Source organism: Trueperaceae bacterium (assembly GCA_036381035.1).
Taxonomy (GTDB): domain Bacteria; phylum Deinococcota; class Deinococci; order Deinococcales; family Trueperaceae; genus DASRWD01.
This window is the reverse complement of sequence record DASVDQ010000100.1, coordinates 1-44598: the sequence shown is the minus strand read 5'-3', so window position 1 is coordinate 44598 and position 44598 is coordinate 1. Positions and strand designations below refer to the sequence as shown.

41 protein-coding genes are annotated in these 44598 nt (G+C 74.7%); 21 read left to right on the top strand and 20 right to left on the bottom strand.

Translation table 11 applies throughout. From position 1 onward, the window contains the following. Positions 1-506 (bottom strand): 2-C-methyl-D-erythritol 2,4-cyclodiphosphate synthase (gene ispF, locus VF202_11935; GenBank protein HEX7040822.1); only part of this gene is annotated, 506 nt, incomplete at its 3' end. Between the two features lie 194 nt (positions 507-700). Here ispF and VF202_11930 point away from each other — a divergent pair. Continuing rightward, the gene (locus VF202_11930; protein ID HEX7040821.1) at positions 701-1618 is read left to right on the top strand and encodes a DMT family transporter; all 918 of its coding nucleotides are present in this window, start codon (positions 701-703) and stop codon (positions 1616-1618) included. A gap of 117 nt (positions 1619-1735) precedes the next feature. Here VF202_11930 and acs read toward each other — a convergent pair whose 3' ends face one another. Both acs and VF202_11920 read right to left on the bottom strand, forming a co-directional pair. Further along, entirely contained in the window at positions 1736-3685 is a 1950-nt protein-coding gene (gene acs / locus VF202_11925; protein ID HEX7040820.1) for an acetate--CoA ligase, read from the bottom strand. A gap of 186 nt (positions 3686-3871) precedes the next feature. Further along, the gene (locus VF202_11920; protein HEX7040819.1) at positions 3872-6778 is read right to left on the bottom strand and encodes a PA domain-containing protein; all 2907 of its coding nucleotides are present in this window, start codon (positions 6776-6778) and stop codon (positions 3872-3874) included. A 252-nt stretch (positions 6779-7030) separates the two neighbouring features. On the opposite strand from VF202_11920, the gene VF202_11915 reads away from it, so the two are divergent. Next, the gene (locus tag VF202_11915) at positions 7031-7639 is read left to right on the top strand and encodes a DUF6438 domain-containing protein (GenBank protein ID HEX7040818.1); all 609 of its coding nucleotides are present in this window, start codon (positions 7031-7033) and stop codon (positions 7637-7639) included. Positions 7640-7750: 111 nt separating this feature from the next. Here the strand turns inward: VF202_11915 and VF202_11910 are convergent, their stop codons facing one another. From VF202_11910 to VF202_11880, 7 genes are all read right to left on the bottom strand, one after another. Beyond that, on the bottom strand, positions 7751-9292 hold the full coding sequence (locus VF202_11910) for a TrkH family potassium uptake protein (protein ID HEX7040817.1): 1542 nt from the start codon (positions 9290-9292) through the stop codon (positions 7751-7753). Continuing rightward, the gene (gene trkA / locus VF202_11905; protein ID HEX7040816.1) at positions 9292-10641 is read right to left on the bottom strand and encodes a Trk system potassium transporter TrkA; all 1350 of its coding nucleotides are present in this window, start codon (positions 10639-10641) and stop codon (positions 9292-9294) included. The genes VF202_11910 and trkA overlap by 1 nt, the downstream gene beginning before the upstream one ends. 97 nt (positions 10642-10738) lie before the next feature. Beyond that, the gene (lnt, locus tag VF202_11900; protein ID HEX7040815.1) at positions 10739-12334 is read right to left on the bottom strand and encodes an apolipoprotein N-acyltransferase; all 1596 of its coding nucleotides are present in this window, start codon (positions 12332-12334) and stop codon (positions 10739-10741) included. Positions 12335-12344: 10 nt separating this feature from the next. Further along, positions 12345-13487: a M20 family metallopeptidase gene (locus tag VF202_11895; protein ID HEX7040814.1), complete on the bottom strand. Its 1143-nt coding sequence runs from the start codon at positions 13485-13487 to the stop codon at positions 12345-12347. A 30-nt stretch (positions 13488-13517) separates the two neighbouring features. After that, positions 13518-13841: a hypothetical protein gene (locus tag VF202_11890; protein ID HEX7040813.1), complete on the bottom strand. Its 324-nt coding sequence runs from the start codon at positions 13839-13841 to the stop codon at positions 13518-13520. Between the two features lie 136 nt (positions 13842-13977). Continuing rightward, positions 13978-15642 (bottom strand): GGDEF domain-containing protein, encoded by a 1665-nt coding sequence (locus VF202_11885; GenBank protein HEX7040812.1) that lies wholly within the window; start codon positions 15640-15642, stop codon positions 13978-13980. A gap of 21 nt (positions 15643-15663) precedes the next feature. Next, complete coding sequence (locus tag VF202_11880; GenBank protein ID HEX7040811.1) at positions 15664-16758, bottom strand: hypothetical protein; 1095 nt, start codon at positions 16756-16758, stop codon at positions 15664-15666. A 66-nt stretch (positions 16759-16824) separates the two neighbouring features. Here VF202_11880 and VF202_11875 point away from each other — a divergent pair, with 66 nt between their 5' ends. Then, on the top strand, positions 16825-18267 hold the full coding sequence (locus VF202_11875; protein ID HEX7040810.1) for a hypothetical protein: 1443 nt from the start codon (positions 16825-16827) through the stop codon (positions 18265-18267). Between the two features lie 49 nt (positions 18268-18316). Here the strand turns inward: VF202_11875 and VF202_11870 are convergent, their stop codons facing one another. After that, a complete protein-coding gene (locus VF202_11870; protein HEX7040809.1) occupies positions 18317-19471 on the bottom strand; it encodes an RsiV family protein in 1155 nt (384 codons plus the stop codon). Between the two features lie 48 nt (positions 19472-19519). Here VF202_11870 and trmFO point away from each other — a divergent pair, with 48 nt between their 5' ends. Genes trmFO through VF202_11850 form a run of 4 tightly spaced genes read left to right on the top strand, consistent with a single transcriptional unit; the run spans position 19520 to position 23723 of the window. Continuing rightward, entirely contained in the window at positions 19520-20896 is a 1377-nt protein-coding gene (trmFO, locus tag VF202_11865) for a methylenetetrahydrofolate--tRNA-(uracil(54)-C(5))-methyltransferase (FADH(2)-oxidizing) TrmFO (protein ID HEX7040808.1), read from the top strand. Beyond that, positions 20893-21942, top strand: a complete 1050-nt coding sequence (locus VF202_11860; GenBank protein ID HEX7040807.1) for a GntG family PLP-dependent aldolase — start codon at positions 20893-20895, stop codon at positions 21940-21942. Before trmFO ends, VF202_11860 begins: the two co-directional genes overlap by 4 nt. Positions 21943-21956: 14 nt before the next feature. Next, positions 21957-22790 carry a shikimate dehydrogenase gene (gene aroE, locus VF202_11855; protein ID HEX7040806.1) on the top strand — a complete coding sequence of 278 codons (834 nt, stop codon included), beginning with the start codon at positions 21957-21959 and terminating at the stop codon, positions 22788-22790. 24 nt (positions 22791-22814) lie between these two features. Beyond that, positions 22815-23723: a metallophosphoesterase family protein gene (locus VF202_11850; protein ID HEX7040805.1), complete on the top strand. Its 909-nt coding sequence runs from the start codon at positions 22815-22817 to the stop codon at positions 23721-23723. Positions 23724-23889: 166 nt separating this feature from the next. On the opposite strand, the gene VF202_11845 is transcribed toward VF202_11850, so the two are convergent. Both VF202_11845 and VF202_11840 read right to left on the bottom strand, forming a co-directional pair. Continuing rightward, a complete protein-coding gene (locus tag VF202_11845; protein HEX7040804.1) occupies positions 23890-24306 on the bottom strand; it encodes a disulfide oxidoreductase in 417 nt (138 codons plus the stop codon). Next, positions 24303-24947: a thioredoxin domain-containing protein gene (locus tag VF202_11840; protein HEX7040803.1), complete on the bottom strand. Its 645-nt coding sequence runs from the start codon at positions 24945-24947 to the stop codon at positions 24303-24305. Before VF202_11840 ends, VF202_11845 begins: the two co-directional genes overlap by 4 nt. Positions 24948-24985: 38 nt before the next feature. On the opposite strand from VF202_11840, the gene VF202_11835 reads away from it, so the two are divergent. The 6 genes from VF202_11835 (at position 24986) to holA (ending at position 31550) form a co-directional block, all read left to right on the top strand. Then, positions 24986-26011 carry a YhdH/YhfP family quinone oxidoreductase gene (locus tag VF202_11835; GenBank protein HEX7040802.1) on the top strand — a complete coding sequence of 342 codons (1026 nt, stop codon included), beginning with the start codon at positions 24986-24988 and terminating at the stop codon, positions 26009-26011. A 153-nt stretch (positions 26012-26164) separates the two neighbouring features. Then, positions 26165-26776 carry a superoxide dismutase gene (locus VF202_11830; protein ID HEX7040801.1) on the top strand — a complete coding sequence of 204 codons (612 nt, stop codon included), beginning with the start codon at positions 26165-26167 and terminating at the stop codon, positions 26774-26776. Between the two features lie 203 nt (positions 26777-26979). Further along, positions 26980-27480 carry a ComEA family DNA-binding protein gene (locus tag VF202_11825; protein ID HEX7040800.1) on the top strand — a complete coding sequence of 167 codons (501 nt, stop codon included), beginning with the start codon at positions 26980-26982 and terminating at the stop codon, positions 27478-27480. A 145-nt stretch (positions 27481-27625) separates the two neighbouring features. Then, entirely contained in the window at positions 27626-29833 is a 2208-nt protein-coding gene (locus VF202_11820; GenBank protein ID HEX7040799.1) for a DNA internalization-related competence protein ComEC/Rec2, read from the top strand. Between the two features lie 14 nt (positions 29834-29847). Beyond that, positions 29848-30597, top strand: coding sequence for a serine/threonine-protein kinase (locus VF202_11815; GenBank protein HEX7040798.1), 750 nt, complete (start codon positions 29848-29850; stop codon positions 30595-30597). After that, on the top strand, positions 30594-31550 hold the full coding sequence (gene holA / locus VF202_11810) for a DNA polymerase III subunit delta (GenBank protein ID HEX7040797.1): 957 nt from the start codon (positions 30594-30596) through the stop codon (positions 31548-31550). The genes VF202_11815 and holA overlap by 4 nt, the downstream gene beginning before the upstream one ends. A 76-nt stretch (positions 31551-31626) precedes the next feature. Here holA and VF202_11805 read toward each other — a convergent pair whose 3' ends face one another. Further along, positions 31627-32781, bottom strand: a complete 1155-nt coding sequence (locus VF202_11805) for a Gfo/Idh/MocA family oxidoreductase (GenBank protein HEX7040796.1) — start codon at positions 32779-32781, stop codon at positions 31627-31629. Positions 32782-32807: 26 nt separating this feature from the next. On the opposite strand from VF202_11805, the gene meaB reads away from it, so the two are divergent. From meaB to VF202_11785, 4 genes are read left to right on the top strand one after another with little or no spacing between them, the layout of a single operon-like run. Then, entirely contained in the window at positions 32808-33752 is a 945-nt protein-coding gene (meaB, locus tag VF202_11800; GenBank protein ID HEX7040795.1) for a methylmalonyl Co-A mutase-associated GTPase MeaB, read from the top strand. 37 nt (positions 33753-33789) lie between these two features. Continuing rightward, the gene (gene coaD, locus VF202_11795) at positions 33790-34281 is read left to right on the top strand and encodes a pantetheine-phosphate adenylyltransferase (GenBank protein HEX7040794.1); all 492 of its coding nucleotides are present in this window, start codon (positions 33790-33792) and stop codon (positions 34279-34281) included. Continuing rightward, positions 34281-35273, top strand: a complete 993-nt coding sequence (locus VF202_11790; protein ID HEX7040793.1) for an Hsp33 family molecular chaperone HslO — start codon at positions 34281-34283, stop codon at positions 35271-35273. Before coaD ends, VF202_11790 begins: the two co-directional genes overlap by 1 nt. Next, positions 35273-36193: a DMT family transporter gene (locus VF202_11785; protein HEX7040792.1), complete on the top strand. Its 921-nt coding sequence runs from the start codon at positions 35273-35275 to the stop codon at positions 36191-36193. Before VF202_11790 ends, VF202_11785 begins: the two co-directional genes overlap by 1 nt. On the opposite strand, the gene plsY is transcribed toward VF202_11785, so the two are convergent. Further along, positions 36174-36791 carry a glycerol-3-phosphate 1-O-acyltransferase PlsY gene (plsY, locus tag VF202_11780; protein HEX7040791.1) on the bottom strand — a complete coding sequence of 206 codons (618 nt, stop codon included), beginning with the start codon at positions 36789-36791 and terminating at the stop codon, positions 36174-36176. The genes VF202_11785 and plsY overlap by 20 nt on opposite strands. A gap of 132 nt (positions 36792-36923) precedes the next feature. On the opposite strand from plsY, the gene VF202_11775 reads away from it, so the two are divergent. Continuing rightward, complete coding sequence (locus tag VF202_11775) at positions 36924-38495, top strand: rhomboid family intramembrane serine protease (GenBank protein ID HEX7040790.1); 1572 nt, start codon at positions 36924-36926, stop codon at positions 38493-38495. Positions 38496-38553: 58 nt separating this feature from the next. Here VF202_11775 and paaD read toward each other — a convergent pair whose 3' ends face one another. Genes paaD through VF202_11750 form a run of 5 tightly spaced genes read right to left on the bottom strand, consistent with a single transcriptional unit; the run spans position 38554 to position 42118 of the window. After that, entirely contained in the window at positions 38554-39075 is a 522-nt protein-coding gene (paaD, locus tag VF202_11770) for a 1,2-phenylacetyl-CoA epoxidase subunit PaaD (GenBank protein HEX7040789.1), read from the bottom strand. Beyond that, complete coding sequence (gene paaC, locus VF202_11765; GenBank protein ID HEX7040788.1) at positions 39069-39893, bottom strand: 1,2-phenylacetyl-CoA epoxidase subunit PaaC; 825 nt, start codon at positions 39891-39893, stop codon at positions 39069-39071. The genes paaD and paaC overlap by 7 nt, the downstream gene beginning before the upstream one ends. Beyond that, on the bottom strand, positions 39890-40501 hold the full coding sequence (locus VF202_11760; protein HEX7040787.1) for a phenylacetic acid degradation protein: 612 nt from the start codon (positions 40499-40501) through the stop codon (positions 39890-39892). The genes paaC and VF202_11760 overlap by 4 nt, the downstream gene beginning before the upstream one ends. A 1-nt stretch (position 40502) precedes the next feature. Beyond that, on the bottom strand, positions 40503-41480 hold the full coding sequence (gene paaA, locus VF202_11755; protein HEX7040786.1) for a 1,2-phenylacetyl-CoA epoxidase subunit PaaA: 978 nt from the start codon (positions 41478-41480) through the stop codon (positions 40503-40505). Next, positions 41477-42118 carry a TetR/AcrR family transcriptional regulator gene (locus tag VF202_11750; GenBank protein ID HEX7040785.1) on the bottom strand — a complete coding sequence of 214 codons (642 nt, stop codon included), beginning with the start codon at positions 42116-42118 and terminating at the stop codon, positions 41477-41479. The genes paaA and VF202_11750 overlap by 4 nt, the downstream gene beginning before the upstream one ends. Positions 42119-42187: 69 nt before the next feature. Between VF202_11750 and pdhA the strand changes: the two genes are divergently transcribed. The 3 genes from pdhA to VF202_11735 form a co-directional block, all read left to right on the top strand. Further along, entirely contained in the window at positions 42188-43219 is a 1032-nt protein-coding gene (gene pdhA, locus VF202_11745) for a pyruvate dehydrogenase (acetyl-transferring) E1 component subunit alpha (GenBank protein HEX7040784.1), read from the top strand. After that, positions 43209-44222 carry an alpha-ketoacid dehydrogenase subunit beta gene (locus VF202_11740; GenBank protein ID HEX7040783.1) on the top strand — a complete coding sequence of 338 codons (1014 nt, stop codon included), beginning with the start codon at positions 43209-43211 and terminating at the stop codon, positions 44220-44222. The genes pdhA and VF202_11740 overlap by 11 nt, the downstream gene beginning before the upstream one ends. Before the next feature lie 232 nt (positions 44223-44454). Next, positions 44455-44598, top strand: a 144-nt coding sequence (locus tag VF202_11735; protein HEX7040782.1) for a DNA recombination/repair protein RecA, incomplete at its 3' end; no start/stop codon positions are given.

Genomic DNA, 44598 nt, shown 5'->3' with positions numbered 1-44598 from the left:
ACCTCGAACAGCACCGTCGCCCGCGCCTGCACGTGGTCGGGCGCCAGGCCCTCCGACGTCTTGAACGTCAGCCCGAAGCGCCCCGGCGCCAGGCCGAGGAACTCGGCGCAGGAGGCCACTATGGCGTCGCGGTGGGGGCCGAGCTTGGGGGCGTCGAGCGTCACGACGGCGGCGGCGTTCACGAGGCGGGCGCCCGGCGCCCGCTCGGCGACCAGCTCCAGGCAGCGCTTGAGGATCAGGCGGCTGTCCATGTCGGCGGTCTCGGGCTGCCCCGGCGGGAAGTGGACGCCGATGTCCCCCAGCGCGAAGGCCGAGAGGACCGCGTCGGAGAGCGCGTGCAGCAGCGCGTCGCCGTCGCTGTGGGCCGCCGCGCCGCGCGGCGCCTCGGGGATCGAGTGCCCGCCCAGCCAGAGGGCCCGCCCGGCCGCCAGGCGGTGCGCGTCCTCGCCGTAGCCGACGCGCGAACCGCCCACCAACGACCTCGCCGGGACCTCGCGGACCGCCATCGCAGCCATGGTAGCGGGGCCCGCACCGGGGCGGGGGGTCGCGCGCCGCAGCGCGCTGGCCAAGAGCACCGACGCGCCACGGCGTCGCGGAAGGACGCACGGGCGGTCGGTCGCGTCGCGCCTCGGCGCGCCGGACCACGGACCTCGCCCCAGCCCTCCTCGCCGCCCCCGCGGGCCGTGGGAGAATGGGCCGGATGTCGCCGACCCTGGGACTCGGTGTCCTCGTGGCGATCACCGTCGTCTGGGGGTCGACCTTCGTCATCGTCAAGGACGCGCTCGACACGATCCCGGCCTCGCTGCTGCTGGCCGCGCGGTTCACGCTGGCCGCGCTGGCGCTGGCCTGGACGGGCTTCGACCGCCGGGCGTTGGTGCCGTCGCTGTGGCTCGGGGTCCTGGCGTTCATCGGCTTCGCGACCCAGACGGTCGGCCTGGGCATCACTTCGGCCTCGAACGCCGCCTTCATCACGGGCCTCTCGGTGGTGCTGACGCCCGTGGCGGCCGCGGCCTTCTGGCGCCGGCCACTGCTCGCGCGCGATTACCTGGCCGCGTCCGTGGGGTTCGTCGGCCTGGCGATCATCGCCACGCGCGACGGCCTCTCGTCCGTGAACGCCGGCGACCTGCTGATCCTCGTCACCGCCGTGACCTACGCGCTGTTCATCGTCTACCTGGGCGAGGTGAGCGGTCGCGTGAACGCCAACTCGCTCGCCTTCATGCAGCACCTGCCCATGCTGGCGCTGGCCTGGCTGTGGGCGACGCCGGTCGCCCACGTGATCCCCACGGTGCCGGTGAGGACGTGGGCCGCCGTCGCCTTCCTGGCCCTCGTGGCCACCGCCGGCGTGGCCGTGCTGCAGGTGCACGCGCAGCGGGTCGTGCCCGCCCACGTGGCCGCCCTCGTGTTCGGGCTCGAGCCGGTGTTCGCGGCCCTGTTCGCCTACCTGCTGCTCGGCGAGGAGCTCGGCTGGCGCGGCGTCGTCGGCGGGGCGCTGCTCGTGGGCTCGATCCTCTACAGCCAGGTGGGCCAGACGCGCGGCCGGCCGCAGGCGGAGGGTGGCGGGCGCTCCTCCCGCGGCGGCCGGCCACGCGCGGTCGACGCCGGCGCGGTCGGCCCCTAGACGCCCGGCGCGCGAAGTGAGGCGCGACCTCTAGGCCGGCTGTGAGGCGTCGGCCAACGCGCCCCGGCTCCGCTGGCCCGGCGGCGACTCGCTCCAGGTTCCCCTAGCTGCCTCGGCTCACGCGTCCGCCGCGCGCAGCCTCTCGACGACGGTGCGGTCCTCGAGCGTGCTGACGTCGCCCGTGAGCTCCTGGCCGGTGGCGACGCTGCGCAGCAGCCGGCGCATGATCTTGCCGGAGCGCGTCTTGGGCAACGAGTCGGCGAAGCGGATCTCCTCCGGCCTGGCGATGGCGCCGATCTCGCGCACGACGTGCCTCTTCAGCTCCTCGCGCAGGTCCTCTGTGGCCTCGAACCCCTGCTCGAGCGTCACGAAGGCCACGATCGCCTGGCCCTTGAGCTCGTCCGGCCGTCCCACGACGGCCGCCTCGGCGACCTTGGGGTGCGAGACCAGCGCCGACTCCACCTCCATCGTGCCCAGGCGGTGGCCGGAGACGTTCACGACGTCGTCGACGCGGCCCATGATCCAGAAGTAGCCGTCCTCGTCGCGCCTGGCGCCGTCGCCGGAGAAGTAGGCGTGCGGCACCTCGCCCCAGTACTGGTTGCGGTACCTGTCGTCGTCGCCGTACACGGTGCGCAGCATGCCCGGCCACGGGCGCTTGATCACCAGGTAGCCGCCCTGGTTCGGGCCGACCTCCTCGCCCTCGGCGTCGACGACGGCGGCCTCGACGCCGAACAGAGGCACGCCCGCGGAGCCCGGCTTGGTGGCGTGCACGCCGGGGAGCGTGGAGATCATGATGCCGCCGGTCTCGGTCTGCCACCAGGTGTCCACCACGGGGCAGCGGTCGCCGCCGATCACGCGGCGGTACCAGATCCAGGCCTCGGGGTTGATCGGCTCGCCCACGGTGCCGATGAGCCGCAGCGTGGTGAGGTCGTGCCGCGCCGGGTGCTCGGCGCCCAGCTTCACGAACGTGCGGATCGCCGTGGGGGCCGTGTAGAAGATCGTCACGTTGTAGCGGGCCACCAGCTCCCACAGCCTGTCGGGCCCGGGGTAGACGGGGTTGCCCTCGTACATGACCTGCGTGGCGCCCAGTGCCATGGGTCCGTAGACGATGTAGCTGTGCCCCGTGACCCAGCCGACGTCGGCGGTGCACCAGAAGACGTCGTCCTCCTTGAGGTCGAAGACGTACTTGGTCGTCAGCGCCGTGTACACCTGGTAGCCGGCGGTGGTGTGCAGGACGCCCTTGGGCCGGCCCGTGGAGCCCGAGGTGTAGAGGATGTAGGCGGGGTGCTCGGCGTCGACGGGCACCGCGGGGCAGTCGTCTGACGCCTCGCGCATGAGGTCGTGGTACCACTCGTCGCGCCCGCGTTCCATGCTCACGGGGTTCTCGGCCCGCCTGACCACGATCACGCTGCGCACGCTCGGCGTCTCGCGCAGGGCCTCGTCGACGGCCGGCTTCAGCGGCAGGACCTGCCCGCGGCGGTAGCCGCCGTCGGCGGTGATCACGACCTCGGCCTGGGCGTCGTTGATGCGATCGGCCAGGGCGCTGGCCGAGAAGCCGCCGAAGACCACCGAGTGGGTGGCGCCGATGCGGGCGCAGGCCAGCATGGCCACCACGGTCTCGGGGATCATCGGCATGTAGATGGCCACGCGGTCCCCGAGGCCCACGCCCTTGCCCTTCAGCACGTTCGCGAAGCGGCTGACCTCCTCGAGGAGCTGGCCGTAGGTGAGCGTGCGCCTGTCGCCCGGCTCGCCCTCCCAGAAGAACGCCACCTTGTTGGCGTGGCCGCGCTCGACCTGGAGGTCGAGGCAGTTGTAGGCGAGGTTCGTCTTGCCGCCCACGAACCACTGCGCGTGCGGCTCGTCCCACACCAGCACCTTCCGCCACGGCTCGAACCAGTGGAGCAGCTCCTTGGCGGCGTCGCCCCAGAACCCCTCGGGGTCGTCGAGCGACCGCCGGTACATGCGCTGGAACTCGGCCGGGTCGGAGACGTGCGCCCGCGAGCGGAACGACTCGGAGGGGGAGAAGGTGCGGGACTCCTGCAGGACCGATTCGATGCTCTCTGCCATGTCTCCTCCGTGCCGCGAGCTGGCGTCCGCGGCGTTGGCGTTGGGGCGAGCGACGCAGGCGAGCATAGCCCGGGCCGGCCGGCGGTGGCGACGCGTCGGCACCGCCCCGACGGCGGGAGGCGCCCCCTAGGGGGCGCCTCCCGCGGTTCTGCCGTGGCGGCGGCTCGGGGCCCCGCCGCGGGGCGCTCAGTCGCCGAAGCGCGTGACGTTGCCGTCCCGGTCGATGGCGCCTTGGATGGGCACCAGGTCCTCGGCCAGGCGCCACTGGACCAGCGGCAGCGCCTGCGGGCTGAGGGCGGCGCGGTTGTCCGACGTGTCGGTGTCGACCGCGACGACCACGCCGTCAGTCTCGGACAGCTCGACCATCAGCTCGTACGAGATCGGCACGCCGATGATGGCTATGGGGGCGTCGCCGAAGGTGCCGTTGGGCGGCAGCATGCGGTCCTCCGTGTCGCCCTGGTTGCCGATCAGGATGGCCGCGGCACCATGGTCCAGCGCGTTCTGGGCCTTGAGGCCGAACGCGCACGTGCCGCGCTGGACCAGCGCGATGTTGCCGACCGGGAAGCCGTCGAAGTCCTCGGGCTCGCAGCCGCTCGTCGAGGTGTTGCCGAGCCCGAGCTGCAGGTCGACCGCTGTGACCTCCGCCTCCGCCTCGCCGAGCAGCGAGTTCGTGTAGGGGATGCCGAAGTCGAACTCGACCTGGTACTGCTGCGGGTTCGGGGACACCTGGGCGAGCGTGGGCAGCGGCGGGATCGACCAGTCGTCGGCCGCGGCGTAGTCGACGACGTAGCCGAGGTCCTCGAGCGCGCCGATGGTCACGCGGCTGAGCGGCTCGCCGCTGCCGCTGGCGAACCCGGTCATCAGCTCGTCCTGCAGGTAGACCTCGCGCCAGTGGCTGTCGGCAGTGCCGCAGCCGTTCGTGTTGGCGATCGGCACCTTCTCGCCGGCGCCGGCGCCGTAGAAGTTCGCCCACGCGTCGTTGCCCTGCGGCCCCTCGTAGCGCGGGTCGTTGAAGTCCGGGTCGGCGACGTCGGAGCACACGGAGGTGTCGGGCGGGTTGCCGGAGATGAAGTTGCGCGGGATCCAGAACGCCCGGCTGATGCCGAGCACGTGGCCCATCTCGTGCATGATCGTCTCGGCGAACGCGTCGATGTCCTCGAAGAAGCCGCCTGGCCCGAACTCGGCCTCGTCGAACTCCATGATCCCGTAGATCGGCAGGCCGTCGGAGGCGCCGCCGTCGCGGATCCACACGGCGCCGGCGCGGGCCAGCGTGCCGTTGGCGCCGTCGATGGGCACCTTGGCGGCGTCGATGATGACGTCGTCGAGGGTGCCGAAGAGGCCCGGTGCTCCCGCCGTGACCTGCGTCTCGGTGAGCACGAAGCCCTCGATGTCCTCGAGGTCGCCCGAGATCACCTCGGCCCAGCGGTCGGCGGCGAGCTGGAACACCGCCTTCTCGGCGTCCGACAGGCTGTCGTCCCAGAACCGCAGCGTGATGTTGAACTTGCTGTCGTCGGGCGGGGGCAGCTCGGTCGGCGGCGGTGGCGGCGTGGCCCCGTCGACGATCAGGTTCCTGAAGAAGCCCTCGCTGGGCCCGCACGGCGAGCCCGGCGCGCCGCACGCGCTGGTGACCACCACGTACTTCGCGCCCTTCGCGAGCTCGGCGACGATACGCGAGGTGCCGACGCCGGTCTCCTCGTCGAACGGGCCCTGCCAGTCGTCGTTCGTCGCCAGGAGGTTCGCCTCCGGGGCCGACGGGTCGAACGAGCCCTCGTAGAGGAGCAGGTAGCCGTCGTAGTCCTGCACGCTCTCGATCGCGTAGAAGTCGCTGGTGATGGGCTTGAACTCGAAGGCGTGGAAGCCGACGGTGCGCTGCTCGTCGGTGAGCCCGTCGCCGCCGGGGCGGACGAACGTGCCCTGGGTGTTGGTGCCCGCGTACGAGGTGAAGTTGCCGCGCGCCCAGTAGCTGGCGCTGTCGACGGTGTCAGGGTCGCTGGTGAGGGGCAGGATGGCGCCGTCGATGGGGCCGGCCCAGACGTCGCCGCCGAAGCCCAGGGCCACGTGGTCGCCGTCGGCCGTGAGGTAGGGGTGTTCCAGCTCGGTGCCGGCGAGCAGGTCGATGAGCACCTGCGCCTCGAGGTCGATCATCGAGAGGAACGGGGTGCCGTTGAAGACCTCGTAGAAGAGGACCCTGTCACCGGCGTAGGAGAGGCTCGGCCACGACAGGTCGGTGGAGAGGTAGAGGACCCCGAGGTCCAGGGCCGTGACGTCCCACTCGTCGAGGACGAGGTCGAGCACCGCCAGGCTGCCCACCGCCGGCTGGCCGATGAGCTGGGCGAGGCCGCCGCTCGTCTCGTAGAACGTTATCGACGTGCCGTTGCCCGCTAGCGACGGCTGCGTGGCGTGGAGCGGGGCGCCGTAGAGCGCCTCCCACACCTCCGGCGTGATCTCCAGCCCGCCGGCGAAGACGTGGTACCAGACGATGCTCGGCGCGTCTGACGTGCCGCCCTGCCACGCGACGGAGATGCCGTCGAGCGCCATCGACATGTGCGTCTCGTTCACGTCGGGCGTGCGCGTCCGCTGGATGCGGCCCCTCTCGGTGTCGAGCAGGAAGACGTCGTTGTCGCCGGCGTGGGACTGGGCGATGAACGCCATGCGCGTGCCGGCGCGGTTGACGGACACCGACTCGATGGGCCTCCTGCCCCGGTAGACGACGCGCTCGCCGTCGGACTCCGGCGAGTCCTCGTCGTCGAGGTCGACGAGGTGGATCGAGTAGAACGCGCCGTCCTGGCGGACGTAGGCGACGTAGCCGCCGAGGTCGTCGACGCCGCCGCGTCCCTTCCTGTTCGAGTCGAGGGAGAGCGTGGCGCGTGGGCCGCCTGCCGTCAGGTCGTCGCGGGTGATCAAGGGCGCGCTCAGGGTCGCGCTCGCGTCGCCCTGAGGCAGCGTCACCTGTCGCGCGACGCTCAACGTCTCCGCCGCCTCGAGGTCGGCGTCGGAGAACATGGCGGTCGGCTCTGTCGGTCCCGGACCGCCGCAGGCGACGACCAGCAGCGCGATGAGCGCCACCGGCCACGTGAGGCGAATGGACTTCATCTAGACCCCTTCCGACCGCGAGGCCATGTGGCGGTGTCCCGGCCGTTGCCGGGCATGGGAAGACGGGCGGCCGCCCGTCTCCGGCCGCGCACGGTCGCCGAGCCGGGTGGCGTCATGGCTTCCAGCCTCGCTGACGTGAAGTGTGCCACAAGTTCGCGGTCCGGCCTTCCACAAGCTTCACGCCGCGTCGGTGAAGGCCTTTTCACCGGGGCACCATGAACGGCGAGGCTCGGGTCGTGGCAGCATGGTCTCATGAAGAACTCGGCCGCACGTCCCCGCTCGGCGCGTCGGCTCGTCCCGGCGCTGGCTCTCCTCGTCGTGCTCGTCCTCGGGGCGCACGCCGCCGCGGGCGAGCTCGCGGTGCTGCACCGGGTCCTGGCCGCCGGCGAGCCGGCGGCTCAGGCGGCAGGCGAGCCGCCCTGCGAGGCGCCCCCCGGCGCCAGGTGCGCCCCCGGGCGCGCGGGCGCGGCGCCGACGCCGCCCGCGCCCAGGGTGACCCGCATCGGCGTGGAGATGACGAACTGCCTGGTGGGCTGCCCGACCTTCACGGCGATCTTCTCGGCGGACGGGCGGTTCACGTACGTCGGGGAGGCGAACGTCGAGCGACTGGGCGAGCACTCCGGCCGTGTCGACGCGGGACGGCTGCGCCAGGTCATGCGCCTCGTCGAGGAGGCCGGGTTCGCGGAGCTGGACGACACCTACGCGTCTTCGTTCCTCGACAACCCCACCTCGTACGTCCTCGTCGACTGGCCGGACGAGACGAAGGTGGTGCGCGCCGACGCCGGCGTGGAGCCCGCGACCTTCTGGGCGATAAGGGAGCTGCTGCTCGACCTGCTGGAGGGCGCCGAGTGGGACGAGTGAGGATGTCCGGGGCGTCGGCGCCCTAGGGCGCCCGACCGCCGGCCCGGGACCGCCCCGACCGCGAACGCGCACGTCGCCGGGGTCTCGCCGGCCGGGGCGGTGCGCGGCGGCTCACGAGCGCTCCGCGCGCCACCACGCCAGCGGGCTGCGCCGCGGCAGACGCCACCAGCCCGGGGCGAACACGACGAAGACGGTCACGACCTCCAGGCGTCCGGCGTACATGCCGAACGCTAGGACGAGGTGCGCGGCCGGGTGCAGCTCGGCGTAGGAGCCGTACGGGCCCACGGCGCCGAGGCCGGGCCCGACGTTGCCGATGCAGGCCAGCGAGCTCGTCAGCGCCTCCACGAACGGGGTGCCGAGCATGACCAGGGCGACCGTGGTGAGGGCCACGAGCGTCACGTAGAGAGTTATGAACGCCGCCACGGCCCGCAGCACCTCCTCCGGCACCATGGCGTTGCCCACGCGCACGGGCAGCACCGCGCGGGGGTAGAGCACGCGCCTGACCTCGCGCACGGTGTTCTTCGCGATGATCAGCCACCTCAGCACCTTCACCCCGCCACTGGCCGAGCCGGTGCTGCCGCCGACGAGCATCAGCACGATCAGCACGGCCTGGGCCGGCTCCGCCCAGGCTGCGAAGTCGCTGGTGCTGTAGCCGGTCGTGGTGATCACGCTGACCGCGTGGAACACGCCCTGCCTGAGCGGCAGGCCGCCGTCCTCGCGCAGCAGCAGCGCCAGCGCCAGCGACGCCGCCGCGGCCACGCCCAGGTAGACGCGGACCTCGGCGTCGCGCAGGAGCAGGCCCGGCCTACCGAACAGCGCGCGCCACAGCAGCGGCATGCTCAGGCCGGCGACGAGCATGAAGGCCACGGCGACCCACTCGATGCCGGGGTCGAGGTAGTGGGCCAGGCCGACGTCGTGCATGGCGAAGCCGCCGGCCGACACGGTGGCGAGCGAGTGCCCCAACGCCTCGACGAGAGGCATGCCGCGCAGCGCGAAGGCGGCCGCGCACAGCACGGTCAGCCCCGCGTAGACCGACAGGACCGCCGCCGCGGTCGTGCGCAGGCGAGGCGTGATCCGCTCGTCCTTGACGCCGGGGAGCTCGGTGAAGAACATCTGGCGACCGGCGATCGAGAGCTGGGGGAACACCGCGACGAACAGGACGATGATGCCGATGCCGCCCACCCACTGCGTCACGGCCCGCCACAGCAGCAGGGAGCGGGGCAGCGTGTCGAGGGCCGTGAGCACGGTGGCGCCGGTGGAGGTGAAGCCGCTGAACGACTCGAACACCGCCGCGTGGAGGGGCAGGCGCAGGTCGACGAGGTAGGGCACGGCGCCGAGGAGCGGCGCCAGCAGCCAGGTGAGCAGGACCGTGGCGATGGCCTCGCGGCGGCCGGGCTCGGCCTCCGACCTGCCGAGCCGGCGGAGCAGGACCCCGAACGGCGCCGCCACGGCCACGAACGCCAGGAACCCGCCCACGGGCTCCCGCGCGAAGGCGGCGTAGAGCGCGAACAGCGCCGCGACGCCGGCGAGGACGATCATCACGGTCCCGAGCACGTAGGGCGCGAAGCGCCCGCGCCCGTGCGTCCGCGCCTCGCCCTCGGGCGCGGCGTCGAGCCGCCCGGCGGACGCGGCGCGCCGCCCCGGTCCGCGCATCACTCCTTGGCCGCCCGGCGGCGCTCGTCGAGCCAGGCCTCCACGTCCTCGACGTTGTCGCTCACGGTCACGACGAGCAGGTGGTCGCCGGGGCGCACCTCGGTGCTGCCGCGGGGGATTATCACGTTGGTGTCGCGCTCGATGGCGCCGATGAGCATGTCGGCCGGGGCGCCGAGCGACATCAGCGGGCCGCCCACGGCGTCGGCGGGGAAGCTCACCTCCATCACCTCGGCGTGGTCCTCGATGCTGGCGATGTGGTCGACGCGGTCGACCCTCAGCCAGTTGAGGACCTCCTGCACGGCCGCGGTGCGCGGCGTCAGCGGGGCGTCGATGCCGACGCGGCTGAACAGGCGGCGGTTCCGCGCCCGGCCCACCCTCGTGACGACCTTGGGGATGCCGAGCTGCTTGGCGAGCAGCGAGACGAGCAGGTTGCTGCCGTCGTCGTCGGTGACGGCGACGACCACGTCGGCGTCCTCGACGCGCTCCTGCTGCAGCAGCTCGATGTCGGTGCCGTCGCCCTTGAGCACCAGGGCGTGCGGCAGCCACTGCGCCAGCTTCTCGCAGCGCGCCTCGTCCGACTCGATGATCGTGATGTTGGCACGGTCGTAGGCCAGCGCCTCCGCGACCATGAACCCCACGTTGCCGCCGCCGACGATCGCGACGTTCAGCGAGCGGCGGCGCGGCGCGAAGCGGCGCCTGATCTCCTTCATCTCCTGCGTGCCGCCGAGGAACACGACGCGGTCGCCCTCGGCCAGCACGGTGCCGCCGGAGGGGATCTCGAAGTCGTCGCCGCGGATGCGCCCCGCGAGCAGGACGCCGTCCGGCAGGCGCACCTGGGCCAGCGGTCGGTCGAGGAAGGGGTCGCCGGCCTCCAGCAGGTACTCGAGCATCGTGACGCGCCCGCGCCAGAACTTGGCGCTGTCCACGGCCCGCGGCACGCGCACGATGTCGGCGATCTGGTGGGCGAGGGTCCGCTGCGGCCACAGGACCCTGTCGATGAGCAGGCCCACCGACTGGAACGCGCCCTTGGCCTTGAAGGCGTCTACGTAGCGCTGCCTGGTGACGAACGCCAGGGTCTCCTTCGCCCCCAGGCCCTTCGCCGCCAGGCAGGAGAGGACGTTGATGTCGTCGTTCGAGGTGCAGGCGATGAAGGCGTCCGTCCGCTCGACGCCGGCCGCCTTGAGGTCGTCCGGGTCGGTGCCGGAGCCGCGCACGAAGCGGACGTCGAGGCTCTCGAAGCCCGCCTCGCGCTCGGGGTCGACGTCGAGCACGGTGACGCCGTGCTCCTCGTGCAGCTCGGCCGCGATGAGCGCCCCGATCTCGCCGCCACCGACGATGAGCACGTTCATGGCGCGGCCATGCTAACGCCGGCGGCCCCGACCGGCGCCGGGTCGCCGGCCGCGGACGCCTGCTGGGACGGTCGGGAGGTCCTGCGGGACCCGGCCACTAGCGCCGCCGCAGGCGGTCCGCGACGCGTCCGCCCTCGCGCGGCCGCGCGGCCTGCAGGGCGGCCAGGGACGCGACGAGGTAGGCGCCCAGGAGGTAGGGCGTGAGGTGCCCGTGGCGCACCCACGCGGTGAGGCCATCCTCGAGGGCGAACGGCGCCGCCAGGGTGCCGGCGACGCCGCGCTCCAGGCGCGTGACCGTGCGGCCCAGGGGGTCCACGGAGGCGGTGACCCCGTCGTTGCCGGCGCGCAGGAGCCAGCGGCGCGTCTCGATCGCGCGCAGGCGGCCCATGTCGAAGTGCTGCTCGGCGCCGGCGCCGCGGGCGAACCAGGCGTCGTTCGTGCCGAGGACGAGCAGCCTGGCGCCGGCGGCGACCTGGGCGCGCTGCACCTGCGGGAACACCGACTCGTAGCAGACGAAGGCCGCCACGGGGCCGAGCGGGGTGTCGAGCGGCCGCGGCGCCTCCCCCGGCGCCGTGCCGGCCAGCGGCGGGAGGCCGAAGAGCCCGAACACGCGCTCGTACAGCCACGGCAGGGACCCCTGCAGCGGCCAGCGCTCGCCGAACGGCACGAGGTAGTGCTTGTCGTAGCGGCCCAGGAGCCGGCCGCCGGCCAGGGAGTAGAGGCTGTTGAACGACAGGCCGTCCTCGTAGGCCCTGCCTCCGACGACGAACGCCGCTCCCGGCGCCGCGCCCGTGATCTCCTCGTGCAGCGCCGCCGCGGCCGCACCGTCCATCTGGTAGCCGATCACCGCGCCCTCCGGCCACACGACGAGGTCGTAGGGCGGGGTCCTCGCCGCGCGCGCGTCCGCCACGGCGCCCCTGGTGAGCTCGAGGTGCACGCGCAGGTCGTGCGCCGCCCCGCTGGCGCGCCCGAACGCGTCGACGTTCCCCTGCACCAGCAGCGCCAGGCGGGTGGCCGGCCGCAGGCCCGCCTCGGCGGACGCCCCCACGTCGGACCCCGCCGCCCAGGAAGCGGCGACGACGAGCAGCGCCGCCGCCGGGGCGAGGAGCAGCCGCGGCGAGGGCGGGCCCAGCGACGACCGCGGCGCCACCAGCGGCAGCGCCAGCAGCGCGGCGGGGACGGTCACGAGCAGGCCCAGCAGGTAGACGCCGCCCACGCTGGCGAGCTGCGCGACGGGCGTGTCGAGCCAGGCGTAGCCGAGGGCGCCCCAGGGGAAGGCGAGGTAGCCCTGCGTCCTGGCCCACTCCACGGCCACCCAGGCGACGGGCAGGAACCAGAGGGTGCGCCGCCCGCCGCCGCCCGCGGCGCGCCACGACAGCCAGGTGGTGCCTCCCCAGACGCAGGCGAGGGCCAGCACCAGGAGCGGGAACAGCGCCCAGAACGCCGGCCCCAGGAGGTCCCCCAGCGAGGCGGGCAGCCAGGCCAGGTAGATCGCGAAGAAGGGGAGGCCGAACCAGAAGCCGATGGCGAACGCCCGCGCGCCGCGGCGGGCGTTGGCGGACGCCGCGAACGCGCCGGCCAGTGCCGCCGCCGCCGGCCACGCGCCGGTGGGCGGCAGCGCCAGCGTCAGCAGCGCCCCGCACGCGGCGACGGCGAACAGCGGCGCGGCGCCGCCCGGCCCGGCCCGGCTCATGGGGCGGTGCTCAGGAGCCGGCGCCGGCGAGCAGCCCGGCGAGCAGGGCGACGCGCTCCAACGTCTTGGCGACGTGCACGTGCTCGTCGCGCGCGTGCGGTCCGCCGCCCACGGAGCCGAGCCCGTCGAGCGTGGGGACGCCGAGCGCCGAGGTGAAGTTCCCGTCGGAGCCGCCGCCCACTACGGCGCCAGTCACCTCGAGGCCGAGCGCCCGCCCCGCCGCGACCGCGGAAGCGAACAGCGCGGCGTTCCCGGGCGTCTGCTCGAGCGGCGGCCGGTTCAGCCCGCCCGCGACGGACACCGCCACGCGCTCGTCGCGCGGCCGGTAGCCGCGCACCGCCGCGTCCACGCGCTCGGCCTCCGAGGCCTTGAGAACGCGCAGGTCCACGGTGCCGACGGCCTCCTCGGCGATCACGTTGGACGCCATGCCGCCCCTCGCGACCGTGAGGTTCACGGTCGTGCCGGCCACGCCGTCGGCGAGGTCCTCGACGAACAGCAGGAAGTGCGCGAGCTCCCGCAGCGCGCTGGCGCCGCCCGCCGGGTCGTTGCCGGCGTGGGCGCTGCGGCCCTGGAACGTGACCGTGTAGCCGCCGACGCCCTTCCGCCCGACCTTCAGGGCGCCGTCGTCCCGGCCCGGCTCGAGCACGAGGACGCGGTCGTGCTCGCGCGCCAGCTCCTCGATCAGGTCGCGCGAGTGGTGGCTGCCCGTCTCCTCGTCTGTGGTCACGAGCAGCGTCACGTCGCCGGCCGGCGCGGCTCCCTTGGCCGTCAGCAGGTCGACGGCGTGGACAGCGGTGGCGATGCCGGCCTTCATGTCGAGCGAGCCGGGTCCCCAGAAGCGCTCGCCGTCGTCCCTCACGGGCATGCGCTCCAGCGTGCCCAGGGGCCACACGGTGTCCATGTGGGCGAGGAGCAGCGTCGAGGGCCCGCCGGCCCCGCGGCGGGTCGCCTGGAGCACGTCGCCGACGCGCTCCCGCTCGTGCCGCCGCACGCTCCAGCCCCGCTCGGTCAGGACGCGCTCCAGCCGGCCGCCGAGCGCGTCGACGGCGCGCTTGTCGCCGGTGGGGCTCTCGTGCTCGACGAGGTCTCTCAGTGTCGCGAGGTAGGCGTCGCGGGCGTCCATGGCGTCCGCGATGGTGACGGTGCTGGCCATGGCGGCCATGCTAACGCCGCGCCGACCGGCCTACCCTTCGCGCTCCGCCGGGGCCCGCTGGCGCCAGAGCTCCTCGGCGAGCTGCCTCACGTGCGGCTCGTGCGTCGTGCGCGCGTACGAGTAGCCGATGCGGAGGTCGCTGTCGGCGCGTCGGCTGTCGACCTCGCGGCCTATGACGTAGCGCGACAGGTAGACCTGCGCGAGCAGTACGTCGCGCATGCGCTGCGGCTTGACGGCGTGGAGGTCCTTCAGCGCCTCGCGGTACGCCTGCATGGCGCCGCGGACGTCGCCGCGCTCGGCGAGGGCGCGGCCGTGGCGGTAGTGCTTGGCCGCGTCGTAGAGGAGCTCCCTCATGAGCCCGCATGATAGCCCGATGAGCGGGGGTCGTGCGCGGTTCGGCGCGCAGGTGCCGGGGTCCTCGGCGGGAGGCGAGCGCCCTTCGCCTCGCGCTCCCGCTCGGCCAGCGGCCGGTCCGGGGCGGACGGTGCGCCTACGCCACCACCTCGTAGCGGTCGCGGCCCGCCGCCTTGGCGCGCCTCAGGGCCGCGTCCGCCTCCTCGATCCACAGCTCGAGCTCGGCGAGGCTCGCCGGCACGCCGCCGCCGGCGAGGCCGGCGGAGAACGTCAGCGACCACTCGATGGGGTGGAGCTTGCGCTCCTTGAGGTCGGAGCGCACGCGCCTGATGACGTCGACGGCCACCTCCCTGTCGGCGTCGAAGAGCACGACGACGAACTCCTCGCCGCCCCACCTGACCGCGAGGTCGTCGGGCCTGAGGTTGCGGCGCAGCACGTTCGAGAGCGCGCGGAGCGCCTCGTCGCCGACGGCGTGCCCGTAGAAGTCGTTGACGCGCTTGAAGAGGTCGAGGTCGAGCATGGCCACGCACATCGGCACGGCGTCGGCCCGCGACCGGCCGACGAGGCGGCCAGCCCTGACGGCGAAGCCGCGGCGGTTCAAGATCCCGGTGAGCGGGTCGCTGAGCGCCTGGTCGGCCCACGCGGCCGCGAGCTGCGACTGCCGCAGGCGCCCGGCGAGGAACGGCGCGACGGCGTCGAGGACGTCGAGCTCGCGCGGCTGGCCGGCGAACTGCAGGCGCGCGACCTCGGTGCCGCCGGCGACCAGGGGGTAGGAGTACGAGCCGCGCTCGCCCACCAGCACGTCCTGCTCCTCGTGCAGCACCAGCCCGCGCAGGCCGGGCAGCCGCTCGCGCAGGGCCCGCAGGAAGCGCGCCTGCGCGTGGGCGCGGTCGTCGCCGGTGCCGTCCCCGGTGCCGAGGTCGGCGACGAGCTCGCCCCAGGCGCTCAGCTCCCTGTCGGCCGACGAGTAGCGGAGGCGCTGCGTGTAGACGATCAGCATCAGCACCACGAGCTGGCAGTAGGCGAGCAGCAGGAGCACGCCGCCGGAGACGGAGTCGAGGGGTTTGCCCATGCGCAGCACGGCGGCCACCACCGTGCCGGCGACGGTCTCCAGCAGCACCACCGACGTGCTGGCCACGAAGAGCTCGGCCGGCTCGCCGCTTATCTCCAGCCGCGCGCCCAGGGCCAGGGCGCCGTAGGAGAGGAGCCACACCAGCGCGGCGCCCTCCTCGAGGGCCCCGCCCCTGAACAGCCACACGAAGGACGCGGAGCCCACGGCCCTGATGAGGAACGCCAGGACGATGAGCACGCGCCCCTCCGAGGCGCGCCCACGCAGCGCCGGCTCGAGCGCGGGCACGGCGAGGACGAGGAGGACGGCGTCGATGTAGGGGAACTGGATGGCCACGTTGTCGGCCGCCCGCACGACGAGCATCCAGCCCACGATCGCCACGGCCGGCAGCATCAGCAGCCACAGGCGCGTGCGCACGCGGCGGCCGTGCAGCGTGAGCAGGGCCGCGCCCCACAGGACCGACCCGGCGAAGTAGGTGATGTCGGTGGAGAGCGTGCCGTCCCACTCCCCGCCCAGGCGCTTGAGCAGCCAGAACGCCTCCTCGGCCAGCCAGGCGAGGGAGCCGGCGGCGGCGAGGCGCCAGGCCCAACCGCGCGGGCGCGACGCCACGATCCCCACGAAAGCGGTCGCCGCGGTCAGCGGCAGCCCCACCGTCGTCATGGTGCCCGTCGCCAGGGTGCCCGCCGTCACAGTGGCGAGCACGCCTATGAGGATCAGGGTCCCCCGCTTCACCGTCGCCTCCCGGGCTCGCCCTCAGGCGCCCTGCGCGCCGGCGTCGGCGGCGAGGGAGAAGGGGGTGGCCAGGCCGTCGGTGGCCGCGGACCTGGCGGCGGCGGGGGCGTAGGAGAGCGCCATGACTCCCCTGTAGCATCGCACAGCGTCGTCGCGGCGCGCCGCGAGGTCCATCATCTGTCCCAGACGCGCCAGCGCGAACCCGGGCAGGTAGTAGGGCTCGTGGAAGTCGCCAGCGACCAGGCCCTCGAGCCTGGCGATCGCCTCGTCCAAGCGCCCCAGCTCGAGGAGCAGGTTCGCCTCGAGGTAGCGGGCCTCGGGAGCGGCGAGCTCCGCCAGGCCGCGGAGCAGGCTCTCCGGCTCCCCCATGCCCGACAGGGCGGCGTCCATGAGGGCGCGCTCCCGCGCCTCCTCCCCGGCGTCCACAGGGCTCGGCTCCACCATCTCCACCCGCACCCCCGCGGCGGCGACCGCGCGGCCGCCCAGCGCCCGCCTGAGCGCGGGCACCGCCTCCAAGCTAGCCAGCAAGGCCAGCCTCACGGTAGCCCCCGGGTCCGCGTCGCCGGCGGCCGACCGCGCCGCCGCCAGGGCGCGGCTCGCCACGACGGCCGCCCGCGCGTCGCGCCACTCGTCGCCCGGTCCCTCGCCGAGGAGCTCGCGGGCGAGCGCCTGCTGGCGCTCCACGGCGGGCAGCAGCTCGCCCAGGACGGCGCCGAGGTCGAGGGGGCGCGCGAGCAGCTCGCGCACGGGCTCCCAGGCGGCGTCGAGGCGGCGGAGACGAAGCTGGCCGTCCTCGTACATCTCCAGGTAGCGCCTCAGCTCGTCGCCGGCGCCCGCGAAGCCGGGGTCGTCGGGGTCGTCCTCGGCCAGCCCCACCTCCACCACGGGCACGCCGGCGCTCCGCGCCCACGGCACCACCGTGTGCGGCAGCGCCAGCTCGTCGGTGTCCTGCCAGGCGGGGTCGGCCAGGGCGCCGGGCGCCAGCGGCGCCAGCGCCACGACGTGCGGCGCGAAGGCCTTCAGCGACTCGCGCACGTGGACGACGTTGTAGCGCGGCCAGCGCGTGTGGAACGGTCCGCCGAGGGGGAAGACGGCGACGCTAGCCGAGAGGCCCATCCGCTCCATGGTAAGCAACGCGGTAATCTGGCGACGCGCAGCTCAGGCTCTAGGAGGCCGCCTCAGATGTACCGAACCGAAAGGCAGAGCGCGTGGCAGCGCGACGTGACTTGGGCCAGCGCGGTGCTGTTGGCTCTCACCGTGATGGCCGGCGTGCTGCTGTTCACGCAGGCTCAGCTCGCCTCCGAGGAGCGGGGCGTGAGCGTCATCCGCAGCGTGCTGGAGCTGACCTTGCGGCCCGGCGGCGCCGCCGCGGACCTCGGCGTGCGCTCCGGCACCGCCTACGTCCCCGGCGAGCCGCTGGCGCTCCTGCCCGGCGTGGAGGTCTTCGCCGACCCCACCGAGGTGCCCACCTTCACCGTCGACCAGGCCGTCAGCCGCATCGCCGGCGTTCTCGCCGACAGGCTCATCACCGGCGGCGCGCAGGCGATGCTCGACTCCGTCGCCGACCCCGAGCTCGGGGCGCAGCTGCGATCGGCGGTGGAGGGCCCCATCGACTCGCTGGTGCGGGCCTCGCTCGAGGCGACGATGCTGCCGTCCGGCCTCGACGACGGCTCGCGCCTCGCCGACTGGCCGGCCCAGGCGGCGGCGAACCCCGGCGAGCTGGTGCAGCCCGTCGTGGGCGTGTTCGTCTACGAGTCGCCCAACCGCCTCGCGCGCATGAGCGACCGCGAGATCGGCGTCGCCGTGGTCTCCCAGCTCGCCGACATGGTCATGGCGGACGGCATCGACGCCGCCCGTCAGGTGATCACGAACCCCAACCTCCGCACGCGGCTCGTCGAGGGCGCCGACCAGCGCGCCCGCGCCGAGGTGCACGCGCTGCTCCAGTCGCTGCTCCTGGGCCGCCGCGGCGAGATCGAGGCGCGCCTCACGGGGGCCGCCCAGGTGCTGGCCGGCGAGGCCGACCCTGGAGGCGACGCCCTCAGCGGCCTCCTGCCCGCCTCGCAGCTCGCCGGGCTCAGCCCCGAGGAGGCCAACGACGCCGTGATGGACGCGCTGGCCAGGCGCGCCCACCAGGGCGGCGGCGCGCTGGCGGCGGCGCAGCTCACGCGGCAGGACCAGGCCGAGCGCGTGCGCGGCGTCGCGCCCGTGATCGACGCGTTCAGCGCGGCCGCCCGCGCCCGCTACACGCGCTGGACCGTGGGCGCCGGCGTGCTGGCGGCGGTGCTGCTCGTCCTCGTCGTCGGCTTCTCGCGCGGCCTGTGGCGGCTCGGCAACGTGGGCCTAGCCATCGTCTTCGGCTCGGCGCTGGGCGCCTGGGCCTTCGACCGCCTCCGCCGCACCGTCCCCGACGAGGCGGCGCTGCCCCTCGGCGCGCAGGCGCAGGGGCTCTTCGCCGCCGTCGCCGACGGCCTGCGCTTCGCCCTGGCGTCGGTGCCGCGGGCCGTGATCGAGATCGCCTGGTGGAACCACGTGATCGCCCTGCTCACCGGCGCCTCGCTGCTGCTCCTCGCCGTCGTGGTCTGGCTGCTGCGCGGCGTGCGGCCGCGCCGCCGGTCGTACCTGTGAGCCGGCGGCCGCTCCCGCCACCCGTCGGCCCGTCGCTCCCTGCGGGCGCCTAGCCACCCCCGCCGACCGGCGCCTCGCCGTCGAGCGCCGGCGCGTCGCCGCGCGCGAAGCTGTCCAGCGGACCTCCCGGCGCGGCGAGGCCCGCGAGCGCGCCGTAGGGGACCGTCACGCGGAAGCTCCCCTGCGCGTAGGGTCCCATGAGGTAGGGCGAGAAGTGGAACGTCACGCCCGCGGCGTCGAGGGTGAACACGGCGAGGTCCGACGCGTCGAGCTCGCTCACCTGGCCCTGGGTCACCCACAGCGCCCCCTGCTCCGCCAGGCCCGCGAGCACCAGCGCGGACAGCTCCTCGAGCCAGCCTCCTCCGGCGAAGAGGTCGGCCAGGCCTAGGCTCGCCACGTCGTCGCCGCGCACCGCGAGCAGGTGCGAGCCGGTGAGCGAGTTCGGATGGGCGCCGCCCGTGTAGTCGTCGATGGTGGAGAGCAGGCTGAGGTAGGGGCCGGCGACGCCCGTCAGGTCCACGCGCTCCTCGCGCCACCAGCCCCAGCCGAGCTCGCCGGCGTCGTGCATGGCGAGCCCCTCGGCGGCGAAGCCGCGCGCGGGCGGCAGCGCGCCGTCGACGAGCCAGGAGCTGAGGCCCTCGAGGCCGGGGAAGCGCGGCAGCACCGCGGCGGAGGAGACCCGGCCCATGTCGAAGGACCACCGCGCCTCGCTCGCCAGCCGCGTCGCGGTCAGGCGCAGCGGCTCGCCGGTGGCGAGGCGCAGCACGCCGGCCAGGGTGCGTCCCTCGGCGGCCCAGCCGTAGTCGCGGTCGGCCGAGAGCACGGCCACGGTCTCGCCCGCCTGCTCCGGCTCCGCCTCGCCGGCGGCGGCGGCGCGCGCCAGCGCGGCGGACCACCACGGGTCCTCGCCGGGGAGGGCCCGCCTGAGGACCAGCCGCAGGTCGGAGCCACCCTCGAGGCGACCCGCCCCCAGCAGCACCTCGTGGCGCCCGGGGAGCTGCAGCCGCGCGAACGCGAAGCCGTCGTCCCAGAGGCTCAGGTCGAGGAGCAGCGGCTCCTCGGTGCCGCCCGCGGGGGCGACGGTCCCGACGTAGTAGTCCTTCGCGGCCGGCGTGCGCGGCGGCTGCGCCCAGGCGGCGCCGAGGCAGAGCGCGGCGAGCGCGCAGGCGAGCGCGGCGAGGCGCCGGCGGCGGGGCGTGGTCACGCTCCCAGGTTAGCCGCGCGCCTCCGGGCCGGTGCTAGTCTGGCCGGCATGTCTGCGCCGGAGCACAGGATCACCGTGGTGGGGGCGGGCATGGCCGGCAGCGAGGCGGCGCTGGCCGCGGCGCGCGAGGGCGTGGCCGTCGACCTGTGGGAGATGAGGCCGGCGAAGCTGACCCCGGCCCACTCGACCGGCTCGTTCGCCGAGATGGTGTGCTCGAACAGCTTCGGCGGCGAGGGCAGGAGCAACGCCAAGGGCCTGCTGCAGGCCGAGATGCTCAGGGCCGGAGGCGTCGTGATGACCGCGGCGTCCGCCAACAGGGTGCCCGCCGGCGGCGCCCTGGCGGTGGACCGCGAGGCCTTCAGCGCCGCCGTCACCGCGCGGGTGGCGTCGGAGCCGCTCGTCACCGTCCACCGCGGCGAGGTCGACGAGGTGCCGGAGGGCGTCGTCGTGCTCGCCACCGGGCCGCTCACCAGCGACGCCCTGGCCGCTTCGCTGCGCTCCGTGGCGGGAGACAGGTTCCTCGGCTTCTACGACGCCGCGGCGCCCATCGTCGCTTTCGACTCGATAGACATGAGCGTGGCGTACCGCGCCGGACGCTACGGCCAGGAGGCCCACTACATCAACCTGCCCTTCACGAAGGAGCAGTACGACAGGTTCTACGAGGCGCTCACGCGGGCCCGGAAGCACACGCCCCACGACTGGGAGGAGCTCGAGTTCTTCGAGGGCTGCATGCCCATCGAGGAGCTCGCCAGGCGCGGCTACGACACGCCGCGCTTCGGGCCCATGAAGCCCGTGGGCCTCGAGGACCCGCGCACCGGCGAGCGCCCCTACGCCGTGGTGCAGCTCAGGCAGGAGGACGCCGCCGGGCGGATGTGGTCCTTGGTGGGCTTCCAGACCGGCCTGAAGTGGGGCGACCAGAAGGAGGTCGTGCGGCTGATCCCGGGCCTCGAGAACGCCGAGGTCGTCCGCTACGGCGTAATGCACCGCAACACCTACCTGAACGCGCCCGCCCTGCTCGAGCCCTCGCTCGCGTTCCGCGAGCACCCGCGCCTGTTCACCGCCGGCGTGCTCGCCGGCACCGAGGGCTACCTCGAGTCGTCGGCGACGGGCTGGCTGGCGGGCCTGAACGCCGCGCGGGCGGTGCGCGGCCTGCCCCCGGTCGTGCCGCCGGAGCGCAGCATGCTGGGCGGCCTGGTGCGCTACCTCTCCTCGGCGAACCCCGACGGGTTCCAGCCGATGAACGCGAACTGGGGCCTGGTGCCCGACGTGGAGAGGCGCAAGGGCGTCTCGAAGCGGGAGCGGCGCGAGGCGATGTACGAGCTGGGGCTGGCGGCGTTCACGGCCTGGCTCGCCGAGGTGGCGCCGTGGGCGCCTGGCGCGGCGGCCGGCCCGGCCGAGCCGGTAGCGGCCGCGGGGGCGGCGTGAGCGGGCGCGCGCCGGTCGACCTCAGGAGCGACACGGTCACGCGGCCGACCCCGGCGATGCGCCGGGCGATGGCCGAGGCCGAGGTCGGCGACGACGTCTACGGCGAGGACCCCACCGTCATCAGGCTCCAGGAGATGGTCGCCGAGCTCGCCGGCCACGAGGCCGGACTTTTCGTGCCGTCGGGGACGATGGGCAACCAGGTCGCCGTGGCGGTGCACGCGGGGCGCGGCCACGAGGTGATCGTGCCGGAGGGCGCCCACGTGTACGAGTACGAGCCCGGCTCGATGGCCGTGATCTCCGGGGCGCTGCCGCGCTTCGTGCGGGCCCCGCGCGGGGCCCCCGACCCCGCCGACGTCGAGGCGGCCGTGCACGGTCCCGGACACCAGGCGCCGACGGGCCTCGTCGTGCTCGAGAACACCCACAACCTCGCCGGCGGCACCGTCGTGCCGCTCGAGGTGGTGGCCGCCGTGCAGCGGGTCGCGCGCGACCACGGCCTGCCGGTCCACCTCGACGGCGCGCGCGCCTTCAACGCCGCCGTGGCGCTCGGCGTGGGCGTCGACGAGGTGTGCGCCGGGTTCGACACGGCGTCCCTCTGCCTCTCCAAGGGCCTCGGCGCTCCCGTGGGCACCGTGCTGGTAGGCTCGCGCGAACACGTGGCCGAGGCCCACCGGTACCGCAAGCTGCTGGGCGGCGGCATGCGGCAGGCGGGGATCTTGGCCGCGGCCGGGATCGTCGCGATCGCCGAGGGACCCGCCCGTCTGGCCGACGACCACCGCCGGGCGCGGCGCCTCGCCGAGGTGCTGGCCGCCCTCCCTGGCGTGAGGGTCGACCTCGAGGCCGTGCAGACGAACATCGTCTACTTCGAGGTCGCCGACGCGGCCTCGTTCGCCGCGCGCTGCGCCGAGCTGGGCGTGCTGCTCAACGCGATGGGCAGGCGTCGCTGCCGCCTCGTGACGCACTTCCAGGTGACGGACGAGGACGTGGACGTCGCTCTCGAGGTGCTATCGCGCGTGGCCGCCGAGCGGGCCGAGGCCGCTACCGCCTGAGCCACTCCTCCACCGTGACCCGCCGCGCCTACCTGCTCGCGCACCCCGCCGGCCACTCGCTGAGCCCCCTCATGCACGCGGCCGCGTTCCGCACGCTCGGCCTGGACGCCACCTACGAGGCCCTCGACGTGCCGCCCGAGCGCCTCGCCGACGTGGTCGCCGGGCTCCGCGGCGACCCCTCGTTCCTCGGCGCGAACGTCACGACGCCGCACAAGGTGGCGGCGGCGACGCTCGTTGACGAGCTCACCGGGGCGGCGTCGGCGGCGGGCGCCGTGAACACGCTCGTCCCGCGGGGCGGTCGGCTCGTGGGCGACAACACCGACGTGGCCGGCTTCACCGCGGCGCTGGCGGGCGCCGGTTTCCGTCCCGGCGCGGGCCACGCCGTCCTCCTCGGCGCCGGCGGGGCGGCGAACGCCGTCGCCTACGCGCTGGGGCGACTGGGCGTGCCCACGGTGGTCGTGGGCCGTCGCGCCGCGGCGGCGGCCGCGCTGGTGGGCGCCCTGGGGAGCGTGGTGCGCGGCCTGGAGGCGGTCGCGCCGGGAGACCTCCCGCGGGCGCTGCCGGGAGCCTCCCTGCTCGTCAACGCCACGACCGTGGGCATGGTGGGAGGACCCGCCGAGGGGGCGCTGCCGCTCGGCGTCGACGTCGGCCTGCTGCCGCCCCACGCGCTCGTCAACGACCTCGTCTACAACCCCAGGGTCACGCCGCTGCTCGCTTCGGCGGCGGCGCGGGGCCTGAGGACGCTCGACGGCCTGGCGATGCTCGTCGAGCAGGGCGCGGCGTCCCTGCGGCTGTGGACCGGCCTGGAGCCGCCGCTCGCGGAGATGCGCGCGGCGGTCGGGGCCTGAGGGAGCGGCGGTACACTCGGCTCAGTGCGCCTCGCCGTCATCGCCGACGTACATGGCAACCTGCCCGCCCTCGAGGCCGTGCTCGACGACATCGACCGGCAGCACGTCGACAGGGTCATCGTCAACGGCGACCTCGCCAACCGCGGACCCGACACGGCGGCCGTGTTCGAGCGCGTCGCGGCGTCGCTCGAGGGCGACGCGACGCTCGGCAACCACGACGACCTGATGCTGATGTGGTTCGGCCGCCGCGGCGACCGCTCCGAGCCGTGGTTCGACGACCCGTTCTGGGGCACGGTCGGCTGGTCGGCCGAGCGCCTGGGGGACGCCGGCTACCTCGACGCCATCGAGGCCCTGCCGATGACCCTGACCGTCCACCCTGACGGCGCGCAGAAGCTGCTGATCTCGCACGGCAGCCCCCGCCACTACCGCGAGGGCTACGGCACGGAGCTCACGCCCGAGACGATCTCGGAGATCACGGAGGCCCACCCCGCCGACGTGCTCGTCGGGTCACACACCCACAGGCCGTTCCTCACGACCTGGGGGCGCTTCACGGTCATCAACACCGGCGCCGTCGGCGCCCCCTTCAACGGCGACCCGCGCGCCCACTACCTGGTGCTCGAGCTGCGGGGCGGCGAGTGGGTCCCCGAGTTCAGGCGCGTGCCCTACGACGTCGACGCCGCGCTCGAGCGCTTCGACACCAGCGGTCTGGCGTCCGCGGGCGGCCTCTCCGGGCGGATATTCCGCGAGGAGGTGCGCTACGCCAGGTCCTTCCTCGTGCCGTTCCTGATGTGGTGCGAGACCGACGGGCGCGACCGCACGGAGGCCGACTGGGAGGAGTTCAGGGAGCGTTTCGCCACCCGGTTCCGCCCGCCCACGCGCTACGAGGAGGTGAGCTCGTCGCGGCTGCCGGAGGCGGCGGGCGACGGCCACTAGCCTCGCGATGACCGAGACGGGGCACCGCTACGACGGCCGCGCCGGCGACAGGCGTGCCATGCGGCGCGCCACCTCCTGGCGCGGCCCGGCACCGGCGTCGCCGTGGCGCTGCCCTACCGCCCCGTGAAGGGCTTCCGGGTGTGGAGCGAGTGGGCGGCCGGCATCGTCACGACCGACGACGAGCACGCGCGCGGCTGACCAGCAGCAGCGCCGTGATGATCGTGAACGCCGTGAGCGCCAGCACGGGTATCGAGATGAAGCCCAGCCAGTTGATGTACTTCGCGTCGCAGGGCACCGGGCCCGAGCAGAGGCCGATGCCCCCGAAGCCGGGCACGTTCTGGTCGAGCACGTGGTACGAGGACACGAAGATCCCGGCGACCGACAGGGGCAGGGTGTAGGCGAAGCTGCGGTCGTCCTGCCGGTACGTGGCGACGCCTAGCAGCAGCACCAGCGGGTACATGAGGATCCGCTGGTACCAGCACAGCGTGCACGGGACGAAGTGCCTGACCTCGCTGAAGTAGAGGCTCCCCAGCGTGGCCACTATCGAGACCAGCCACGCCGGGTAGAGGAGCGGTAGCCTCACTGGGCCAGCGCGTCGTCGATGGCGCTGCGCACGGCCGCGAGCGTGGGGTTGGCGACGAGCTCGCCGTTCACGAACACGGTGGGGGTGCCCCTCACGCCCAGCGCCTGGGCCATCGCGATGTCGGCGTCGACGAGGTCGGCCGTCTCCTGGCCCTCCACGCAGCTCTGGAGCCGGGCCCTGTCGAGGCCGGGCACGAACTCCTGTGCCAGGTCGTAGGCGCGCTCGGGGCTGTCGAGGTCCCTCTGGACCCGCAGGAACACGGGCTCGATGAGGCCGAAGCCGTCGCCGCCCTGCCGGTTCACGCACTCGCCGACCATGGCGAGGGTCCGCGACATGCCCTGCGGCGCGATCACGGGGAAGTTCGCGAAGTAGATGGCCAGCTCGCCGTCCGCGACGTACTCGCGCTTGAGGACCGAGGTGACGGACTCGGAGAACTCGGCGCAATGCGGGCAGAGGAAGTCGAAGAAGACCATCATCTTCACCGGCGCGTCGGCCTCGCCGATGAACGGCTGGCCGGTGTAGTCGACCTCGACGGCCTGGGCGGCCTGGCCCCCGCCGAGGCGGGGGATCAGCACGGCCGCGGCTAGGACCAGGACCACCACGACCGCGGTAGCGATGGTCATCGTGCGCGACTGGTTCATGGCCGTCAGTCTACGGGAGCGCGGACTAACATGAACGTATGAAACGCGGCGTCCCAGAGTCGTTCAGGGCGTTCCGCGTCCACGTGGAGGACGGGTCGGTGAGGCGCGGCGTCGAGGCGGTGGGGCCCGACGTCCTGCCGGACCACGACGTCGTCGTCAGGGTCAGGTGCTCGTCGCTGAACTACAAGGACGCGCTCTCCGCCAGCGGCAACCGCGGCGTCACGAAGGAGTTCCCACACACGCCGGGCATCGACGTCGCCGGCATCGTCGTGTCCTCGCGCGACGAGCGCTTCGCTCCCGGCGACTGCGTGATCTGCACCGGCTACGACCTCGGCATGGACACGCCGGGAGGCTTCGCCGAGTACGTCAGCGTGCCGGGCGACTGGCTGGTGCGCCCGCCGCCCGGGCTGCCGCCGGAGGGCGCGATGGCCCTCGGCACCGCCGGGCTCACGGCCGCGCTGGCGCTGCGCCGCCTCGCCGCCGCGGGCGCCGGGCCGCGGCTGGGCCCCCTCGTCGTCACCGGCGCCTCGGGCGGCGTCGGCAGCCTGGCCGTCTGGCTGGCGGCTCGCGCCGGCTACGAGGTGATCGCCAGCACCGGCACCCCCGAGGCCGAGGGGCTCCTGAGACGCCTCGGCGCCGCGCGCGTCGCGCCGCGCCAGGAGCTGGCCGAGAGGACGGAGAGGCCCCTGCTGCGCGGCGAGCTGGCGGGGGCGGTGGACACGGTGGGCGGCGTCACCCTCGCGAACCTCCTCAAGCGCACCGCGATCGGCGGCGCGGTCGCGGCCTGCGGCCTCGTGGGCGGCGCCGAGCTGGAGACCACGGTGTTCCCGTTCATCCTGCGCGGGGTCGCGCTCGTCGGCGTCGACTCCCAGCACGCCCCCGGCGAAGAGAGGGTCGCGGCGTGGGAGGACCTGGGCCGCGCCTGGTCCGAGGACGGCGAGAAGGTGCGGGAGCTGGTGACCGTCGTGGGCCTCGAGGAGCTCGAGGAGCAGGTCGAGCGCATCCTGGCCGGTCGCACCGTCGGACGCGTGGTGGTGCGTCCGTGGCGGGAGGGCACCTGGTAGCGCAGAGTCGTGCCAGACGTGCATCAGCGCCGACCGGGGCGAGTTGTGGCCTCTGCTACACTCGCCCCGGACGCTTGGTTCCCGGACCGCCTCCCCGCGGGGAGGCGGACGGCCATCACGCCACAGACCGCGAGTGGAAGGGAGCGCATCAGCATGGCCTTCGAGCTACCCGAACTGCCCTACCCGAAGGACGCCCTCGAGCCGCACATCGACGCGCAGACGATGGAGATCCACCACGACAAGCACCACGCGGCCTACACGAACAACCTCAACGCCGCCGTGGAGAAGCACCCCGAGCTGCAGGGCAAGAGCGCCGAGGACCTGCTGCGCGACCTGAACGCCGTGCCAGAGGAGTCGCGGACCGCGGTGCGGAACAACGGCGGCGGCTACGTGAACCACAACCTCTTCTGGGAGGTCATGGGCCCGAACGCCGGCGGGGAGCCGAGCGGTGAGCTGAGGCAGGCCATCGACGGCGCCTTCGGCAGCTTCGACGAGTTCAAGGCGCGCTTCGAGAAGGAGGCCGCCGGGCGCTTCGGCTCCGGCTGGGCCTGGCTGGTCGTCGACCGTTCCGGCGCGCTCAAGGTCTACTCGACGCCGAACCAGGACTCGCCGATCATGAACGGCGACACGCCGATCCTCGGCCTCGACGTCTGGGAGCACGCCTACTACCTCAAGTACCAGAACCGCAGGCCCGACTACATCAAGGCGTTCTGGAACGTCGTGAACTGGGACGCCGTCGCGAAGAGGTACGCCGCCGCGCGCTGAGGACCGCGGTCGCCGCGTCCACGGCGGGGCGGCGTAGCCGGCCCCAGCCTGGGGCGCCCTGACCGAGGCTCGCGCGCCGCAGCGTCTCCGACCTCCCCTGGCGCAGGGCGCCGGCCGGGCGCCGCTAGGCACAGGACCGACATCGCCGGGCCGTGGCCGACGTCGGCCACGGCCCCTTCGCGTACCGCGGCTAGGCTCGCGGCGTGGCTCTCAGCGACAACGCCGTCGCGGCCCTGCTGGCGGGCGCCTGCCTGGCGGGAGGCGCCGTGGCGCTGGCGCCCCGGGCGCTGGTGCGCGCTGCCCCGCTCGTAGTCGAGCAGCCGCCCATCGAGGTCGCGGTCGCGGGCGAGGTGGCGCGGCCGGGCGTCTACGAGCTGCCGTTCGGAGCCAGGGTGGAGGACGCCGTGGCCGCCGCCGGCGGCCTGCTGCCCACGGCGGCGCGCGACCTCGTCCGGCTCGCGGCGCCGGTCAACGACGGGCAGACCGTGCACGTGCCGGGGCAGGCCGCCCCGGACGGCGCGGGGCCGCGCGTCTCCCTCAACTCGGCCACGGCGGAGGAGCTCGACGCCCTGCCCGGGATCGGCCCGGTCATGGCGCGGCGCATCGCGCTGCACAGGCCCTACGGGTCGGTGGATGACCTGCTGGAGGTGCCCGGCATCGGCCCCGCCACCCTCGAGCGCCTGCGGCCCCTGGTGGGTCTGTGAGGTGGCCGGCGGAGGCGAGGTCGGGCCCGGGCGCGGCGCCGCCCGCGTACCTGGACCGCGCGCCGGGCCCGTCTCCCCGCGCGGCGCGCGGCCCGCCGCCTTCGTGCCGTGGTCCGGACCCGCGGCCCTGGGGATGGCCGCGGGGGTGTCGCTCTCGGCCGCCGCTCCCGGCACCTGGGCGCTGCCGGTAGCGGTCGCGGCCTGTGCCGCCGCCCTGGCCGCGACGCGGCGCCTCGGACCCGCGCGGGTGAGCCCGTGGCTCGTCGCCGCGCTCGCCCTCCTCGCCGGGGTAGCGCGCCACGAGGCGTGGGAGGCCCGTCCCGACCCCGTCGCGCCGCTCCTGGACCGGGAGCTGACGTGGCGCGGCCGCTACGACGGCGAGTGGTTCCGGTCGACCGCACCGGTGACGGCGCGTCTGGCCCTCGTCGCCCGCGAGGAGCCGCCGGCCGGCGAGCTGGAGGTCGTGGGCACGGCCCGCCTGGCCCCCGGCAAGCGCAACCCGGGCGGCTTCGACTACCGCGCGTACCTGGCGCGCCGCGGCGTCGGCGCGCAGCTCTTCGTCTCGGAGGTGCGGGCCGTCGCACCCCGCGAGGGGGTCAGGCAGCGGCTGGCGCGCGGGGTCGGGGCGGGCCTCGACGCGGGCGCGGCCGGCCTGATGCTCGCCATGACGCTTGGCGTGCGGGACGGCCTCCGCGACCGGGACCGCGACGCCTTCGGGCGAGCAGGCCTGGCGCACGTGCTGGCGCTCTCCGGACTGCACTTCGGCGTGCTGCTCGCCGCGGCGGACGCCGCCCTGCGCCGCCTGGGGGCGCGTCGCCGGCCGCTGCTGGCGCTGCTGACACTCGGCTTCGTGGGCGTCGTGGGTCCCTCGCCCAGCGTCGTGCGCGCCGCCGCGATGGCGCTCGCCGCGCTCTTCTCGCTCGCCGCGGGGGTGGGGCGCCTGCGGCCCTGGCCCGTGCTCTCCCTGGCCGCCTGCGCCTCGCTGCTGCTCCAGCCGCAGATGCTGTTCGACCTCTCGTTCCGGCTCTCGTACCTGGCGCTCGGCGGCCTCCTCCTCTTCGCCGGCCCGCTGGCGCGCCTGCTCGGGGCGCCGGAGGCGGGCGACGACCCGCTCGCCACCCCGCCGCCCGGGCCGGCGGGCGGAGGCGTCCCGCACCGCCTGCGCGCCTTCGCGGCGCGGGCGCTGGCGGCCAGCGTGGCCGCGCAGCTACCCAGCGTCTCGCTGGTCGCCGGCTCGTTCGGCGTCGTGCCTGTCCTCTCGCCGCTGGTGAACCTCGTCGGCGTGCCGCTGTCGGCGCTGGTGGTGCCGCTCGGGCTCGCCGCCGGGCTGCTCGGCCTGGTGTGGGAGCCGCTGGCGGGCGCGCTGAACCTCGTGACCGGCGCCCTGGTCGCCTCCCTGACGCGGGTGGCCGAGTGGGGCGCGCGCCTGCCCGCCGTCGCCTGGCCCGAGGTCTCCTGGCTCGGGCACCTCTGCTGGGCGGTGGCCGTCGCGTCGCTGGCGTTGGCGCTGCGGCGCCGGCTGCGGGCGAGCCGCGCCCTCGCGGTACTGCTCGTCGCCGGCGCCGCGCCCTACGCGGTCGGCTCGCCGACGCCCCCGCCCGACGTGTGGTTCCTCGACGTCGGCCAGGGCGACGCGGCGCTGGTGCGCCTGGCGGGACGCTACGAGGTGCTGATCGACGGGGGAGGCACGCCGTTCTCCGACTACGACGTCGGCGAGGGCGTCGTGGTGCCGGCGCTGCGGGCCCTGGACGTCGACGAGCTCGAGGTCGTGGTGGCCACCCACGCCGACGCCGACCACGTCGAGGGGCTGCTGAGCGTCCTGCGCGACGTGCCGGTGGGCACCCTCGTCACCGGCCCGCCGCGGGCCGACGCCCCCCTGGACCAGGAGCTGCGCCGCCTGGCGGCGGAGCGCGGCGTCGCCGTCCACGTCGCGGCCCGCGGCGAGGCGCTGGTGGTGGGCCGACACGGCGAGGCGCGGTTCGAGGTCCTGCACCCGCCGGCTGGAGCCGGCGGTCACGGGAACGAGGACTCGGTGGTGCTGCTGCTGCGGCTGCGCGGCCAGGCCGTCGCGCTGTTCCTCGGCGACGCCGGCGCCGCCACCGAGCGCGAGCTGGCCGTGCCGCGCGTGCACGTCCTGAAGGTCGGGCACCACGGCTCGCGCTTCGGCACCACCGACGAGCTCCTGTGGGCCGCCAGGCCGCGCCTCGCCGTCATCTCCGTCGGCGAGAACGGCTACGGCCACCCGCACCCGTCGGTGCTGGAGCGCCTGGACGCGCACGGCGTGCCCGTGGCGACGACGCGGGAGGCCGGCGCCGTGCGGGTCCCTCTGGGACGGGTGCCGCTGGCGAGGTGATAGATTGTTCACAGATGCTCCTCACCGTGCGGATCCTCTCCGAGCACGGTCCGGTGCGCGTGGAGCTGGCCAAGTGGCAGAACCGGCTGGTGGTGGTGAAGAGCCTGCGCGGCTTCCACCCCGTGTTCAGCCAGCGGCTGGAGCGCGAGGCGGCGGTGCTGGGCAAGCTCAGGCACGACAACATCGTGCCGCTGCTCGGCGCCCAGGGGACCTCGCTGATCTACGAGTACTGCCCGGGCGTGACCTTGGAGGAGGCTCTGCGCCCCGGCCCGCTGCGGCCCAAGCGCGCCGTCAAGATCGTCTCAGACGTCCTGCGCGCGCTGCAGTACGCGCACGACAACGGCGTCATCCACCTCGACGTCAAGCCGGCGAACATCCTCGTCAAGGGCGAGCGCGCGCTGCTCACCGACTTCGGCTTCGCCAAGGACCTCGGCCTCTCGGCGATCACCAGCCAGGACATGATGATGGGCACCCCCAGCTACATGGCGCCCGAGCAGTTCCAGGGCGTGCGCACCGACCAGCGCTCCGACGTCTACGGCGCGGCCGCCGTCCTCTACCACATGCTCACCGGCGAGCCGCCCTACGGCGACCAGGTCGTGCGCTACCTGGCCGGCGACGACCGCGTGCCGCTCAAGCCCCTGCCCGAGGAGGCGAGGGAGTTCGAGGGCGTGCTGCGGCGCGCCCTGTCGCGCGACCCGGAGGCGCGCCACGCCTCCGCCGCCGAGCTGCTGGCCGACCTGACCGCCCTCGTCTCGGACGCGTGATCCTCTCGTTCAGCGGCGACCCGTTCCTGGCGCGCCGAGCGGCGCGGCGCGCGCTGCAGGAGCGCGGCGTGCGGCCCGGCGAGGTCACCGAGCTGGGCGAGGGGCTCGAGAAGGACCAGGTCGTCCAGCTCGCCGGCCAGGGCGGGCTGTTCGGGCAGGTCGCCCTCCTCCTCGACTTCGGGGCGGCCTTCTCCGGCCAGGCCGGCGTGAGGCCGCGCGACGAGCTCATGGAGGCGCTGGCCGACCTGCCGGACGCGGCGCTGGTCGTGGTCATCGACCCCGACGCCACGCCGGCGCGCCAGAAGCGCTGGGCTGCGCTCGGCGAGCACCGCTCCTCGCCGACGCCGCGCTACGAGGCGCTGCCGCGCTGGGTGAGGTCGGAGCTCGAGGCCGCCGGCCTGCGCTTCGAGCCCGACGTGCCGGCCGTGCTCGCCGAGCTGTTCGGGGAGGACCCGGCGGCGATCGCCTCCGAGGTGAACAAGCTGGCCGCGCTCGACGAGGTGCTGACCGCGGAGCGCGTGCGCCAGGTGGCCAACAGGGCGGCGGTGCACGACGCGTTCGACCTCGTCGACGCCGTGGCGAGCGGGGACGCGCGCACCGCCCTGGAGATCGCGCGCCAGCTCCTCGACGAGGGCGAGGCCGCGCAGCGCGTGCTGGGCGCTCTCGCCTGGCAGTTCACGCTCCTGGCGAAGGCCGTGGCGCTGCGGGAGCGCTCCCCCGGCGGCAGGGTGTCGCCGGGTCGGGCCGCCAGCGTCCTCAAGGCCAAGCCGTACGCCGTCCAGAAGACGCTGAGGCTGGCCGCCAGGCTCGACGAGGCCGACGTGACGGCGGCGCTGGCTGCCCTGCTCGACGCCGACGTCGCCAGCAAGACGGGCCGCGACCCCGGCTGGGCGCTCGAGTCGGCCGTCCTCACGCTGGCCGGACGCTTCCGCGCCGCGCCGGCGCGGCGCTGAGCGCGCGGCCAGGCCGACCCGGTACGGGGCGCGTCCGCCCCGCCGGGCAGACCGCGCGGAGGAGGCTCGGCCCGCCTCACTCGACCCTGGTCCAGGCGCCGCCGTCGGCCGAGGACCGCAGCGCGGCCTCGATGAACAGCACGCCGCGCAGGCCGTCGCGGTGGTCTGGGAAGGGCAGGTGCTCCTCGCCCCTGAGGCGCCGCGCGACGGCCGAGTAGACGTTCGCGAACGCCTCGATGAAGCCCTCCGGATGCCCGCTGGGCAGGCGCGTGGCGGCCGCGGCGTCCGCGCCGAGGAACGGTCCGCCGGCGCGCGTGAGGACCGTGGGCGGCTCGCCCTGCCGCCGCAGCGTGAGCCGGTTCGGCTCCTCCTGCGCCCACTCGAGGCTCCCGGTCGTGCCGTGCACGCGTATGCGCAGGTCGTTCTCGTAGCCGGTCGCCACCTGGCTGATCACGAGCGCGCCCCTGGCGCCGCCCGCGAAGCGCAGCAGCACCGAGGCGTCGTCGTCGACGCGTCGGCCGGGCACGAACGTGCTGACGTCGGCGGCGACCTCCTCGAGGGCCAGGCCCGTGATCCACGAGGCGAGGTTCTCGGCGTGGCTGCCGATGTCGCCCAGCGCGCCGGCGCCGGCGCGCGCGGGGTCGGTGCGCCACTCGGCCTGCTTCGAGCCCTCGCGCTCGGCAGGCGTGGAGAGCCAGCCCTGCGTGTAGGTCACGACGACCTTCCTGACCTCGCCCAGCGCCCCCTCGCGCACGAGGCGCCGCGCCTCGGCCACGAGCGGGTAGCCCGTGTAGTTGTAGGTGACGGCGAACGATACGCCCCGCGCGTCGACGAGGTCGGCGAGCTCGCGGCCCTGCGCGGCGGTGAGCACCATCGGCTTGTCGCACACGACGCTGAAGCCGGCGTCGACGAACGCCCGCGCCACGGGGAAGTGCATGTGGTTCGGCGTGACGACCGAGACCGCGTCGACGCGCTCGCCGGGCGGCAGCGCCAGCTCGCCCGCGAGCATCTCCTCCCACGTCCCGTAGGCCCGCGGCAGGCCGATGGCCCTGGCGCTCTCCATCGCCCTCTCCGGCGTGCTCGACAGCGCGCCGGCCGTGAGCGCCCACTCGCCGTCGAGCCGCGCGGCCATCCTGTGCACGGCGCCGATGAACGCGTCCTTGCCGCCGCCCACCATGCCCAGCTTGAGCGGTCGCGGGTTCTCCATGGGCACCTCCTCAGTGCCCGTCACGATAACGAGCGGGGTAGCCTCGGGGGATGCAGGGTCCCGCCGCGCAGGACGCTGAGCTGCTGGAGCGCGCCGACGCGGGCGACCAGCGTGCGCTGGCCCGCGTGATCACCCTCGTCGAGGAGGGCGGCGAGCGCGGCGACGAGCTCCTGCGGCTCCTGCGCCCCCGCACCGGCCGGGCCGCCGTGGTAGGCGTCACCGGCGCGCCGGGCAGCGGCAAGTCGACGCTCACCGACGCGCTCATCGCCCGCTGGCGCGAGGAGGGCAGGAGCGTCGCCGTGGTCGCGATCGACCCCTCGAGCCCGTTCACCGGCGGGGCGATCCTCGGCGACAGGATCAGGATGACCCGCTGGTACGCCGACGAGAGCGTCTTCATCAGGTCGCTCGCCACGCGCGGGCACCTGGGCGGCCTGTCGGCGGCGACGCTGCGCGTGGCGGCGGTGCTCGACGCCGCCGGCTTCGACGTCGTCGTGATCGAGACCGTGGGCGTGGGCCAGTCGGAGGTCGACGTCGCCGACGCCGCCGACACCACGGTCGTCGTCCTCACGCCCGCCGCGGGGGACGCCGTGCAGGCGTTCAAGGCCGGGATCATGGAGGTGGGCGACGTGTTCTGCGTGAACAAGTCCGACCTGCCCGGCGCCGAGCGCGTGCGGCGCGAGGTGCGCTCGGCGCTCGACCTCGCTCCGCGGCGGGAGGGGGCGTGGCGTCCGCCGATCGTGAGCACGGTCGCCGCGACGGGGGAGGGCGTGCCCGACCTCTCCAAGCGCATCGCCGACCACCGCCAGCACCTCTCCGCCCACGGCCTGCTCGAGGAGGCGCGGAGGCGGCGGGTGCGCGCCGAGGTGCTGGCCCTGCTGGGCGCGCAGCTCAGGCGCGCCTGGGAGGCGCGGCAGGAGCGCGCCGTCGACGACATCCTCGCCGGGCGCAGCACGCCGTCCGCCGAGGTCAGGAGCCTGTGGGCGCCTCCCGCGTGACCCGGCGGTCGCGGTGCGCGGCGTTACACTCTCCCCCATGGTCCACGCCGTCTACCCGGGGAGCTTCGACCCTCTCCACAACGGCCACGTCGACATCATCCGGCGCGCGGCCGGCATCTACGACGGCCTGACCGTCGCCGTCCTGCACAACCCCCTGAAGGCCGACGCGCTGTTCTCCACGGAGGAGCGCCTCGCGATCATCCGCGACGTCATCGCCGACATGCCCACCGTCAACGCCGAGGCGTTCGACGGCCTCCTCGCCGACTACGCCAGGAAGATCGGCGCCAAGGTCATCGTCAAGGGCCTGCGCGCGATATCCGACTTCGAGTACGAGCTGCAGATGGCGCACCTCAACAGGCAGCTCAACCCCAACGTCGAGACCACGTTCATCATGACCGCGACCCGCTGGTCGTACGTCTCCAGCTCGCGGGTCAAGGAGATCGCGAGGTACGGCGCCGACGTCTCCAAGCTCGTCCCGCGCCCCACGCTGCTGAAGCTGAAGGAGCGCTTCGCCAGGGCGGCGGTCTGATGGGCGAGCTGTTCCGCGGCATGGCCGCGGGCGCCGGGATACGGGTGGTCGCCGTGGACACCACCGACGTCGTGCGCGAGGCCGTCGTGCGCCAGGGCGCCAGCCCCACCGCCGGCGCCGCCACGGGTCGGGCCATGACGGCCGCCGTGCTGCTCTCGCACGTGCTGCTGAAGTCGCCGCGCGACCGCGTGACCCTGCGCCTCGACGGCGGGGGGCCGCTGGGGCGCGTGACGGCCGAGGCGGGCCTCGACCACGCGGTGCGCGGCTACGCGCAGAACCCCGACGTGCAGCTCCCGCTGCGCGCCGACGGCAAGCTCGACGTGGGCGGCGCCGTCGGCGTGGACGGCGAGATCAGGGTCGTGCGCTCGCACGCCCCCTACGGCGACCCCTACACCTCGAGCATCGCGCTCACCTCCGGCGAGGTGGGGGAGGACGTCGCCACCTACCTGGCGGTCTCCGAGCAGATCCCCTCGGCGGTCCTGCTCGGCGTGCACTTCGACGGCGGCGGCGAGGTCGACGCGGCCGGCGGCGTGATCGCGCAGGCGCTCCCCGGCGTGGACCCGAACGCCCTGACGCTGCTCGAGGCGAACATCAGGGAGCTGGGGCAGCTCACGGCGGCGATGCGCAGGTCTCCGCTGCGGCAGGTCGTGGCCGAGGAGCTGTGCTGGGGCCTGGGCTTCGAGCCGCTCACGGACGGTCGCCTCGCGGTGCGGTTCGAGTGCCGCTGCACCGACGCGCGCGCCCTCGAGGCGCTCGCCTACTTCACACCCGAGGAGCGCGAGCAGATGATCGCCGAGGACGGCGGCGCCGAGGTCGTCTGTCACTGGTGCGGCGAGCGCCGCTGGGTGACGCCGGAGCAGATCAGGTCGCTGCGGGGCGCCGAGGTCCGCTGCCCCGAGTGCGGCACGCTGTGGCACCGGGAGGGTCAGCCGGCCGTGTTCCGGCACGGCGAGCTGTGCGCCTGCGGCAGGCCCGTGGAGCTGCCCGACTGATGGCGGTCCCCGTCGGCATCCTCCTGCTGCTCGTCGTGCAGTCGGCGGTGTGGGGCTCGGCCTTCCCGGCCATCAAGCTGGGGCTCGTCGACCTCAGCGCCCCGCACTTCACCCTGCTGCGGCACCTGGTGGCCTCGGTGGCGTTCGTGCCGCTCCTGCTGGCCTTCCGCGCCCGCCTGCTCCCGCGGCGCGAGCACCTCCTGGCCTTCCTCGGCCTGGGCGCCTGCGGCTTCTTCGTCTACCACCTGGCGCTCAACTACGGCGAGGAGCGCGTGTCGGCCGGCGCGGCCAGCCTGATCATCGCCACGGCGCCGGCGATGACGGCGATACTCGCCGCCGCCGTCGAGCGCGACAGGCTGCCCGCCCTCGGCTGGGTCGGCTCGGCCGTGTCGTTCGTCGGCGTGGCCCTCATCGTCCTCGCCGACGGGCGTCAGGCGGCGACCGAGGGCTTCACGCTCTACGCCTGGTTCATCGTCCTGGCGGCTGCGGCCGCCTCCGTGTACGCCGTCTACCAGCGGCGCATGTTCGCGCACTACCGGCCCATAGAGGTCGCGGGCTTCGCCACCTGGGCCGGCACGCTGCCGATGCTGGCGTTCCTGCCCGGCCTCGCCGGCGCCGTCGGCGCCGCCGGCGCGGCGTCGCTCGGTGCGGCGCTGTACGCGGGCGTCCTGCCGTCGGCGGTGGCCTACACGATCTTCGCCTACGCGCTCTCGAAGGCGAACGTCACGGTGGTGACGGCCTTCCTCTACCTGGTGCCCGTGTTCGCCCTGGTCACGTCGTGGCTCGTGCTCGGCGAGGTGCCGCCGCTGCTCACGGTCGCGGGCGGCGCGCTGGCGATCGCCGGCATCGTCGTCCTGAACCGCGCCAAGCGGTCCGCGGCGAGGCGCGCCGCCGCGCCGGCTACGTCTCCGGCGGCGTGACCTTCTGGCCGAGGCGGCGCTCGGTGCCGGCGAGGAGGCGCCTGACGTTGTCGCGGTGTCGCCAGATCGTGAGCGCGGAGAGGCAGACGGCGAGGAAGAGGTTCGCGACCGGGAAGTAGCCGCCGGCGACGACGAACAGCGGCAGCGAGAACATGCCCACCAGCGAGCCGAGCGAGACGTAGCGGCTGACGAGGATCGTGAACACGCCGAGCAGCACGCAGAGCAGGGCCGTGAGCGGGTCCACGACCACGAACACGCCGATGCTCGTCGCGATGCCCTTGCCGCCCCGCAGGCGCAGGAAGACGTTGAAGCTGTTGCCCACCACGGCGGCGAGGCCGGCCAGCGCCACGGTCCAGCCGCTCGCGCCGAGGACCGTGGGGAGCAGCGTGGCCAGCGCGCCCTTGAGGGGGTCGAGGACCATCACGAGGGCCGCCGGCACCACGCCGAGGGTGCGCAGGACGTTGGTCGCGCCGATGTTGCCCGACCCCACCTCCTGGATGTTCACGCCCCGCAGCCTCGCGACCAGGAAGCCGGTGGGGATGGTGCCGAGCAGGTAGCCGACCACCATGAAGAGCAGGGCGATCGTGAAGTCGAGCAAGTCGGGTTGCCTCCGGGGGCGGGCGCCTACGCGCTGCCGCGGGGCTGCGGAGCGCGCAGCGTCGCGGGAGCGCCTCGCCGGCACGATTGTACCGACGCGCCTGAACGCCGCTTGAGCGGTTAGCATCGCCCGGTGACGCCGGCCGCCCTCGCCCTCCTGCTCCTCGCCGTCGCGGGCGTCTCCTCGCTGCGCTGGTCCGGCCGCCTGGCGCCGGGCCTCACCGAGCTGCCCGCGAAGTCCCTGATAGCCACACTGCTGGCCGTCCTCGCCCTGGCCGGCGAGCTGGGCTGGGCGGCGCCGTCGGCGCCGCTCAGGACGGCGGCCCTCGTCGTGGCCCCGCTCTACGTGTTCGGGCCGCTCCTCCTGCTGGCCCTCGTCCGCGCCGGCCTCTCGGCGCCGGCGGCCGCGCTGGCGCGCCTCCTCTACTGGACGCGGGGCGGCCGTCGCGCGCTGGGTCGGTGGCTCGCCGTCGCCGCGCTGCAGGAGGGCGACCCGGAGGGCGCCCTGCGGCTGGCGCCCGAGCCGGACGACCTGCTCCTCGCCCAGGCCATGGCGCTGCAGGGCCGCTGGCGCGAGGCGCTGGAGCACGCCACCAGGGTGGCCAGGGGCGGGCAGGTCTTCGACGCCAGGGCGGTGGCCAGGGACCTCGTCGTGGCCGCTCACCTGGAGCTCGGCGAGCTGGAGGCCGCCGAGGCGGAGGCGCGGGCGCTGGAGGAGTCGTTCGACTCCGCCCGGCACGGCCCTCTCGCCTTCCGCGCCGTGACCCTGGCGAACGCCCGGGTGGCGGCGTACCGCGGCGACCTCGCGCGGGTCAGGTCCCTGCTGGCGCGGCCTCTGGTCGGTGCCCGACCCGCGGTGCTGTTCGCGGTGCTGGCCAGGGCAGCGGGACGCGCGGGCGACCACGACCTCGCCGTCGCCTCGTGGCAGCGCGCTTACGCCGACGCCCGCGGCGTGCTGCGCGATCGCTACCGGGACGAGCTCCGGGCCTACGGTGTGACGCCGGCGCGGCGCCCCCGGCGCGCGACGCCCTACGCCACCTTCGCGCTCGTGGCCGCGATCGCCCTGGCGTTCATCGGGCAGTCGGTGCTCGACCAGGCCTTCGGCCCGGTGCGGCTCATCGGCGTCTACCTGCGCGCCAGCGACTTCGTCGCCGCCTACGCCCAGCGCATCCCCGGCGTGCCCGACCAGGGCGCCTGGTGGCGGTACCTCTCCTACGCCTTCGTGCACGCGAACCTCGTGCACGCCGCGTTCAACGCCTGGGTGCTGCTCGACCTGGGGCGCGCCGTGGAGCGCCGGCGCGGCTGGGGCGACGTGCTGGGCGCGTTCGCGTCCGGCGTGCTGGGCGGCGCGCTGCTCACGAGCGTCATCGAGGCGGGCCGTCCGATGCTGCTCGTCGGCGCGTCGGGCGGCGTGTTCGGCGTGGCGGCCGCGCTGACCCTCGACGCGCTCGCGCGACGCTCGCCCGCCGACGCCGCCCTGCTGCGCACGCTCGTCACGTTCCTGGGGCTGAACCTCCTGCTCTCGCTCCTGCCCGGCGTCTCGCTGTGGGGTCATGTGGGCGGCCTGCTCGCGGGGGGCGCCTACACGGTCGTCCGCACGGCGCTGCCCTGGCGGACCGTCGGCGGCGTCCTCGGCCTGGCCGGCGCGGCCGCGCTCGCCGTGGCCCTGGGGACGGCGCTGGCGGTGACACTGCCCACGCTCTGAGGGCGGGTCGGGTCGGGCCCTCGGCGGCCGCGCGCCCTCGTCCGCGAGCGCGGGGAGGCTACAGCGGCTTGAAGCGCTCGAAGGTCTCGCCGCAGGACCGGCAGGTGCGGATCTCGCGGCAGAGCGTCGACCCGAAGGCGTTGCGCAGCCGGGTGTCGGGGTGGCCGCAGCGCGGGCAGCGCACGGGCGCGTCCAGGGCGATCTCGAGGAGGCCGCCGTGGCGTCCCGGCGGGGCGATCCCGAAGGCCCGCAGCTTCTCGCGGGCCTCGTCGGTCATGTCGTCGCTGGTCCAGGGCGGGCTCAGCGCGGTCACGACGCGCGCCTCGACCCCGAGCGCCTCGACGGCCCGACGCACCTCCGCCTCGATCACGCGCAGGGCGGGGCAGGCCGAGAACGTCGGCGTGATCGTCACCTCAACCGGGCCGGCGTCGCCCGCGGCGCGCACGTCCCTGACGATGCCGAGCTCGACGACGTCGACCGCCGGCAGCTCGGGGTCCTTCACCTCGCGCAGCGCGTCCCACGCCGCGGCGGCAAGCGCGGCGGCCGAGCGTTGGGCGCTGCCGGGGGAGGCCGTCACCACGCCAGGGCCTCCGGGTCGGCGCGGGCGACGGACTGCATCGTGGCGAGCAGCTCGACGCGGTGCGCCGAGGCGGCGCCGCGGTCAGCGGCGTCGCGCCGCGCCGGGTCGGGGCCCGGGTCGAGGGAGGCGGCGGCGAGCGCCTCGCGCGCCCGCCGGAGCGTGGCCGCGGGCAGCGCGTCCCAGTCGGGCAGCACGCCCTCCGCGGCCAGCAGGCCGTCGCCCGGGAGAGGAGCGAGGAGGCCGCCCAGGGCGGGCCACAGCTCGGAGAGCGCGGCCAGGGCGCGCGAGCGCGACTCCGCGGTGCCGAGCCCCAGACGGCGCGCCCACAGGCCGGCGTGGCGGAGGTGGAACAGCTCCTCGCGCAGGGCCTTCGCGGCCGCCTCGGCCAGCGGGGCGTGCGAGCTGCGCGCGAGCCGCGGCAGCGCCTCGGCCTCGTAGCAGTCGAAGAGGAACTGCCGCAGCATCGTGAACGCCCAGTCGCCGCGCGGCAGCTCGACGAGGAGGCAGCTGCGGAAGCCGCCAGGGTCGCGCCGGAAGGCGAGGTCGTCCGGGTCGGACCCGTCGAGCTCGGCGCGCAGGCCGTACCAGAGGAGCGCGTGCCCGATCTCGTCCTGCGCCAGGTTCGCGAGCGCGATGTCCTCCTCGAGCAGGGGCCCGTGGCCGGTCCACTCGGAGTCGCGGTGGCCGAGGAGCAGCTCGTCGTCGGCCATGGCGGTGAGCCGGTCGATCAAGGCGTCGCGCAGCTCGACGGCCAGCCCGGCGGCCGGGGCGCCCGTGCCCGCCGACCCTCGCCCGCTGCCCTGCGCGTCGGCGCTCACGGACGCGCCTCCCTGGCCCGGCGCGGCGACACGGTGCCGTAGGCCGACTGCTGCTTGTAGGTCTTGTCGCGCGCCGGCTCGAACCACGACGGCGCCTCGGCGGGGTCGCTGCGGCTGACGTCGTCGGCGGCCACGACCCACCAGGCGAGGGCGGGCTCTGCCGAGGCCCGCGCGAGCGCGGCGGACAACGCCGCGGCGTGGTCCGTCGCGTCGACGTCGGCGAAGTGGTCGGCGAACGTCATCGAGCGCCGGTGGCTGGCCTTGCGGAACACGTGGAAGAGGCGCGTCGCGCCCCGAGGCGCGTCGACCTCGCCGGCGGCCACTGGCGCGGCGATGGACGCGCGCCGGTCGTCGGCGCTCGGCGGGGTGGGCCCGGCGGTCCCGGGCGCGGCGGTGCCGTCGCCGCGCCCGGCGGCCGCTTCCAGCTCCTCGGCGGTGCGGGAGAAGACGCGGTCGGCCGGTACGACCCAGACGCTGACCGCCGAGGGGCGCCTACCGAACACGTGCCGAGCGTTGAGGAGGGCGTGCTCGGCGTCGGCCCCGTGCACGCTCCCGACCGCCTGGTGCGGCTTGCCCGGCGCGTCCTGCTTGAACACCTCCCAGCGCACCTCAGGCCTCCACGGGGGCGCGGGCGGGCTCGCTCTCCTGCCTGGCCGCGTAGGCCTCCAGCGCCTCGCGCACCCAGGCGCCCGCGGCGTGGGCCGCGCGGCGCGCGGCCAGGCGCTGCGCGTTGCAGGGACCGTGCCCCTTGACGACGCGCCAGAACTCGTCCCAGTCGATGCGCCCGTGCACCCAGTGACCCGTCTCCTCGTCGTAGCGCAGGTCGGGGTCGGGGATCCTCAGGCCCGCCTCGAGCAGCTCGGGCGCGTGCTCGTCGACGAACTCCTGCCTCACCTGGTCGTTCGTCTTCGTCTTGATGCCCCAGCGCACGAGCAGCGGCGTGTTCGGCGAGTCGGAGTCGTGGGGGCCGAGCATCATCACGGCCGGCCACCACCACCTGTCGAGCGCGTCCTGGGCCATGCGCCGCTGCGCGGGCGTGCCGGAGGCGTAGGTGAGCACCATCTCCTTGCCCTGCTTGTGGTGGAAGGTCTCCTCGGAGCAGATGCGCACCATCGCCCGCGAGTACGGACCGTACGAGCACTGCGCGAGCATCGTCTGGTTCTTGATCGCGGCGCCGTCGACCAGCCAGCCGATCATGCCCACGTCGGCCCAGGTGAGGGTGGGGTAGTTGAAGACGCTCGAGTACTTCGCCCGGCCCTCCAGGAGGGCGGCCTCCATCTCCTCGCGCGTGATGCCCAGCGTCTCGGCGGCGTGGTAGAGGTACTGCCCGTGCCCGCCCTCGTCCTGGACCTTCGCGATGAGGATGAGCTTGCGGCGCAAGGTGGGGGCGCGGGTGATCCAGGCGCCCTCCGGCAGCATCCCCACGACCTCGCTGTGCGCGTGCTGCGAGATCATCCTGATGAGCTGCCTGCGGTACTCGTCGGGCATCCAGTCGCCCGGCTCGATCTTCTCGCCGGCCGCGATGCGCGCCTCGAAACGCGCCAGGCGCGGGTCGTCCGCCTGGCTCACCTCGGCTTCAGGACTCACGGCTCACTCCCCTCCCGCGCGGCCCGCGCCGGCGCGGCGGCAGCCCCGCCGCCGCCTCGCGCCAGCAGGCCGCCCAGCAGCAGCTCGGCGTAGCCCTCCGCCAGCTCGTCCCCCGCGAGCCGGCCGGACGGGTCGTACCACTGGTAGACGAAGTTCAGCGCCGACAGCACGACCAGCGTGGCCAGGTCGACGTCGGCCGCCCTGAACACGCCCTCGCGCACGCCGTCGGCGATCGCGCGGCGGAAGCGCTCCTGGTAGGCGTCGCGGCGCGCCACCATGAGCTCGCGGCGCTCGTCGGAGAGGTGCACCCAGTCCTGGAAGAAGACCGCGGCGTGGTCGAGCTCGGCGGTGATCACCCGCAGGTGCCCGGCGATCAGCCGCCGCAGGCGCTCGTCGGGCGGAAGGTCGTCGGGGACCGCGTCGGCCTCGCGCACGAAGGCGTCGGCGGCGCGGTCGACGATCTCCCACAGCAGGTCCTCCTTCGACGCGATGTGCGCGTAGAGGCTGCTGCCCTTCAGCTCGAGCGCCTGGGCCAGCTCGCGCATGCCGATCGCGTGGTAGCCGCGCTCGCCGAAGAGCTCGCCCGCCGCCTGCAGGATCTCCTCGCGGCGGCCGGCGCGCAGGGCCGGTCTGCTCATGCGCCGATCCTACACGAACGAGCGTTCGTTAGCAGGGGATTGTCATAGGATGGACGGCACAGGAGGACCATGGAAGGAACCGTCAGGTACGTCAGCGAGGACGGCCGTCCGCTGGCGGAGCTGCCGTTCGGCGAGGCCGAGCTCCTACGCGGCTACCGCGCGATGCGCCGCGCCCGGCTCTTCGACGAGAGGGCCGTGACCCTGCAGCGCCAGGGGCGGCTGGGCGTCTACCCGCTCTTCCGCGGGCAGGAGGCGGCCCAGGTGGGCGCGGCGCTGGCTCTCGGGCCGAGCGACTGGCTCGTCCCCACCTACCGCGACACCGCCGCGGCCATCACGCACGGCCTCCCGCTCGCCACCGCGCTGCTCTACTGGCGCGCCCACCCGGCGGGCTGGTCGTTCCCCGAGGGCGTGCGCGTCCTGCCCTTCTACGTGCCCATCGCCACGCAGCTCCCGCACGCCGTGGGCGTCGCGCACGCCGGCCGTCTGCGGGGCGAGCCGTGGGTCGTGCTCGCGTTCGTCGGGGACGGCGGCACCTCGGAGGGCGACGCCCACGAGGCGCTGAACTTCGCTTCCGTGTTCTCGGCCCCGGTCGTCTTCGTCGTGCAGAACAACGGCTGGGCGATCAGCGTGCCCACCGAGCGGCAGATGCGCAACACGCGCATCGCCGACCGCGCGCCCGGCTACGGCATCGCCGGCGTTAGGGTCGACGGCAACGACCTCGTGGCCGTGTGGGACGTCGTGCGTCAGGCCGTGGACAGGGCACGCGCCGGCGAGGGGCCCACGCTGGTCGAGGCCGTGACCTACCGCCTCGCGCCGCACACGACCAGCGACGACCCCAGCCGCTACCGCGACGAGGCCGAGGCGGGCGAGCGGGAGCGGGCCGAGCCGGTCGCGCGCCTGCGCGCGCTGCTCGAGGCCCGCGGCGCCTGGTCAGAGGAGCGGGAGGAGGCGCTGGTCGAGGAGCTGAGGGCCGAGTTCGACGCCGCGGTAGCCGAGGCCGACGCGGCGCCGGAGCCGACGCCCGAGTCGATAGTCGAGCAGGTGTACGCCGAGCCGGGACCCGACCAGCGGCGGGCGTGGGAGGCCCTGCGTGGCGGCTGAGGGCGTGGCGACGGGGGCCGCGACCGCCCACCTGACGATGGTCCAGGCCATCAACCAGGCGCTCGACCAGGCCCTGGCCCAGGACGAGCGCGTGGTGGTGTTCGGCGAGGACGTCGGCGTCATGGGCGGCGTGTTCAGGGCCACCGACGGCCTGCAGGCCAAGCACGGCGCGGAGCGCGTGTACGACACGCCCCTGGCCGAGTCCGGCATCGTCGGCTACGCCGTCGGCCTGGCGCTGGCGGGCATGCGTCCCGTGGCCGAGGTGCAGTTCGCCGGCTTCCTCTACCCGGCGCTCGACCAGGTCCTCTCGCACGTCGGCCGCTACCGGCACAGGACGCGGGGGCGCTACACGGTGCCCCTCGTCGTGCGCGCGGCCTACGGCGGCGGCGTGCACACGCCGGAGCAGCACGCCGACTCCCCCGAGGCGCTGCTCGCCCACGCGCCCGGCGTGAAGGTCGTCGTGCCGTCGTCGCCCGCCAGGGCCAAGGGGCTGCTGCTCGCCGCGATCGACGACCCCGACCCCGTGTTCTTCCTCGAGGCGATCAAGCTCTACCGCTCGAGCCGCGAGGCCGTGCCGGCCGAACCGTACCGCCTCGAGCTGGGCAGGGCGCGCGTGGCGCGCGAGGGCGACGCGCTCACTCTCGTGTGCTGGGGCGGCATGGTCGAGGTCTGCCTGCAGGCGGCCGACGTCGCCGCGCGCGAGGGCGTGGAGCTCGAGGTCGTCGACCTCGAGACGCTGGTGCCTCTCGACGAGGAGACCGTGCTGGCCTCGGTGCGCAAGACCGGACGCGCCGTGGTGGTCCACGAGGCCGCCCGCACCGGGGGGTTCGGGGCGGAGGTCGCCGCGCGCATCGCCGAGGGCGCGCTCTTCCACCTGCTGGCGCCGGTGGCGCGCGTGGCCGGCTGGGACGCCCCCTACCCGCCCTTCACCTCGGTGGAGCACCACTACAGGCCCGACGCCGCGCGGGTCCTGGCCGCCGTGCGCGAGGCGCTGCTGACCTAGCGGGGGCCTGCGCGGCGAGCAAGCTCGCCGCGAGCCGGGACGCCCGCCGGGCCCGCCGCGGACCGGCGCTCGACCCACCGGGGCTAGGCGCCGGCCGGCCGGTCCTCGTCCAGATGCCGTTGCGCCCTACGGCCCTCGACCCTTATTATTTTAGGTAACTTTGAGGCGGCCCGAGAGTCGCTCAAGGGGCGGAGGTCACGTCGTGGACAAGGACAAGGCGCAGGCTCTCAACATGGCCGTCTCTCAGATCGAGAGGCAGTTCGGTAAGGGCGCGATCATGCGTCTGGGGGCGGAGCCCGCGCAGGTGCTGGGCGCGGGGGTGATCAGCACCGGCAGCCTGTCGGTGGACCTGGCGTTGGGCGTGGGCGGCCTGCCC

Coding starts and splice junctions, on each gene's coding strand:
- VF202_11930 (HEX7040821.1), top strand. CDS start 701: ATGTCGCCGACCCTGGGACTCGGTGTCCTCGTGGCGATCACCGTCGTC.
- acs (HEX7040820.1), bottom strand. CDS start 3,685: ATGGCAGAGAGCATCGAATCGGTCCTGCAGGAGTCCCGCACCTTCTCC.
- VF202_11920 (HEX7040819.1), bottom strand. CDS start 6,778: ATGAAGTCCATTCGCCTCACGTGGCCGGTGGCGCTCATCGCGCTGCTG.
- VF202_11915 (HEX7040818.1), top strand. CDS start 7,031: ATGAAGAACTCGGCCGCACGTCCCCGCTCGGCGCGTCGGCTCGTCCCG.
- VF202_11910 (HEX7040817.1), bottom strand. CDS start 9,292: ATGCGCGGACCGGGGCGGCGCGCCGCGTCCGCCGGGCGGCTCGACGCC.
- trkA (HEX7040816.1), bottom strand. CDS start 10,641: ATGAACGTGCTCATCGTCGGTGGCGGCGAGATCGGGGCGCTCATCGCG.
- lnt (HEX7040815.1), bottom strand. CDS start 12,334: ATGAGCCGGGCCGGGCCGGGCGGCGCCGCGCCGCTGTTCGCCGTCGCC.
- VF202_11895 (HEX7040814.1), bottom strand. CDS start 13,487: ATGGCCAGCACCGTCACCATCGCGGACGCCATGGACGCCCGCGACGCC.
- VF202_11890 (HEX7040813.1), bottom strand. CDS start 13,841: ATGAGGGAGCTCCTCTACGACGCGGCCAAGCACTACCGCCACGGCCGC.
- VF202_11880 (HEX7040811.1), bottom strand. CDS start 16,758: ATGGGCCTCTCGGCTAGCGTCGCCGTCTTCCCCCTCGGCGGACCGTTC.
- VF202_11875 (HEX7040810.1), top strand. CDS start 16,825: ATGTACCGAACCGAAAGGCAGAGCGCGTGGCAGCGCGACGTGACTTGG.
- trmFO (HEX7040808.1), top strand. CDS start 19,520: ATGTCTGCGCCGGAGCACAGGATCACCGTGGTGGGGGCGGGCATGGCC.
- VF202_11840 (HEX7040803.1), bottom strand. CDS start 24,947: ATGAACCAGTCGCGCACGATGACCATCGCTACCGCGGTCGTGGTGGTC.
- VF202_11835 (HEX7040802.1), top strand. CDS start 24,986: ATGAAACGCGGCGTCCCAGAGTCGTTCAGGGCGTTCCGCGTCCACGTG.
- VF202_11830 (HEX7040801.1), top strand. CDS start 26,165: ATGGCCTTCGAGCTACCCGAACTGCCCTACCCGAAGGACGCCCTCGAG.
- VF202_11815 (HEX7040798.1), top strand. CDS start 29,848: ATGCTCCTCACCGTGCGGATCCTCTCCGAGCACGGTCCGGTGCGCGTG.
- meaB (HEX7040795.1), top strand. CDS start 32,808: ATGCAGGGTCCCGCCGCGCAGGACGCTGAGCTGCTGGAGCGCGCCGAC.
- coaD (HEX7040794.1), top strand. CDS start 33,790: ATGGTCCACGCCGTCTACCCGGGGAGCTTCGACCCTCTCCACAACGGC.
- VF202_11790 (HEX7040793.1), top strand. CDS start 34,281: ATGGGCGAGCTGTTCCGCGGCATGGCCGCGGGCGCCGGGATACGGGTG.
- VF202_11785 (HEX7040792.1), top strand. CDS start 35,273: ATGGCGGTCCCCGTCGGCATCCTCCTGCTGCTCGTCGTGCAGTCGGCG.
- VF202_11750 (HEX7040785.1), bottom strand. CDS start 42,118: ATGAGCAGACCGGCCCTGCGCGCCGGCCGCCGCGAGGAGATCCTGCAG.
- pdhA (HEX7040784.1), top strand. CDS start 42,188: ATGGAAGGAACCGTCAGGTACGTCAGCGAGGACGGCCGTCCGCTGGCG.